The sequence below is a fragment of the Candidatus Aegiribacteria sp. genome (assembly GCA_021108435.1).
GTDB lineage: Bacteria > Fermentibacterota > Fermentibacteria > Fermentibacterales > JCC-6 > Aegiribacteria.
The window spans coordinates 1-49,889 of the sequence record JAIOQY010000134.1 but is presented as its reverse complement, the minus strand read 5'-3'; the positions used below and the strand labels follow the sequence as shown (position 1 = coordinate 49,889).

The window sequence follows — 49,889 nt, the reverse complement described above, 5'->3', positions numbered from 1 at the left end:
GCGTGAAAACATGTAAGCCGGGCGTCCCAGTTCTCGAATGATCTCATCGTGAGTATTGCCTCCACCGTTATCACGGATGTCTATAATCATTCCATCACGGTTCATACCTTCAGCGAACAGATCTATCAGGAAATCATCAACACTTCTGCTGCTCATGGATGGAATGTGCAGATAACCCACTCTCCCATCAGTCAGCCTTGCTACTTCCCTTCTGTTTTTCTCGATCCATTCGTCATACAGGAGATCTTCGATTCTCCAGATGGAAACCGGTTCAATGTCTATGTCGAGTGCTTCATTGTTTCTGAGCACATTAAACCCTGTCTCCCTGCCGCTTCTCTGAAGAAGCGCTCTGTAGAGATTGTCGTTTGCTCCCACTGGAAAACCTTGAATCGAGATAATGATATCACCCGGAAGAATAAGGGAACCATCCAGATCGGCAGGGGAATAGGGTATTACACTATCCACACGGATTCCATTACCGTTCCAGTCATAATCAGGGATTATACCCACTGAACCAGATCTTGGGGAAGAATCAAAATACCATGATCCGGATATACCAAGATGCGATGCGGAGAGTTCTCCGAGCATCCTTCTTACAACGTCATTGAAATCCTCGTTTATGATGCTTGATACGGCTCTTTCGCGATATTTGGAACGCATTGCGTTCCAGTCAACCTGATGCATATCAGGATCGTAGAAGTTATCTCTTAGAAGTCTCCATGCTTCATCGAATTTCTGCGCCTGAAGCAAAGGTATCGAACGCCAGACCGGCATTCTCCATCCAAATACTCCTCCTGCTCCGCCATTAACTGAGGTCGATCTTACAAGGCCGCCTATGGCGAGATAGTAAATCTCTTCATCGCTGGTAATCTGAATACCTTCGGGAGCTTCACCTGTCCATGTCAATCTCGTAAGTGACTCACCTTTCCAGTCAACTGTCCAGAGGTCCATTCTGTCGTTGCTGTCCCAGGCTGGAAAAGCTATTATTCTGCCGTCCGGCGAAGTTCCATAGAAATCGTAGGATCCTTTAACCGTACATAGAGTTTCCGTTCTTCTCTGAAGACCGTCCCATTCGATTTCCACTGTAACACGGTGATCGTCAAGAAGAGCTTCCCGCTCTTCATCGTCACAGTCCCAGTCCTCTCTTGTCAGCCAGACCTGCTTTATCGAGTAATTTCCATCATCCGTCCTGCTTGCGTACAGTATCCTCCGACCGTCTTCAGGCCAGAAAGGCTGAAAGTCATCGTTAGGATGACGGCTGATATTGAAGGGCTCACCGCCCCTGGAGGATACAATGAATATTTCCTCCCTGTGTGCGAGTACAGGCACACTGAAGGCAAGCCACATCCCGTCGGGTGACCAGGAGTGGTGGAAAATTTCCGAGATTCCGCAAAGTGTGATATCCTGTTCAGTTCTTATATCAATCACATGGAGCCTGCCCGGACCATCGAGATATGAGATTCTGTTTCCATCGGGTGACCAGACCGGTCTGGTGGCTACATCCGCGGAGGTTGAAAGGATATGAACATCCGGAAATGCCGAATCAAGCAGAATGGTATCCTGCAGTTCAGCATTCGCGAGTGCCAGCTCAATTAAACCATCATACTCGAGAGTGAAGGCCAGAGACATTCCATCGGGGCTCCAGGCTGGATGCCTGACTCTGGCGGAACCGGAATAAACCTCAATCATGTCTTCAAGGTTGTTGTCGGAAATTCGCCCTGCGAACAGGTCGCCAATTCCCACCACAGCCATCTGAATACCGGACGAGTCAACATCAAAGCAATCGGTCGAGTATCCAACCGTCTCTCCATACTGCATAGGAAAAGGGTAATCGGTATTTGAGTCAATATTGATTAAGGATACGGACCACCCGGGGACATTCATCGAGAACAGTCTGCCTTCATACTCGAAAACAACGATTCCGCCGGTTGAGCTTATAGCAGGATATGTGATATCTCCTTCGGAGAAAAATGTTCTTTGAAGCGGTTCTTCCCCCGGAAAAATACTCCAGATGGCGTTATGACCTGATGAATCTTCCATTACAAAGAGAATCTCACCTGTAATCGCGGAATACATGGGCCATTTTTCATCGAGTTCAGAATCGATCAGGATCTCCCATGTTTCTCCGGAGCCGATCCAGATATTCCTGGAGGCCGATCCGCTGTAGTGCTTTCGCCACCAGGGGGTAAATCCTCTTTCAATCGCTAACCCTCCGGGCAGCACACATGTATTCTGAGTCTCAACTCTGGCAACCGGTCGCGGAGTACCGCCTGAGACGGAAACCGAGTAAACCCAGTCATCTCCGCCTTCTCTTGACGAGAGGAAATAGATAGAGTCAGCTGATGAGTTCCAGCAGAGTACACGATCCTCACCGGCATGAAACGTCAGACGGGTTGATTGTCCTCCGGTGGCATTCATTACATATATATCTCCCCCGCCGGTTCTGTCACTGGTGAATGCGAGTCTTTCCCCGTCCGGAGAATAGCTGGGAGAAGTCTCAATACTCTCACCGGGAACAAGACATCTCATGGTTCCTCCGGTTAGCGGAGCTTCCCATATATCTCCTCTGAAGCAGAATGCAACGGTTTCACCGTCCGGAGATGGGCAGGGTTCTCTCAGATCGGACATCCCGCCTGAAAGCAGACTTAGAACCAGGAGACCCTTCATCAAAATCATGTATCGCTCCTCTCTGCCAGAATCAGAAGTCTTGGTGAATACCGTTTATCCCAGGGGGAGTAATCGTAATCCCCCCAGATCGATACTATATTCAATCCAGCTTCCCTGATGTCATGCAGAAATTCTCCCGCAGATATCAACGCGAGTTCAAGAACCATGGATGAAGTACCTTCAGGAACCGAACTTCCGGAGTATTCCATATCAAAGGATATAATTCCCTTTTCTCTGTCGTGACTTACAGTCTCCACAAGACGAAGTGAAAAGCCATCTTTCCGGTAATGATATCGCTCAACATTCTCTTCGTCTTCCCTGTCATCGAATCTGGGACATGTCTCGGCGAAGAACTTTCCCCGGGGATGAAGTACACGGGCAACTTCTGAGAGAAGGTTTCTCCGGTCATCTCTATCCAGAATGCAATGAATTCCATTGTATGGAAATAGAATGAAATCAAGGCTGGATTCCAGCAGTGGCAGCTGCTGTCCCAGTCCTCTTATACAACGGACTCTTTCGCGGTCATCGGGAGTCCAGAGTTCAAACATGGACGCTGACGGCTCAAGTCCTACTGTAAGTGAATCACTACCCAGAACACCGGCCAGTCTTCCGTCACCCGCTCCGATTTCCATGCAACTTCCCCGATGTCGTTTTCGCAACTCACCATAGAATTGAAGTTCACGATGATCGGGAGGAAATATCAGTTTCTCTTCAATTGAGAATAAAGGGCCGTACCGTTCCCAGAGATCTACTTCTGGTTTCAATCCGCAGGTTCCACACTGAAGCCTGCTCTGATCAATGCGGCCGCAGCAACCCCCGGCATTGATTTACCGTTTCGCAGCCCGCAGGAGGGACTTTTTTCCTTTAGATAGATAATAGATGGTTTGACTGCGTTCGCGAGTGAGACGGACAGAGAAGCGCCTTTTAGGAAGAAAGATGTTACCTTTCCGGGGACGTCGCGCAGAAGTACTTCCGCCTTGCCGTCAAGGACTGCGAAACCATCATCCCCTGTAATCTCCGCTGGTTCTCTCGGAGTAGTGAGACCGCCAAGTCTTTCAGGACAGAATGGAAGACATTTTCCGTTTCTGAGCATACGCACATATTTTTCAACAGGTTTGGATTTTCCGTCGTATCTGCACGGAATTCCGCATAGACAGGCACTGACAAGGATCGAATTACGGTCAGAATACCGCCGCATGGGGCCCTTCCCTTATTATATAATCCTCAGGGTCAACCTGTACTCCGTCTATCAGTACTTCGTAATGCAGATGCGGTGCGACAGACCTGCCTGTAGAACCAACCCTGGCAATAAGATCACCACGCATGACACGCTGACCAGCAACTGAACATAATGATGAACAATGAGCATATCTTGTTGAAACGTGCTCAGTATGCCTGACCACGATATTAAGTCCCCAGCCGCCTGTCCATCCACCGAAAATGACTACTCCATCCGCTGGAGCATATATGGGAGTGCCGCTGACACATGCCAGATCAATGCCCTTATGATATCGAACCGCACCTGTGAACGGATCAATCCTGGGACCGAAATCACTCACAAATATGCCGTCAACTGGCCAGATAGTAGGAATTTGAGCCAGTTCACTCTTTCTTTCAATGAAGAAGTTCACCAGTGAATCGTAGGCCATCAGTTCCGCGGAAGCCAGACGTTCAGCCAGAAGCACCTCCATTTCCAGATCGTCAATATATCTGAAAATATCATTTCCGGGAGGTTCTACAGGTGTGTCGTCTCTATGAAATAGTCCGGAAAAATCCAGATTCAGTCCGGCTCCAGCTACAAGAATCTGTTCCTCACGTATTAGTATTCTCTCAAAATCAAGCGTAAGATCTCTTACCCGTCTTGAGAGCTGATACACTTCTCCCCGAAGCAGGATAAGTTCCCTTTTGCTGTCAATAGAGACCTGATTCCTGCCATTTTCGCGGCCAATAATGAAAAACAGCGTCGCCAGTCCGGTAAGAAATAAAGCGGAAATGAGAATGAACAACCTGAATTTGACGCTCGTCAGATTGTAGGGTTTACTTCTTCTGCCGGATTTGTGCGGTATCCAGTGTATCGTACCTAAGGGCATCTTCTCAACCTTAATCGCTACTTCAGATAAAGAAGAAGGTTTTTATTATCTGATTTATCATTAAGCTTTGAGATAGCTCTGTTCTTGAGCTGACGAACCCTCTCCCTGCTGATACCCATGGTTCTGCCAATTTCAGCAAGTGTATGCCTTCGGTCTGTATTGATTCCAAAGAACAGCTGTATGATGGTTCTTTCGCGCTGGTCAAGGATATCAAGCATCCCGGCAACACTTCTCCTCATTGCGGAAAGCACCACTGCTTCATCGGGCGGGACATCATCATCGTTAGAGATCATTTCCTGGAAAGTCTTGTCGCTACCCTCATACACCGGACTGTCAAGTGATAAATGTGTGCTGTGAATGGACATCATACATTCTACGTCATCTCTGGATACATCCAGCTCATCCGCTATCTCATTTGTTGATGGATTTCTTCCAAGTGAATGTCCCAGTTCGCGCGCAGCCCGCCCCATCTTGTACAGCTCTCCTACTCGATTCAATGGCAGACGGACAATTCTCGATTGCTCTGCAAGTGCTTGCAGGATCGCCTGTCTGATCCACCAGACAGCATACGTAATGAAGCGGCAGCCCTTACTCTCATCAAATCCCTTGGCGGCCCTTATAAGCCCTACATTCCCCTCGTTTATCAGATCTTCCAGCGCAACACCCTGGTTCGCGTACTGTTTTGCAATGCTTACAACGAATCTGAGATTAGCCTCTGTCAGCTCGTTAAGAGCTTCCTGCTCACCTTTTCGGATCCGTTTTGCGAGCGATGCTTCCTCCGCGGATGATAGTGTTTCTTTACTTCCGATTTCTCTCAGGTATAGCTCAAGTGACCTGCCTTCTGTTCGCTTGGTCGCCAAAACATCCGCCTTTCAAATGAATAGATTCACATGTTATAATTAAGAATAAGCATTATGGTTCCCGTAACGTTTCAGAAATTTTGCGTAGGACCGTAATCTGTCAAGGGGTTGGAAATTGTCAACCCCTTCTCATGCAGGGTATTGTTATTCTTTATCATGCATGTTGTTCATCAAAATGATTTGCTGGATATTCGACGTTATTCTTATCCTGTCAAGTGTCACAGGGGTTGACGTGTCAAGTCCGCAGGAATACCGGTTCCGGTGCACCTGTTGAATTATGACAGCATATTCAGGCGTGAAAGAGGTATAATTCTGGATTGGAGCACTTTCCCGAGAGAAAAGACTGACTGCAAACTCTGTGGTTCGAATTGCTTTTCTCTTCTGAGTATCCAGATGACATGGCCTGTTGTCAGATGCAGGAACTGCGGATTTGTCTATCTGGCTGAACGTCCTTCAGAGGACGAACTTACAAAAATGTACAGCAAATCCTATTACGAAGATGGAGACGTGGGTTACAAGGGCTACGTCAATATTTTTGAGCAGTATCACGACACATTCCTCCGGATTTTCAGGCGCAGGCACCGCGATCTTATCAAACGCACAAGCGGAAGAAGACTGCTTGAGGTCGGGTGCGCATATGGATTTCTTCTTGACTTTCTCCGATCGAATGGCTGGGAAGTTACCGGTATTGAAATAAGCCCTCTTTCTTCGGCCCATTCGCGAGATCAATTAAATCTGAATGTCCATACCGGAAGTGTGGAATCCGTTACTTTGCCAGAAGGTTCTTTTGACGTAGTACTCCTTCTTGATGTACTCGAGCACCTTCACCGCCCATTCGATACTCTCCGGCGCATTCGATCACTTCTTGCTCCCGGCGGAATTCTTGTTGTTCAGTGTCCATGGGAACTCTTCCACTGGGAAGAAGTTGCCGAAGCCCGTTTGAAACGTATGAAGCCGGGTACGATAAAGCCGGACGCGGTTCCGGCACATCTATATTTCTTCCAGCCCTCATCGCTGGAAGGTTTTCTGCGAAAAGCAGGATTCAGTATCATCGGAAGACAATCAGGTAATTATGGGTCGATAAGAAGACTGGTTGACCCGCCGATCATTGGAAAAGGGAACATTATTGAGCGGTTCTTTCGCTATGTTTACTTTCGCCTGGGGCTTCAGCGCCTTCTGTACCTGATCGCCAGATTAACGGGTTTCGGAAACGGTATCATCAGATATGCTGTTCCATCACCGGATAACGCAGACCAATGAAAGCAATTGTCTTATGCGCTGGATCGGGAACCAGGCTCAGGCCTCTAACGGATGCAATTCCAAAACCTCTGATAGAAATCACAGGATTCGTTCTGCTTCATGACATTCTGCTTCATCTGACGCAGCTGGGAGTTACTGAAACAGTTGTTAACGGGTCCTGGAAGGCGGAAATGATCAGAGACTTCATTGCAGGCTCTGATCTCCCTCTTAAAACATCTTTTCAGCTTGAGGAGGAACCGCTTGGTACGGCAGGCGCGGTTCGAAGGGCTTTACCGCTTCTGGGAGACGAATTCCTTGTGGTTTATGGTGACAATCTGACAAGACAGCCTCTGGAATCTCTTTTCAAGGTTCACTCCAGATTGAATTCTGAAATCACAATCGCGCTATCTCCGACTGGTGATCCTTCAAGCAAAGGGATTGTCATTACCGGTCCTGACGGCAGAATTTCCCGTTTCCGAGAAAAACCTCCTCCTGAACTTGCTGAATCGAACATGGCTAATTCCGGGATATATATCTGCAGAAGTTCAGCTGTATCACATATCGAGGATGGCAGCTTCAGTGATTTCGGACTGGATGTATTTCCCGGATTACTCAGGGAGGGAAGAATTCTTGCCGCTGATACTCCAGGCGGGTATACAAGGGATATAGGGTCTCTGAAAAGCTACCTGATTGCCTGCCATGAAGTTCTTTCAGGTCAGGTGAAACCGTATATAAAACCTTCCTGCATAAAGAATGGGATTTTAATTGAAAACAGCCAGTCGTATGCGGAGATTGAGATCATGGGTACATTATGGGTGCAGGAAGGAGCAACTATCGAAAATGGATGCTGTCTTGAGAACTGTGTGGTGCTTTCCGGAGCGAAAGTCCGACACAACAGCTTTTTAAAAAACACTCTGGTTCTACCGGATTCTGATGTTGATGAAGGAACCAGAGCAACCGACAAATACCTGTCAATATTCTGATTGGAGACAGTATGCTGAAAGATATTGGAACCTACCTTGATCAGGTGAGCGCACTTGCTCTTAAAATACCTTCAGAGGACATCGAGAAGATTATTAAAACTCTTCTTAATACATACTATTCTGAAGGAAGAGTTTTTATTTTCGGTAATGGCGGCGGAGCATCTACATCCAGCCATTTTACATGTGATCTCGCGAAGGGAACCGTTACGCCTGATAAACCAAGATTCAAAGCAATATGCCTTTCCGACAATATACCGCTGATAACCGCATGGGCGAACGATACAGATTACACAAATACATTTGGAGAACAGCTGAAAAATCTGGTTGAAAAGGGTGATGCGGTCATCGGACTGTCTGGAAGCGGTATGAGCCCGAACGTGATAAACGCGTTCCGCATCGCGAACGACGAAGGCGCTGTTTCAATTCTGCTATCCGGTTTCGAAGGCGGAGAAGCTGTCAAGGTTGCTACAGAATCAATCATTGTACCCAGCGAAGATATGCAGCAGATCGAAGATGTTCATCTTATGCTGTGTCACATAATCTTCAGAATCATCCTAAAAAGAATAAGAGAAGGGTAATATCAGGAATACGTCTGATTTCTGAATACTTCTTCACCGTCAGCAAGGAAGTAATTCAAAGCGTTACTGAAAATCCCCGGATCAGTTTTACTCTCCTTTGGAAACCTGCTCTCCCAGAGTTCCCACGATTTGTGGATCTCCCGCTCCATAACCTCTGGAAGATTTCCCTCATCTCTCGCTTTTTCAATGATCTCGCGATTGTAGACAAGTATATCACTGGCAAGAACCCGCGCGAATCTCATAGCATGTTTGAGATTTTCATCCATTTCAACCGGTATTGGCGGAATTTCAGGTTTCTCCGGTTTGGGAGGATGAATCATAAATACTTCAGAACATTTCCTGCAGCGAAACCGTTTGGGGGAGTCACCAATTTTCTCTGATGGAATGTTATACTTGCAATTACAGCCCGGACAATTAACAATCATGTATTCAACCTCCTGTGCAGGAATTCCCTTAACCTGTGTATACCTCTTTGGATATCATCCGCAGAAGCCGCAAAGGAAATTCGAATATACCCTTCAGCTCCAAATGCCGATCCGGGTATTACAGCTACTCCTTCTTCGAACAGAAGTTCGCTGCAGAATCTGTTTGTGTCAGCCTTTTCAGGATCAGTGAGCAATCGAGGGAAAACGTAAAACGCGCCATCCGGCTTTTTGAATTCCAGACCATCAACCCCGGCTAGAAGCTCACAGACCAAATCCCTTCTCATTTGGAAAGATTTGTGCATTTCTTCTTTTTCCCTGTTTGCTTTTCCCTCGAGCGCGGCAAGGGCTGCCCACTGAGAAATGGAACAGGGATTTGAAGTTGAGTGAGCCTGAAGTATTCCGGCAAGTCTGGTCCATTCGCTGCATGCAAGAGAGTACCCTATTCTCCACCCGGTCATGGCATAGGTTTTGGATACTCCTGAGACAACAGCTGTTCGATCTTTGAGTAATGGGTGGAAATCTAGAATATGCGGCACACCGGAATCAAGATATGCCAGATCTTCATAGATATCATCTGAAATTACCCACATGTCCGTGTCAGCAACCGCATCCGCAATCTCCCTCATGAAGGAGACGGAGGGAACAAAACCGGTGGGATTGGAGGGATAATTAAGAAATACTCCCACGGCACCCTCTTCGGCTGCTTTCCTGATTTCTGAGCCGTTCATGCCCCCCTCGGGAAATACAGGTATTCCGCCTGAAGCTTTGATCATCTCGGGGTAGCTTACCCAGAATGGCCTTGGCAGGAGAACTCTGTCTCCGGGATTAATCGCTGCCCGAACAAGATTGGCAAGATTGTGCTTCGCTCCACATCCCACAAGTACATTGGATGATAACCAGTTTACGTTTCTTCTTCTGGAATACTGCGCGGCAACAGCCTCTTTCAGCTCAGGTATCCCTGTGCTTGCTGTATATCCTGTTTTCCCCTCTCTGATTGCATCAATACCTGCCTCTGCGATTGGAATCGGTGTAGGAAAATCCGGCTGTCCGGCGGAAAGGGAAATGATATCTCTTCCCTCGCGGCTGAGTTCCCTGGCCCGCGTGCTGAGCTGCAGAGTCGCAGAAGGGGTGAGTGACATTGCGGTTCTGGAATAATCCATCAGTACATCCAATCGTCGGATTTACTTTCGGCCGAAGGGGCGAATCTTTTCTCAAGAGCTTCTCTTACACCTACTGTAACAATAGTTGAAAGATCACCACCGAATCTTGCTATCTCTCTGACAATTGTCGAAGACAGGTACATGTTCTCCTCAGACGGCATAAGATATAAACCTGATATCTCCGGTGCCAGTCGTCTGTTAACCAGCTGCATCTGGAATTCATACTCAAAATCGGAATTCGCTCTCAATCCCCTGATAAATGTCCTGCAATCAGTCTTCTTCATGTAATCGACAAGAAGAGAATCAAATGATGTTACACTGACTCTGTCTATTCCCGTTTCAAGCATTGCCATCTTCATCAGATTAACCCTTTCCTCGACAGGGAAACAGAGTTCTTTCGAAGATCGCGCTACTACTGCTATTTCAATATGATCGAATATGTTCAGTGCTCTTCTGATAATGTCAATATGGCCGAATGTTACGGGATCGAATGTGCCGGGATAAATAATATTCATTCTGTTTCTTTTAGTACTTTCCACATGAGATGAGTTCCTCCGTATTTCCTCATTTTCCAGTCATGCTGTAATATTGCTTCAGTTCCGCATTCAGCAAATACCATTCCATCTTCTGATAGAATCCGTTTCCAGTCTACACTGTCAATCCATTCGTAAAGTTTGTGATGATCGTATGGCGGATCAATGAAGACTATGTCCGGTTTCGAATCCAGTTTGGGAACCAATTTCCGAACGTCGCCTTTAAGCACTAAAGTATATGCAGCAGCACCTAATTCGCGAATGGCCGAATATATGAAGGATGCGGCAAGAGGATTTATGTCTACGAATACACATTCCGATGCGCCCCAGCTTAACGCTTCAATCCCTACTGCTCCAGTGCCGGAGCATAGATCCCATACAGTTGCATGATTGACGAGTGAGAATCCCGCTATATCAAGAAACGCTCCCCGAACGAGAGACGATGTAGGCCTGCATAAATGGGAAGAAGGGCGGAGAATGTGTCCTTTCCACTTTCCCCGCCCCAGTCGAATCAATCTGACCCGTTATTAATACGGTCTGATTATGTGAGGAGTTACGAATATTACCAGCTCGGTCTGATCCATACGGTCAGAGTTGTAGGAGAAAAGCAGATTTCCAAGCAGTGGAATCTGACCCAGCAGCGGAATTGCTTTTCTAACGGTAGTATGCTTGCTTCTCATTATCCCGCCTATAACCGCTGTGGCGCCATCGTCTATCATTAATGTTGTATTCGCGCTCTGAGTCAGGATTATAGGCTGCTGCGCAGATGTTGCTTCACCTGACAGTTCACTAACGCTAGGCTGTAGCTCAAGTGTTACATTGTTGTCCGCATTGATGTGCGGAGTGACTGTCAGTTCAACACCAATCTTGTACATGGAGATATATGTATTTCCACTGGCATCCTGAAGAGTAAGCGGAATTTCCTTTCCGGACATAACGGTACCCGTCATGTTGTCAATTATGGCAATTCTGGGTTCAGACAGAATGTGCGCATGATTATTGGTTTCGAGGAATGTCAGCGCCGCGTTAATATCAAGAATATTCGTAATCGTACCAAAGGATATTGAAGCGGTTTCGCTTCCAACAGCAAGCCCTGAAGAACTCATACCTCCGTGGATGAGATCATTTGACCTGTTCAGGTTACCTACCGACCAGTCAATACCCATCTCATTCGCGTATGCGACATCGATCTCAACAAGTTTTGCTTCGATCATCACCTGGGCTGTGGGACTGTCGAGTATTGGCAGAAGTCTCCCGATTTCCTGAAGCTTGTACGGAATATCCGTGATTATGATGGAATTTGTCCTGTCATCGACAGATATCTGTCCCCTGGTGGATAAGGCTGTAGTGAGCGCGTTGTTGATACTTTCCGCGGTGGCATACCTTATCACGAAAACTTCGGTTTGAAGATCCTGCAGATTCTCTCTTTCATTGCGAGTGGTAGCCATCTGATTGATTTCATCATAGAAAGAGTCTCGAGGCATTACTCGAAGTACATTCCCCTGCATGCTCGCTACAAGTCCCTGAGAATTTAGGATCGCGGTCAAGGCATCTCTCCAGCCGACATTCTTCAGTCTGGCTGTTACAGATGCAGTATAATTCTCAGGAAGTATGATATTCAAACCGCTTACATCAGATATGGATCTGAGAACAGTTCGAAGACTTGCGTCAACCACATCGATTGTAATGTTTCTTCCCCCGGATCCGGCCCATTCCACCGGGAATCCATCATCAACCTCACGATGACTTTCACTTATCCTGACACCTCTGGCAGAACTGGAAGTAATCTGCCCTGATAAAGTTGTTGAAGCAGGTGAAGAGAGTGGAGCGACATCTCCACCCGTGATGACAGGTTCAACATACTCCGAAGTAGCTGACCAGGAGGCAAAAGGGATTCCTGAAGGATCTGTATTCATTTCAAGGATAAGTTGATTGTCGTTGAGAGAAGCACTGTAATTAAGCAACTCACCGTTGACATCGATGATAATTCTAACGATTCCTTCGGGCGGAGCTTTGTACTGACTGGTTCTGATTGATGTTACACCGCCTCTGCCGACTGAAAAGTCCATAGAAGGCAGTGCATGAACCGCATCACCTATATCCAGAACAATCCTCATGGGATCTGTCAGTAGGAATCTTTCGTATGAGATAGATTCATCAGCAGTAATTGTGACAAGAGTCACGTTGCCGCCGGGCACTACCGAAATATCGGTAATCCTGTACGCTACAACCGGCATTGCCAGAAGCAGCAGAAGACTACTTACGGTAAACAGACGCATCACAAACCACCTTCTTCATGTAGACGCAAGGAGTAAATGGTTGGAATTGAGGTCTCCCCTCCACCTCTCGCGCTATAATTAATAATAACATCCTGAATTACAATAACTTCATTACTGGTAATCTCAGCCACATGTGAATTATGTGCCAGGTCTGTACCCTCGTAGAGTATGTACGGAACTCCACTTCCGTCTTCGACGAGTGCCTGGTCTCCACCTATCGGATCCAGAGTGATACCTACCAGTCTGAATTCCTCAATCGAAATGCTGCTGAGATCGCGTCTTGCATCTCTTCCTTCATCTGAGAATTCGGTGAAGGGATCAGGTCTGACGGAAACGGATTCATATATTCTGAAAGTCCCGCTTCCCGACAGTAGCATATCCTCGACCGATTCAGCTGAACCCTGCATGCCTTCAGTGTTCTGGCCGGCTAAAGAGCAGGACACTCTTTCGGTTTCATAGTAAGGCAGATTTGTTTCAACTGATCCCAGTTCAGCGAATACTGTCATTCCATGATCATCAATTGCCCAGAACGGCTCCCTGAAATGATCAAGAGAAATAAGTTCCAAGGGAATGAATGATGGTGATTCAGCCAGGATTTCATCTGGCGCTGTCACTGAAAAAATACCTTGTTCTGTCAGTACAAGCCCGTCTGAGTAAAGATGGCCGCTTGAATGAAAACTCCATTCCCCGACGGCTGTTCTAACAAATATACCATCATTTGAACCCAGATAGAGTGTGCTCTGTGAAGCTGCAAGAACATATCCGTCAGGCGTATCCTCGAATTGCCAGAGATTAACAGATGGATCCAGCAGTGCAATTCCACTATCCTGAAGCCTGAATATCCAGTCCTGCTCGATCAGTTGCAGATCTCCTGCAGGCTCCAGTTGCTGATCAGGAGAAAATACTTCAAATCCACTTTCACTCTTTATTGCTACAGCACCTGTCTCACCAAGGATTGCCACGTTTCCATTCCGGACCTCAAGTTCTACAGGCTTGAATCCTTCCGGCAGCGCTTCATGTGTTATATCACAATCGAAAACACTGAACTCGAGCAATTCATTCTCCGTAAGAAATATCGGGTTCTCGCCCAGAATATCCAGATCAAGGATATCTGTGATACCCTCGATGAAATATGCTTTCCATTTGGAATCAGAAAGGCTGAATTCCAGAAGATTTCCTCCTTCGAACAGCAGCCAGGTTGAAGATGCTCCTGCATCTGTAAGCAAAGGTGGAGACTGTGACAGCTTCAGCTCGATCCAGCCATGAATATCCGGATGAGATACAACTGTTACAGCAGTATCTGTGTGATCCATCATGTCTGCTGAATCATCAGTACTGTTACAACTGGAAAATATGAACAATCCCGCAGTCATTAGAAGGGCTGTGAGTGTTCCTTTTGAAATACTCATAAAACTTCTGCTCCCTTCCTATGGCTGCACGAAGGCTGACACTGTGAAAGACGCCTCCATATTGTTGTAATTTCCATCAGAAGCCTTCTGCTGGATTACTGACAGGTTGGATACGGAAGTAATCATCATCTGCTGCGTAAGTTGATCCAGAAAAACTCCGAGCCTGTGAAAACGTCCGGAAATTTGTACCTGCCAGCCGTAAATCAGGTAATCTCCCTGCGTAACGGGAGGCAGCGGAGTGAGAACCTTGATATGAAGCCCGCTGTTTTCAGCCTTCTCAGTCAGCATATCGAGAACTTCATCCTGATCATAGCTGCGTGGAAGATATCTATCGAGTTCAGCAAGCTGCTGGGAAAGAAGATTGATTTCCTGTTCGGTTATCGCCATGTCAGATGATGTACCTGATTGAAGCGAGATCAGCTCAGTCTGCTTCATTTCAAGATTCTGTTCGGCGATCTCTATCCTGTCAACAAGATCGGCGGATATCGATCGAGGATAGAGGTAGATCAAAGCTACAACCAGAAGAACACCTAATATTAGAATATAAGACCTGGGGTCTCGAAGATATTTATTCATTTCTCCCCCCTTACCTGTCTCCCGTTATTAAAGCAGTCATTTTCAAGACCCATCGGGTTGCGTGAAATCTGCCAGATCAATTGCATACAGTGACAGTGTATCACCACCGAAAACAGTGAATTCAGCACCAGCGCCATATTCGTATATCATGCCTCCATTGATTGCTGTTACTGTGAATACGGCACTGCCAGGAGTAGAATCATTCGTAGATTTGCCTCCGGCGGCTCCTCCCTCTTCCGTTTCATTGTATAACTGAATTTCTATTACATATTCACCTGAAGCATCAGTTACTACGGCATAGGATTCCTGGGTTCCTTCTGTAATTACACCAATACCCTCGGCAGGCTGAATGAATGCCGAATCAACATAGATAGTACCGGTCACCCATATTTTTGTATCCTCCATACCGACAGGATTACACCCGGCGACCGCAATAGCAAGCAGTATACCCGATGCCAATATTGTCTGTTTCCTCATGATTCCTCCCCTGCATTTCCAGGATTATCCTCTGATTCTGCATCATCATCCTGGTCCGCAAATATGCTGGTTAAATCTCTTGAAGCTCCAGCAAATTCACCAACCAGTGATGATAGTGCTAAAGGATTCACGCTAATTGTCATCTCAAAATTATATCTTCTGCTTCCAGTTCTACCTGCCTCTGAAGCAAGCGTATAAGTCTGTCCATAATCTTCAAGCGAGAATAGTGGTGTGTGGCCATCCGGCATTATTTCAACAACATCACGCTGAAATTCAATAATATCTCCCCATGTTTTGGCTACACCGGAGATACCGATTTCCCGCGGGCCAACGATCAGACTTGTAATATAAATACCCTTTTCACCCTCGGCACCCGGAATGATCACTTCAGGATAGATTGCCCGGCAGAGGTATTCAACAATATAGACCGTATACTTCTGATTGAGTGAAAGATCAAGTATTTGCTGGTGTTTTCTTTCAACCAGACTTCTCAGTCTATCAGCTTCAACCTGCTGATCAAGCCTTAAACCAAGCTGTGATATCTGTTCTGTGATCTGATCAATTTCCTGATTCAGTTCCGTTTCCTGAGTCTTCAGATCCTGATAATCCATATATGCTATTACTCCACCGGCAACAAGAGCAAGATATGGAACAATACAAAGAATTGTCAGTATGGAAGACGGTTCAGCAGACGAAGGGGTTACGGAAGCAGCTTTCCTCTTGCCTTCAGGCTGTTCAAGTATGTTGATGTCAACCATACTGCTTTCATATCCCCGGAGTGCAAGTCCGATGCATACTGAAAGTACCGCACCCATGGAATCCAGATTGTCATCACTGATGACAATTTCTGGAACCGTAATGTTCCTGAACGGCTGGAAATGCTCAACGGGAAGTCCGTGCTGCTCACTGAGTATTGTCGCGAGTCCAGGCATAAGTGAGCATCCACCGCTGATGTACATTTTATCTATTCTGGTGTTCTCGCCCGAAGCCTGGTATGTAATGAAAGATCTTCTAATACTTGTAGACAGTTCCTCAATAACCCTTCCGATCGCGGTGTGTACTTCTTCTGAAGAAACCCCATCCGGTACGTTACCCTTGAGAACACCCAGGGCAACATCGTATTCAAGACCAAGCGATCTCTGTAACGCTTCAACAAATCTTGATCCGCCTATCGAAAGATCGCGGTTGAAACTGGGAAGACCCTCTCGAACTACAACCATGTTCGTAACCTCAGCACCGATGTTCAGGATTGTGACACACTCATCACCGGTTGGCCTGTAAGCGTGCTGATATGCCCTCTGCAGCGAAAACTGCTCGAGTTCTATTGTTGATGGTTTCAGTCCGGCTCCCTGTAATATGCCGCGATGAAGGTCAACTACCTCTTTCTTTGCTGCGACAAGCAGCACCTCCATCTGCCCCGGAGAGATCTCAGGATTGATTATCTTGAAATCAAGGCTGACTTCATCGATCCTGAATGGGATATGCTGTTCAGCTTCCCACTGGATAGCCTGCCGGGCTTCCTGTTCCGACATCTTTTCCATTGGTATCCTTCGGACTATTACACTTCTTCCGGATACCGCGCTATGTATATTCTTGCTACTGGTTTTAATACCTGCCTGTCGTACGACATCGTGAACAGTATCTATCAGATGTTCGCGGTTTACGACCTCACCATCGACGATAGTACCAGGAGATAGCTCCTGTATAGCATAGTTCGACAGGGTTACAGATTTACTTGATCCTGTCAGTTGTACTACTTTGATCGAATGGCTGCCGATATCAAGACCAACAGTTCCCCCGCCTGATTTTCCGAAGATGAACATTATCTTCCCTTCCTCAGGTAGCTGTCCGCCTGTTTAACATAATACTTCAACTGATCTAATTTTACCTTTGCAATATCATTATTCATAAATTTAATATCATTCATCTTTTTAATCCCTGCAAGTCCCTGCAATTTCTACGTATTGGAACTTTACAACCTTTCAGTCCCTGCGTCAATACCCTAACTTCATAACTATGGAACTATGGAAGTTCATACTTAGCTTGACTCGCAATGTCAAATGGAATATCTTCCCGTTCGGAGGTTGGTATGAAAATGAAGAAAACATCGGGTTTTATTTCAAATATCTCAGATATTCAGGAGCATTCAGCCCCTTCAGTCAGGTTAACTGTCCCCGTCAGACCCGACCAGGAAGAACTGCTGACCAGGATTGCGCGCACTATAACCCAGAACCGCGACAACGAGCACAGATCACAGAGAATAACAAAAGCGACCATAATAAGGGCATACATTGACGCTCTTTCAGCACTGCCAATAAACATCAGTAATATCAGTGATGAAAAAACTCTTCTTCAACACGTACTTGATTCTTTGTCTTAGAAGAGAAATGCTGAGTTCCTGGGGTTATCAGCGTTTTATGATTTCGCTTTTTCCGTCCGGAAGATCCTTCGCGATATAATCTATCTTGTTCAATCTCTCACGCATGAGGTCCGCGGCCTGAAAAAGCTTATTATCTCTCAGTACACCTCGTGTTTCCGCGAGAACACCGCAAAGCTCTTCAACATCAGAACCGGAAGTGATTCCTTTCAGATCAAGCCCCAGAATATCGCCCGAAAGCTCATCCAGGATTTCTCTGAGGAGAGTTCTGTCTGCAGGAGTATCCGCCGAGTCAAGCAGGGCATTTCCGGAACGGACCATATCGAAAATCACCGCCAACGCGCCTGGTGTATTCATATCATCGTCCATCGCCTTACTGAAATCAGCCACTGTTTTTTCAACAATAGAAACTACTTCAGGTGATGGTCTTCCTTCGATAACTGCATGACATGCTCCCAGTCTTGCACTGAATGATGAAAGCCGTTCAAGTCCGCTTCGTGCTGATTCAAGACCCTGATCGGAGAAATCGAGCGGACTCCGGTAGTGGCTTCTGAGAATGTAAAGCCGGATAACCATGGGATCGAACTTTTTAAAGATATCCTTCAAGAGAGTGAAGTTACCCAGACTTTTACCCATCTTCTGCCCATCTACCGTAACCATGTTATTATGGAGCCAGAACCGTGCGAACTGTTTCCCATTGGCTCCCTCACTCTGTGCTATTTCCGATTCATGATGAGGGAAGATATTATCAAGACCTCCACCATGTATGTCCAGCGTTTCTCCTATGTAGCGCATTGACATCGCGGAACACTCGATATGCCATCCGGGATATCCCCAGCCCCACGGAGAATTCCATTTAAGAATGTGATCCTTCCCGGCTTTCTTCCAGAGAGCGAAATCCCTTGGATCTCTCTTTCTTTTGTCTACTGCTACTCTGGCTCCTGCCACAAGTTTATCGATTTTCCTGCCGGATAGTTTTCCATACTCAGGGAAGCTGGTCACAGAATAGTAGACGTAACCGTCTTCCTCGTAAGCATGCCCGTTCTCAATCAGTTTATTAATAAGTTCTATCTGCTCGGGGATATGCCCTGAAGCTCTTGGGGACACATCAGGTCTGAGTACTCCAAGCGCATCCATGTCATCGAAGTACGATTTCGTGTATTTCTCGGTCATTTCCATCGGTTCAAGTTTTTCAATTCTTGCCTGCAACTCGACTTTGTCGAAACCGGCATCGGCATTGTCGGTAAGATGACCAACATCTGTGATATTCTGTACATAACGTACTTTGTAACCAAGATGGCGAAGGTAACGAATAAGAATGTCAAAAGAAACATAGCTTTTTGCATGTCCGAGATGACTGTGACTGTATACCGTTGGTCCGCAAACATAGACTCCGACATGAGGCGGATTGAGAGGAGTGAATTTCTCCTTTTTTCGCGTAAGACTGTTGTAAAGATTCATTCGATCACTCCTTCAGTCGAAGTAGTTGATGTGCATGGCTTTTCGGACGAGTTCCACGGTTTTTCCGCCCTCTCTGCAGGCAGCTTCCGTGCCGGACATGAGTATTTCTTCGACTATACCCGGTTTCTCAAACCTGATTCTTCGCTCGCGGATTGGCTCAAGAAGAGCCTCGATCACTTCAAACATCCGCTTCTTGCACCCAACGCACCCTATTGTTCCCGCTCTGCAGCGTTCTTCAATATTCTCTGACTCAATACTGTTGAATGCTTTCTGGTAAGAGAAGATCGTACATATTTCCGGGTGACCCGGATCATCTTTGTGAATTCTTGCCGGATCGGTTACGGCGGACATGAGTTTTTTTCTGATATCTTCTGATTTATCACTCAGATATATGCAGTTTCCCAGAGATTTTGACATCTTCGCCTGTCCATCCAGTCCGACAAGTCTTGAGATTTCACTCTCCAGACCTTCCGGTTCCGGAAAAACCTTATCGTAAAGTTCATTGAATCTTCTCGCGATGAATCTGGATACTTCAACAACCGGAAGCTGATCCTCACCTACAGGAACGATATCCGCTCTGCAGAAGAGTATATCCGCTGCCTGGCTGACAGGATATCCAAGAAAGCCGTAGGTCATGTTTTCTTCGAATCCATGCTGCTTTGCTTCAGTCTTTATCGTAGGATTATGCCTCAATCGATTGACTGTAATAAACATAGAAAAGAACACCGTTATCTCCGCGATCTGGGGAACCATGCTCTGCAGAAAAATGTTCACCCTGTCGGGATCAAGACCAACGGAGAGGTTATCAAGCGCAACCTGCCTGACATCTTCCGGAAGATGCTCAGGGTGATCAAAATTTGTTGACAGTGTCTGAACATCCGCAATAACTATGAATGTATCGTATTCGTGCTGAAGCCTTACTCTGTTCTCCAGTGAACCGACATAATGTCCGAGATGCAGAGGACCTGTCGGTCTGTCACCTGTAAGAATCCTTTTCATTTCACTCTTCTTTTCATTTGTATCATTTCTCCAGTATGCCCGGTATGTTCGAGTATCTGAAATCCCTGAGATCAATCTCTCCGAAATAGTTGTCGAGAGTACTATAAATACTGTCTACAAGATTCTCGAGTTGAGGACAGATTCTCGCGTAATCTCCAAGGTATCTGAAAGTTCTGGGAACATAACTCAGAAACGAACTGTCACCTGTTTTCCTGTACTGATTGCTGAAGGTTCCTGCTGCTTTTAGACTCCTCTGACATGCCGCACGTGCGACCTGAAACATATTAAGGTTCCCCTGAGCATGAACATACTTCTTGGCCCTGTCCTCCCATGATAATCCAATATCTCTGTAGCTGTCTCGAAGAAGGCTGACCAGATCATATGCAGGTGGACCGAATCGCGCATCCTGCCAGTCTACCATTATCAGTCTATTTTCGTGGATAATGAGATTAGCGGAATGAAAGTCCCTGTGAGTGAATACGGTAGCTTCATCGATCTTGCCGCACAGGATCCTCATTTCTGCCTGCAGCGCAAGAAGATCGTCCATTGGTACGGAAAGCAGTCTGAAGAACAGGCTTTCCAGAGTATTCTCCAGTTCCGCCATAAAAAACGCAGGTGTAAAACTCCTTCTGCCTGCAATCGAACCGGAACAGAATTTGCTGTTAAGCTCCCGCTGCATATGGAAAAGAAGATCAAGAGCATTATCTATGTATTCGCCATACTCATCATCATTAGCATCAAGCAGACGCAAATCACCAAGATCCTCCTGTAAAACCCATCCTTTTTTTGTATTGCAGTCCATTACTGATGGAACTGGAAAACCTTTGGTTGCAAGAAGTTCATGAATATCAAGCCAGGGCCATATAGGGATTGTGCCGCTGTCCATAAGAATCAGAGTGTCCTGACCGGAAAACACTCTCCAGAAAAGTCTGCCTGAAACATCACCATGCAGTTTATCTACTACGACATTATCGCCCATTCTGCTTCGAAGCCAGTCGGCAAGTTCAGCAGTCATTCTTTTCATAAGATGTTTCCGTCTCGACTGCTGCAGAACCATGGAAGGATGGTTTCATCAATACAACCGTTTTCCAGTGTTGAGCCTTCGAGCATAACACTGTTTCTCAAGACTGTTCCACCGGCCAGAATACATCCCGGTCCGATATTCCAGTTTCCTTCAAGCACAACATCGCTGGAAACACATGCATTTGTATGAATAAATGATCCACCAGAGAGGATATTCTCTCGTGCAATGTCGATTCTGCCCATATCCAGCCAGTTACCTTCCATATTACATGAGAAGAGCTTATATCCATTATCCTTTGCCGCAGGAGCCAGTTCGGAAAACAGGCCTGATGATTGACATCTTCGTGAAAGCAACGGAATAGCAGGCTCAACAAGACTGATTCCCCAGTAATGAACCTGATCTCCCCTGCCCGTTCCGAAACATCTGTTTTCATCCATAAGAAGTGGAGAATAACTCCCTTCAGATGGAAAACAACCTGTTAGAACAGTCCAGGATGATTCGGTCTCCTTATGAAACTCCATCATCTGTACTGCATCGAAACCTTCGATGATCATATCAGTATTTACAATCATCCATGTTCCTTCTGTCATTGCAGATGCATGTCTGGCCAGTGTTGCGCACGCACCCAATGGCCTTTCCTCGAAATATACTGAACACATCTCAATTGGCCATACCGATATCAGTTCATTCAGTAACACTTCAGGACACCTTGACGCGTTTATTCTTACTCTTCGAGGACATAGAGCGTAAATCTGTCGGGCAAGTTCAGCAAGAACAGTACTGTTTCCGAAGGGAAGGAGTGCTTTAGGTCGCACAAGAGAAAGAGGTTCAATCCTGGTACCGTATCCAGCGGCAAGGAAGAGAACCCCTTCAATTTCCATACTAGATCAATTTACCAAATCAATTTAGCCGTATATTTCTTTCCTGTTGCAGTCACAGATTCTGACTCTTCGTCTTTGTGGTCGCCAATTACCGTCTTCATTGTATCTTGCAGCGTATAAAACAACTGCCACTCGTTCTTTTCCACACGCAGGACATTCGTCCTTATGAAGCGTTCGGGCTTCGTGAGCAAGTTTAGCGGCAAAAGTTCTTTCCTTCTTGGGCATTAATTTAATCCTCTCCGGTTATAACCGGTATACTGCAGGCTGCGGACATGATATCATCCATCATTTTCCGATCACCTGTCTCGGTGAATATCGCCTGAGCTGTTTCCAGAATTGCAAGCAAACCCCGGCGGACCTGAACAGCATCAAATCTATCTGTAGAAGCCCACCAGAACGGGCAGGAGTATAACATTTTATCTGCCAGAGAGGCAACCCTGTCTGAATTACATCTGAGTGCCAGATTCCTCACATTATCAAGAAGCCCTCTCAAGGATACATGAACCATGTTATCGGTATCATCCCACAGCGGCCATGGTTTTCCAGCTTCCATATCCCCCGCAGTGGTTGACCAGCTGCCTGAAGGAACGGCAGCATCCTCTGAAGGAAACCTGCGAATAAGTTCTGAAGGTGTTACAAGTGAAACTTCATCAAATGATTCAATGCTTGACAAAAAAAGCGAGAGAAATGTTTCAATCGTACCTTTTCTATGATGGCCGAAGGTTTCACCGTCCATCGCTATAAGAAGATAGGAGTCCTCGTCACCAGACCAATCATGCATGCCTGAGATAATCTCATTTGCCATTTCGCTGCCATTATCTCCATGAAATGAGATTCTGTTGCTCCAGAAATTGCTTCTGAGCAGAACTGCCAGGCCATCAACGAAAGGGATAGCCCTGCAGGGAACCGCTCTTCCAGTCCACGCCCACGGAACATCGTCAGTTACAGTCCAGGTATATCCCATATCATGAAGGAGGGGAGCAAGTGATGGAGAATAAGCCATTTCGGGAGGAAATACTCCCTCGGGATTATAATTCGCGCCAAGCACCCGCGAATTGCCTCCTCTGTTCAGCTGAAGCTGTCTTCTTATATCATATTCATTAATCAGCGGGAATATGGGATGGTAAGCACCGGAATCAGTGAATTCTATTCCATCTGCGGAAGCAAGATTCCGAAGAGATTCAGAACTTGTTTTATCAAGCTGTTCAGTGAGAGAATAGTTGATATTCACAGCAATCTTTGCCCCTGACTCGAGAAGAAGCTTCGATAAGGGTCTATAGCATTCATTATCAATCCTGATAACAACAGACTCTTCCTGTGTGGGAGGCTGATAAAGATGAAGCAGAAGACTGATGTATTTCAACGGATACTCCTTTTCAGTAATATTCTGTCTCCGGCAGACACTCCAAGTATGGAGGATGCTCTCCCGCAACTGAGAGAAAGCTCCATGCAGCCCTGGCTGCCTGCGAGAAAAAGTAACCCCTGTCTGTTTCCATAAGTTTTTACCCTGGTGACAGGTACGATTCCACCTGCTGGCAGCCTGATTTCAGATGGGTGGAATCCATCAGCATCTGACGGAGACAGCCATAAAACAACATTCCCGAATCGATCTATATGAGCAACGGTTGCATGACAGCCTTCCTCAGTCTCTTCCGGTGGTCTGATCTCCAATGAAACCAATATTCCAGGATCAATACTTTCCAGGCTGTTCACCCATCCCGGATTTATCAGGAGTCTCGCTCCAGCAGGCGCAAACAGATCTCTGCCGTGAAAAGTAGCACAGGAATCAGAGGGTAGTCGAGGAAGCCTCCATGCCTTATCAACCGGAAGCAGGCTGAATATTCCGTTATCCGGACCCGCGAAGAATATCCCGCCAGCCCTGCAGATAATTCCGTGCCGTTCTGTTCCAACACCGGGATCAACAACAGCTACAACAACGGAACCGGGAGGAATTGCCTGCAGAGAGGCATAAAGGTGGAAAGCCCCCTCCATCACTGAACCGGCTTCGATATCGTGTGTCAGGTCTACAATGGATGTCCCGACAGGAGCAGTGCGCAGAACTGCTGCCTTCATCTGAGCGACGTATGTATCAGATGTTCCGAAATCCGAAAGGAGGAATAGAGTTCTTGCCTGCATAATGCTGATTACCTGTGTTTCACAACTACAAGAGTCTGATCATCTCCCTGCGGTATTCCATCCGAATGGGAATTCACTGCTTCAAGGATTCCTCCCGCGATCTGCTGAGCTGAAAGGTCTCTGTTGTCCAGAACTACCTGTTTCAGTCTGTCAATACCTAATTCAACATTGAATTTGTCCATGGCTTCTGTGATTCCATCTGTATAAAGGACAAGAACATCTCCAGGTTCGAGTTCATCCGTTCCATGCTCGTATTCCGCATTGTCTGAAAGTCCGAGGATGAGTCCACCCCTGTCAAGCCAGGTTGTACTTCCCTCCCTCCTGACAAGAAGAGGTGGATTATGTCCGGCATTCACATAGGTGAGCTTACCTGAATCAAGATCAAGTACGCTGTAAAAAAGACCCGTCATAATCAGATCTCCCTCACCAAGAACGGAAGATTCGTTAACCTTCTGCATAATTTCACTTATTGAATAAATGTTCTGAACATAGGCTTCAAGATTGCCTTTCAGACCTGCCATGGTAAGCGCAGCTGGAATTCCCTTCCCGGCAACATCAGCAATGGCTATCCCCAGGTTACGGTCCGGCAGATGGAAGAAATCGAAGTAATCGCCGCCAACCTCCCTCGCGGGTCTGTAATAACTTTCGATATCATATCTCTCAGGATTTGGTGGTTTGTCCGGCAGCAGATCGAGCTGAATTTTTCTGGCCATGCTCAATTCCTCTGCTATCGCGTGACCGGTGGATAACCTGTTCAGCAGAATATCAGGCATTCTGTTTCTGACTTCTTTTGAAGCAAGCAGTTCAGGAGTTTCAGTGACAAGCTCTACTACTTCCATGCGGACATTTCTGTCAGGATCAACAAGCCTTTCAGCCAGTTTTCCGGCAACATCTCCTTTTGAACACATCGCGGGATATCTTCTTAAACCTTGAACCGCTTCCAGCCTTACTTCCGAAGCAGGATCATCAAGAGCAGCAGAAACAACAGGCAGGAGCTTTTCAGCTGAAAGAAGAACATTCTCCAGGAGACCGGAAAGAGTACTCAACCTGACAAATGGATCTTCATCAGAAAGAAGGGTGATCAGAACGCTGCTCAGATTATGAGTGCCATCGCTCTCGAATTCTCCCAATGCTGCTCCGGCTGCTGCCCGGACAGCTCTTTTTTCATCAGCTGAAAGCTGAACAAGAACCCTTATTGAATCAGAAGTGAGTACTCCAAGACGACGAACTGCCCTGACAAGGGATTTTCGTACAAGAGGTGAATTATCAGTTAAAAAAGCAGAAATGATCTCTTCCTGATTTTCACCAAGATCATTACCGTTCCAGAGCACAAAAAACGGAAGCAAGGCCCTTTTCTCAAATTCACCATCAGCAAGAATCTCTTCAATCAGTTCAAAGGAAGCCTCTGCCAGATCAGTTCGTCCCCTGCATATCAGCTGACTCAGTGCTTCCCTTCCATCATAGCGTTCTGACACAAGCACCGTCTTGAGCAAATTGTTTCTGTCTGTTTCATCCATAATACTGTAATACCGCAGAACCATGTGCGCAAATGCTCTGCTGTCGCTTACGCGCTCGTGAATCATAACCCAGAGGTTCTTCTTCTCATCCTCATCAAGTGAGGAATAATTCATCAGCATGCAGCGGGTTACAGGAAGAACATCTTTTTCAGAAAGGTCGGATCGAAGAGTTTTCCTTACTTCTCTGCTGAAAAACCTCAATCTCGCTCCGATTCTCCAGGCAAGTCTTCCCCTGCCGCCATCGGGAAGCCGTTCCATTAATACCCAGAGGAGATCACTGAATTCCTGATTGAACTCTTCAAGTTCTCTGTCAAGCAACCCTATGATCAGAGGAGGCAGTAATCCGGAATCACCACTTTCAAGAACATCATTGAGTACTTCGTATTCTCTGCTGGATAGATCGGGAAATTTGCTGCCGATGTGTAACAGAATATTCTGCCGGACTTCTATTGAATCATCCTCAAGAAGCTTATTATATATCCTTGATCCACGTTCAGACATTTCCAGAAATGTCAAACCCTGAATGAACTGTCCTCTCACTCGCGGGTCGGGGTCTTCTGCAGCTGCGTTAACCAGATCAACTGTCTCAGCGGATTCCATTACCCATGATCTGAAAAGCGTCCCCGCGACTGATCCCCTGACTTCGGAACTGCCCTTTTCCATCATTATCCTGTACATACCGATAATAGACTCATCAGCACTGTTAATAGAACTCAGCAATGTATTGAGAACATCGGTAAGAACAGTCCCGGATTCTTCAGCAGCAATGTGCAGAAGAAGTTTAGCCCTCACTTCGTCAGACAGATCTCCATAGAATCCAGCCAGAAAATATCCTGCCCGTCTTACGCTGGATTCAGAGCTTCCAATTAACGTGTCCGCAAAAGCCCGGATAATGGGGGCATCCTTCTTCAGAAGTTCTTGAATTCCGTTATCGATTGCCCACATTTTCATCGAATCGCTGACCGCTATATAAACCTCACCGCTTCCCGAAATCCTTCGGAAAGGCGCTATGCCCTGAGCTGCAAGAGAATTACTGTAAAGTAATTCAAGCTCTTCAGTAGATGGAAATTTTCTGTCTTCCTGTACAATCAGCCTATCCCAGAACTTGAAGAGCGTGCTCTTGAAAACCGCCTCGGGAACAACCGGGTCAAACGCTGCAAGCAGCAGAAGTCCAGCTTTCTTCAGAGAACCCTGAGATCGAAACCACTTGAGAGCATCCTGACCCTGTTTCAATCGCCATTTTCTGCTTGTCGAAGGTTCCGGAAGTTTGATATGCGCATCGTGATATGTGTCAAAAACCACAGCTATCTCCGGTGAAGATGTCGCAAGGATCAGCCTGTGCCTTGTTTCAGTTACTCTGATCATCAGCGTGAGAATTGTTGACCAGAGACGAAGCGGATAGATATCTACTATTCTTCTGAGTGTATCAATATCCAGGAATACAGCACAGTCCTCCGGGCCGGTAAGAAGCTGAACTACTTCTGCGAAATAAAGGTCACGAGTTATGAACTCAACAGGATTCAAACCCTCCCTGGCTGCCTCTATCAGAAGCCTGCGCGCAATGGTGGTCTTCCCTGCTCCCAGAGAACCACTGAGACACACGAAGCCGCGTTTTGTCAGGACTTCCCTCGCGGATTCGTAAGAATCCTGATCTACAGGCGAAACATCGATATCTCCGTACGATTGAATCAATTCCTTACCTTCAGGAAAGGGAAAGGACTCTCGATTCAATCCACGAAGCCAATCCTGAACCTGATTTCGAAGGAGTTCCCTTCCGAAGCCGGCCGAGGAGAACGACCAGCAGAGGTTCTGATCGGAAAGCTTGAGCGCTACAGGATCATCTTCAGGTTCTGTAAGGTAGCATATGCCTGCTATCGGAATCCCGCGTCTGTAACAATTGAAGTATGTGTTCCTCATGTGAGTGGAAAGGGGACCATTGATTATCAGAAGAAGTGCATCTGGAACCAGAGCATCAGGATCGATCAGTACAGTATTATCAGCCCATCTTGGAGGAATCAGCAGCTCTGCGTCTCTTCTGAGAAGATCCTGAATCCCGCCGGGGAAACCCCTTTTTTCGAATACTGCAGCAAGTCTAAAACTGTTCACAGAATTCGAACTGCTTTCAGGTCAAAGGCCAAATAAGAGTAACCCTGGTTTTTCCCTCAGGTGTAAGACCGAATTCCACCCATTTTGCCAGATTTCTTGCAATCAGAACTCCGCGTCCTCTGCAAGAAAGAAGTTCCTCTCCTTCTCCCGGATTAAATCCCGGTGCCATATCGGGTTCCCAGATGCCCTCATCATCAATAAAGAAACGAATCCTGCTCTGGAAAGTATCAATAGTGATTGTTACAATCTGCTCAGGATCGTTGCCGTTCCCGTGTTCCATTCCGTTTTTAACAAGTTCGATAACCGCAACTGAAAGTGAAGACAGTTCATCATCATCCACTCCAGCGTACTTCCCGATACTCTCGACAAAAAGCTGAAGAGGCTCCAGAACGGATACTTCACTTGGTAGCCGAATCTCTATTGCTCGCACAGCTATTCTCCGAAGCTGTTCAGCGCTTCCTGCTCATCATTATAAGTTTCGAAGATAGTGATCAGTTTTGTAATGATAAACAGTTCATGAATTTTCTTGGTGGCATTGAGAATCCTGAGAGATCCACCTGCTCTGGAGAGAGTAGTATGACCGGAGACAATTACTCCAAGTCCTGAACTATCCATCCAGGTGACTTTTCCGAGATCAAGCAGTACTTTTGAAATATCATGATTAACAGCATTCTGAAATACTGTTTTCACGTTCATCAGTTCAGGGCCACCTATAACTTTGCCGGAAAGAGAAACGACAAGCACATCACCCTTCATCTCTTCCTTGATCTTCAATTCAGACCTCCTTTGAATCATATCCCGGTTTAGTGTACTTTCAACTTTCTTCTACTGAATATAGCCCTAACCCACATAAATCACCAATTTTCTGTGGATTTCCCCAGGATCCGCAGGTTTCCTAACATACTGGTTTCTACTACAACGCCACATATACAGGCACCTACTTCGTTATGCTCATGCATCCGTCCTCGACGTACTGTTAAAGTACGACTGTGGAGTCTGCACTCGCAAGCCTTGTAGTTACCAGCATCTGCAACGTTTCGCTACGCAAGCTGGTGATTTGTGCGGGTAAATCACCGATGTCCAAATCATGAACACTGAATCAGGATTTATGTTATGTTGAATATACTATTCCGTAGAATAATAATGCTATGTGTAAATGATTCGTTATTCTTCTGAAGCAGATCCTGTATCCTTATCATCCCTGTTTTTATTTTTTTTCATGACTTCTATAAGTATTCTTCCAAGTTCAGCAACACGATAGGGTTTTTTGATGCACCCGTAGAATCCAAATTTCTCATAGTTAGCCATCACCGGATCTTCTGAATAACCGCTTGATACAATCGCTTTTGCTCCGGGATCCATTGAAAGAAGCATGGCTATCGTGTTTCTGCCACCCATTCCTCCCGGAATGGTCAGATCCATGATAACCACATCAAACGATTCGCTGCTCCCCATCACTCCTCTGTATTTTTCAAGGGCTTCTTCACCATTCTCAGCGAAATCAACATTATAGCCCAGATGCCTGAGCATTCCGCCCGCAACGTCACACACCATTTTATCATCATCCATGACAAGGATATTTCCTTCACCGGAAAGTGCTTCCTGTATTAATTTTGTTCCGGCTGGTTCATCGCTGTCTGAAGCAGGAATGTACAGGAGAAATTCAGTCCCAACTCCGATCTCGGAATCAACAGTAATATATCCGTCATGTTTTCTCAGAATGGAATAAACAATGGTAAGACCAAGACCACTTCCTGTCTGTTTCGTTGTGAAGTATGGATCGAAGATCTTCTCCAGCTGTTTTGCGGGTATCCCGATGCCATTATCCGAGATCGAGATAGTTACATATCTGCCTTCCGGTAATGAAGGGATCTCATCCAGATTGATTACAGCATTCTCTACCTTGACTTCAATCACACCTCCTTCCGGCATTGCCTGATCCGCATTAATTATCAAATTGCTTAACACTTCGCTGATCTGTCCTCTATCGATATCCACAGCCCAGAGGTTATCCCGAATGGATATCTCTCCCCGTGATTTTGATCCTCCAAGGGCGAAGTTCACTGTCTCACTGATGAGGTCAGCAATGGATGTTGTCTCCCTGACAGGCGCTCCGCCCTTTGAGAAAGTAAGAAGCTGCTGAGTGAGATCTCTCGCCCGCATGGACGCGTTCTCCGACTTTGTCAATGTTTTATACACGCTGTCTTCGGGGTCAAGTGACATCTTCGCAAGAGAGATATTTCCAAGTATCGCTGAAAGCATATTATTGAAATCATGGGCCAGACCGCCCGCAAGAATACCAATCGATTCAAGCCGTGCGGTCTTCCGAAGCTCTTCCTCTGTCCTGCGATGCTCTGCAATGTCGCGGAAAACAACAACAGCGCCGACCAGCCGGCTTTCCCTGTCCTGAATGGGAGCACAACTGTATGCAATTGGTCTTTCTGAACCATTATTGTCCGAAAGAATCTTATGATTGGAGTAACTGATAACATCCATTGATTCCAGTACTTCATCTACAGGGTCGCGGCATGGTTCTCCCGTACTTTCATCATTAATATGGAAAATGTCTGTGAGTTTTCTTCCTGAAGCTTCATTCTGCAAATATCCTGTCAATTCTTCAGCAACCCTGTTCATCATAATGATCTCACCGGTAGTATCAGCCGCGATGACTGCGTCACCAATTGACCTTAATGTAACCCTCAGCATCTCCTTTTCCGATTCGAGCGCCTTTTCCGCAATTTCTCTCTCGGCCAGATCTTTTGCCGCCCGTTCGAAAAGCTGAGCGTTCTCAATCGCGATTGCCGCCTGATCGGCCATAATCCGGATGATGAACACATCCTGCTTATCAAACGCATTTACCTTATCGCTCTGAACATCAAGGACACCTATTACCCGGCCTTTTACGCTGACAGGAACCGTCAGTTCGGAACGACTGCCAGGCAGTTCATCTATAAGAAAGTATCGAGGATCAAGCTTAACATCACCGACAAGAAGGTATTCGCCGGTGGAGGCAACATGGCCGCAGATACCGTCTTCCCCGATTTTGAGATGTATTTCCCTTGTCGGCGCGACATCGAAACCGGCTCCCGCCCTGATAACAAGCTTGCCTGTAACGGGATTAATCAGCAGAATCGAGACATATTGATAGCCGAATGACTCGTGAATAAGAGACGCAGTAAGTGTAAGTAGCGAATCCAGTTCAAGCATTGATGCGATGTTCCGGCCTATTTCCCCGAGCACTGCAAGGTGTGAAACCCTCTGCTCAAGCGTTTTTTCCGTTCGTTTTCTCTCACTGATTTCATCTCTCAGTTTGCTGCTGGATTCATCCAGATCCTGGAGTAAATTGAGTGTCGCGATCCTCTGCTGCTCACTTTTTTCAAACTGCAGCTTCAATTCAAATGTTCTTTCAGATATCTTTTTTTCAAGATCTCCGGCATGTTCTTCCAGTCCGCTTCTTGATTCTTTAAGTTCCGCTGTCATATCACTGAATGCTCTTGAGAGTTCTCCCGTCTCATCCTTCGTTTTTGACCTGATTTTGCAATCAAGATTTCCCTTCATTATCTCTTCCACACCATCTTTCAGCTTCTCGATGGGTTTTGCCAGACTGGATGAGACAGCTACTGAAAGCAATAAACCCAGAACAAGCACTCCAGCCATAACGATGAGCATGCTTCGAGTGAGTCTGTCAACAGGAGCGAAGGCTTCTTCAACGCTGATTTCAGCTATAAGGATGCAGTCAATATCGGAAACATGTGAATGAATGCTGATAACATCTTTCCCCATGTAATTATTTGTAAAAACAGCTACAGATTCATGTTCTCCGCCCTCGAATCGACAGGTTTCCGCGATACCCCCCGCTGTCTCCAGATCGACCTCCACATGCAGAACAGCGTTATCGATGTATAAAGAAGGAGTAAGCATAAGACCGTTTCTGTCAATTACATAAACCTCTCCTGTCTCCCCCTGACCGGTCCTGTCCGTTATAGAAGAAAACAGTTCCTTATCTGCATCAAAATTAATTACAATCGCTCCCCGGAACTCACCGGATTTGTAGATCGGAGCTGAAATACTTAATACCGGATTGCCCGTAAATCGCGAAAAGTGCAGTTCACCTGTATAGACCCCTCCATCGGTAACATTCATAAACAGTGAATCCCCGCTGAGATCATTTCCGATATCCGAATGAGATGAAGCCATTACAATGCCGTTCCTGTCAAGCACCCTTATCCGCGAGATCACATCGTAAGAGAACAGTACAGCACTGATCCTTCTGTTCACGGCTTCAATTGCATCTTCCATTTCTTCTTTTCCTGAAACAAGATTGATGTAAGAACTTCCTGTTGATGCAAGCACGGTGATCTGCCTGTACTCGCTCAGAATAGAATCGACATATCTTGCCCTGATCTCCGCGATGGAGGCGAGATGGTCGATCATCTGTTCTTCAAGAATGCTTTTCGAGATACTTCTCACAACAAGAATGACAGACAATCCCGTCGCAATGATTATTAAGAAGGCTGTAAGGAGAACTTTTGAGCGTATTCTCACTTCGAAGCCTCTGTTTCATGACCGGAGGGCAGATTAAACGCGGGTTCTCTGCCAAGTTCCTCAAGCAGTGCGTTAATCTCCCGTTTCAACTCCACCATTTTCAGTTCTCTGCCGACAGCGAGTGAATTGAATCTCTCGAGCTCTTCGTTTTTTCTTCTAAGATCTTTTTCCCTTTTTACCCGATCCGTAATGTTCCTGGCAATCTTGATAACCTCGATAACATTTCCGTTCCCGTCCTTCATCGGAACACCTATATCTTCCCAGTATCTTTCACCTCTTTTTCCTTCAACGGCCTCCTGATACACGATACCTGTTTCGTTTTCTCCCGTTTCAATGGCTTTAACAATCGGGCAGCCATCGCAGGGCTCTTCAATTCCGGGGAATGCTTTGTAACAGAATTGACCGATTGAATCAGGATTCATGGAAAGAGCCGTTCTGTTGGCCCAGAGTACTTTAAGATCCGTATCCAGCAGGATTATCATATCGGGGGAACCGTCGAGAAGGGCCTGTTTCTGAGCCTCGCTCTTCCGAAGCGCGTCTTCCATCCTCTTTCGCTCGGTTATCTCGCGAATGTATACAAGACCTGCACGGCTGCCCTCGTGGGATGTAACACTGATATTGAGTTCAACACTGATCTCCCGTCCATCCGAAGATATCAATATCGTCTCGATTTTCTGCCGTTCTTCCAGACCTTTCGCGAACCTCTCATATTCTGCGATTATTCTTTGTTGATCATCGGAATGAAAATAATCGATAAACGGTTTATCGATACCGGAGCCACGGGGATAACCAAGAAGTTTACCAACCTGAGGATTTAAGAAAACCATCCTGCCATCCTGCACAATGCAGATACCGTCATTAGAATTCTCGACTGTAAGCCTGTACTTCTCCTCGCTTTCCCTCAGCTTCATCTCGGCATTCATTCTTTCCCTGCGAATCCTTGCTTCATCAAGCGCTCTTCGTACAGCAGGGGCAAGCCTGACGAGATTATCTTTCAGAACATAATCGACAGCACCGAGCTTTATACAATCAGCTGCTTTTTCCTCTCCGATGGTTCCGGAAAAGAGTATCAGCGGTATATCAGGTGTGACATTCTGATGTATGCGCAGAGCATCAAGACAGCTGAAACCCGGCAGGCTGTAATCGGCAAGAATAAGATCAGGGTCAGCGTCGATAGCTTCTCTGAATGAATCCTCAGTATCCGCAACGCTGTACTCAACATCAAATCCTTCCTTTTCAAGCTGTTTTACGGCCAGCTCAGCATCGTCTATGTTATCCTCCAGAATCAGCAATTCAAGTGTTCTCGCGTTCATGATACTGCTCCTAACTCACCGGAGATTCATTCAGCAGAAGCCAGTACAAACCGAGTTGAATTATAGCTTCAGTGAACTTCTCGAAATTAACAGGTTTCCTGATATAGCTGTTTACACAAAGACGGTAGCTCTCGGTAAGATCCTTCTCTTCTTTTGAAGACGTAAGAATCACAACTGGAATAAGTTTTGTTATTGGATCGCTTTTTATCCTGCGGAGGACTTCCATGCCGTCAATTTTAGGCAGTTTCAGATCCAGAAGAACCAGATCGGGAGTACATGGTTCAGAGACACTATCATCTTCCGGAAACAGGAGGTTGAGAGCTTCCTCTCCGTCCCTCGCGATTATTATCTCGTTGGCAAGATTGTGCTTCTCGAAAGCCTTCAGGGTCAGTTCCACATCGTCCGGATTGTCCTCTACCAGAAGTATCAGAACTTCTCTCTTATTCATATTTAACTCCCTGGTATAGTAAAAAAGACTGTTGTTCCCGAATCGGAACCTGATTCAATCCATATTCGACCGCCATGGCTGTCGATTATCCTCTTAACGCTCGAAAGACCTATTCCAGAACCCTCGTACTCCTCAGACCTGTGCAGCCTCTGAAATGGAGCGAAAATCCTGTCCGCATATTTCATGTTAAAACCAATGCCGTTATCACTCAGGAAAAATACCGTTTGATTATCCATAATCCTGTGACCTAATTCTATTATAGCAGAATCAGTGTTTCTGGAAAACTTCAGCGCGTTGGACAGGAGATTCACAAGGACGATACGCATAAGATCAGGGTCGACATTAATATTCGGACAATCATGAAAGGTGAAATCCACTTTTCGGTCTTTCCATTCATCTCTCAGCAGTTCAAGAGCTTCTTCCGCAATGGTCGTCATCCCGACTGTTTCTGTTGAAAGCGGTTCGCGTCCCAGCCGGGAAAGAGTCAGCATATCATCAATGAGAGCACCCATATTCTGGGCTCCGGCCCGCACCCTCTCCAGGTAATGAATTCCCTGTTCATTCAAATCCTGAATGTGCTCTTCTAGAAGAAGCTTTGAAAAGCCGTCAATTGATCTGAGCGGCGCTCTGAGATCATGTGAAACTGAATATGAGAACGCTTCCAGATCACTGTTGCTGGCATTTAGGTCCGCTGTTCTTTCCTCTACACGAATCTCAAGTTCATCGTGCGCTTTCCTCAGTTCTTCCTCTGCCTGTTTTCTCCCTGTGACATCCTGGAACGTTTCAATTGCTCCGGTGATATTCCCCTGCGAATCGCGAAGCACCGCCGCGCTGAAATGCAGCCATTTGCCATTCTCGCCCAGATCATGAAAAAAGCTCTCGGCGTCATACGCGCCGTCAATAAGGACTGATTTCCAGCAGCTGTCACCGTAATACTTTGAAATTTCAAGTTCAGGCGAATCTCCAATCACTATATCCGCCAGAATTGGCCTCTCTTCCGGATAAAAGGCGGACCAATGTTTTCCCGTTCCCACTATTTCATTTGCGGGAATTCCCGTCAATCTTTCGCAGGCTCTGTTCCAGTGTGTTACGATATGATCTCTGTCTATGACGATTATCGGCATGGAAGATCCCTGCACGATTTGAGCAAGCCTTGTCTGGTTCTCCCGAAGTTCACTCGTTCGCTCCCTGACTATTTCCTCCAGCTGATTGCGCTCGCGTTCTAATACCCCTTCGATCTTCCTTCTGACGAACTCACCGGCAGCGCCGTACAGGCAGAAAGCTCCCGCGACAAGCAGCAGAAGAGAGCAAATAAAGCGTGCCATGTTTCTAAACTCGGCTGACCAGCTGCTCCACAGAAATCTCTCACCAAGCAGAATGAGTGTCAGCATTACCGCCAGAATGAGAATATTCAGAAACACATAGTACACCCTCGGATCGGTTCGTGTATCCTGCAGTCCGAAGAATTCCCTTACCGTTTTTGAATAAAGAAATCCCCGTGCCAGAGAAAGAATGAGGAATCCATTCACTATTTCCTTGAAAACAATTGAGTTCACAACGGCAATAGGCATTTCCAGATTGGCGGGCGGTGAATTAAAAGTGAAAACCCACCTGAATACAGTATACAACAACAGTGTGTTAAATACTCGAAAGATAACTTCACCCAGGTATACGTTCCGCCCTCTGCTCGAAAACCACCCAAGCCATACAATCCAGAGAGTAAAGGGTGGAACTGAAACAAGCGGTCCGTAACCGCTCCCCGGAAGCCATAGTATCCACATCGTCTGACAGCCGCCGCAAAGCGCGGACAGAAGACCGTACTTCCATCCCCAGGCCAGTGTTATCAGCATTGGGAAAACGAGACCAAAAAGGAAACTCATGCGATAGGAGCCGTAGAAAATGAAATCAACCGGGAAAAAGTTAAGAGCGAATCCCAGCAGCCCGAAAGTAATTGAAATTATGATCTTATATGAAGTGCTTTTATCATGACACAGATTATCCAGTAAATATTCTTTACTGCTGTTGTTCTGCATCTTCATGACTTATCCAAACTGCCTGAGTGAACTGATTCAATACACAGATTCACATATGAATGTAATTGTCGATTACGTTGTTCATGTCAACATCATGTGAAATATATCGCTGTGATTATTCAATCAAATCCTCTCTCAGAAGGATTTACTATTAATTCAATACTGATTGAAACCGGAGTTCTGCCAAAAAACATCATTTAGCACTACCTTACGAGCAGACTACGAAATCTTTCCACTCAATCCTGCCAAGATCCTTCAGGAACTCTCGAGCCGCATCTCCTGCGCCCGGTATCCTGGTGGCGATTACAGCTGGAATGTCCGGAAATTCCGAGAGAATGGCAGTTCCGGTTACAGGCCTGTTTCTCAGCGTTTGCCCCTGCCTGTCTGTATCAGGGTCTATGAAAGCTTTTATCTCGAATCCCTCATCCTGCAGGCACTTCCCCAGCCTTCGCGCGGTCTGCCCGCTCCCGGCGATAAGAACCCGTTTTGCGGACATGCATGGCACATATGCAAGATATTTTGCTTTAAGTCTGTAAAATGATGTCATTGAATACGAGCTGCTGTTTCTGGAGAACCTGTCAGGATGATCCCTCCATCGGAGAAGCACTTCCGGTACCCGGCTGAATCTGAAACCGCGGTTCCATAACCGCAGCCATAATTCGTAATCTTCAGGAAGTTCCCTCTCCAGGTATCCGCCAGCGGCAAGAATGCCCTCTCTGTGGAAGAAGGCTGTAGGGTGCGGAACAGGGCTTTCAACAAACAGATTCTTCTTTATATCCTCCGGTTCGATCAAATGATTCAGCCAACTCTCATACATCCTGTAACCATTGGTCACAACATCATCCGGAAAACTCTCAACCTGGCAGGATATCACCGTTTCAGGTCCCGCCGATAGAGCGAGATTCAACTGCTTCTCAAGCCTCTCCGGCAGGGAAATGTCATCGGCATCCATTCTTGCTATCCAGTCTCCACGAGAGCGGGCCAGTCCTGAATTCAGCGCGTCGACCAATCCTCTTCCGCTGGAATGGATAAGACAGAATCTCGGATCCTGCCTGCAACAGTCCTTCGCGATGGCTGGAGAAGTGTCATCAGAATTGTCGTTAACAAGAATTACTTCGAATTCCTGAAACGTCTGACCGGCAATGGAAACAAGAGCTTCGCTCAGGAAACTGTCCGCATTGCGAAAAGGAAGTACAACCGATACAGCCGGATGGCTCAATTGGAGAGGTTCTCAACCGCCTGAAGCAATTCATCAGGCGTCCTGGCAGGACGGCCGCAAGCTCCCCCTATACATGGCTGCGCATAGGGATACCCTGTCTTCGGCAGGAAAAGAGCTTCGATCTCCATACTATCCGAAGAAACTGATGGGTCGAAGTAATCGACACCTTCGTGACCGGCAAGTTCTATCGCTGTCTGAAGCAATATTTCCGTAAGACTGTCAGTTGCAAATCCGACAACATTAACATGAAGTACGAGATCGGGGGGATTTTCTATCAATATTGTATCCTCAATAATCGCCCCGGATACAGCACTCCGGAAAAACTCCCTATCTCGAATACCCGCTGCTCTCCGGATTTCATTTCCGAAGGCATCATAAATCAGAGTTATCGGAAGCACATCGGCAAGATTCCATTCCTGTTTCAGGATGAAAGCATCATTCTCACTCAGCCAGACAACCGGCATGGAAAGTTTGAACACCTCACGGAACCCCAGCAGAGTTTCCAGTTCAGGATCACCAATATCAACCGCTATCGCGGCGATCTCGCCTTCCATCGAACGATATACTTCATCAATATGCGGCAGCTCTCCAACACAGGGTGTACACCATGTCGCCCAGAAATTCACAATTACAGGTTTGCCTTCAGATGATAAAAGAAGGCTGTCCAGCGCATCCCTTCCGACCAGAAGCAGGCCCTGAGTAACGGATTCACCTTCTGCCCTCTTACTCCCCGCATATTTCAGCACCGGGATCAGAAACACAAGAACCACCGGAATCCAGAGAAATGATCTTAATCTCGAGTATAGCATTATCAGTTTTTCTCCGGTTTTCGAATATCATGATGGACAGCATTGACCGGACAGACAGTGATACACTTCCCGCATCTGATACATTCAGCGGAATTCGGTTCTTTGTAGATCGCGATATCAACAGGACAGACAGTTCTGCACCTGTCACAAGATATACAGGAGGAATCAACCCTCATCCTGAAAACGGAAGCTTTCCCTGTAATTCCCCAGATGGCGCCAAGCGGACAGAGTACTCTGCAGAAAGGACGTTTCGAGGTTATTGACCAGAGAAGCACTAAAACAAGAATAACGGTTTTCCATGAGAACAAAAATCCGGTCTGTAACGTCTTTCCCCCGTCAAACAGAACAAGAGGCCATCCGGCAAAAAGCGTTCCTGAAGGACAGATTGCCTTGCAGAACCAGGGATCGCCTCCCGCGCCGGGAATCGATCGGAGAAACAGCGGGAAAAGAACTACGAAGATAAGAAGAACAGCGTATTTCGCGTCTCTCCATGAAGAAGGTATGGTCAGTTTAGGAGAGGGAATCTTGTAAAGAAGTTCCTGAAGGAATCCAAATGGACAAACCCAGCCACAGGCAATCCTGCCGGCAAGGAACCCGAATGTCAGGAGGAAACCTATTACACCGAGCAGGATAATAGAATCAGGTCTTCCGGCAGCAATTCCTCCCAGAAAACCCTCCGAAGACAGAATGTTCTGTACCGATCCGACAGGGCAAGCCAGTACACTTGATGGACATGAGTAACAGTGCAGACCCGGAACACAGAACATCTTCGATTTGCCGGTAAATATCGTTCCGCTGATCCAGCCCTGCAGATAGAGGTTGGAAAACACCAGTGAAGCAGTCTGAATAAGTCGGCGAAATCTCTCTCTCACCATCAGCCGATCCCGATGCATTCAAGGCAGATAGTTGCAGCCTTCTGCCAGATAACTGTCGGATTGCCCCATATGTAGCCGGAAACCAACATAAGTATGGCAACCATAAGCAAAGACAGTCGGATTGCTAAAGGAATTCTATTCATATCTACCTGCCGTTCAAGAATTGGAGGCGGCGATCGGATTTGAACCGATGAATGGTGGATTTGCAGTCCACTGCCTTTCCACTTGGCTACGCCGCCTTTTAACGGGGATCAATAATACAAATTCACGGCAGATAGAGCAAGATGAAGATATCTAATCAACCCAGTCCAGATTAATACAGAGCGAGCCGGTATACGTCATCGGGCCGAACGGCGTTGTTACAGTCGGTACCGCCTGGACTAGCACCCTTCCCAGATGATCTGAATCTCTCATGCCCGAATCGATTCCACCGATCGCAAGAGCCAGATCTATGAAATCAAGTGGCCCCATCTCGCCCATGACTACAAACGCGTCAATGCTGATATCCAGCGGCAGGATCACAGTCTCGCCCGACCCGGGAACTTCAAGTGCTTGATCCATGACACCGGATGCAACCCATGTAGTGTCAAATGATTCTCCGGAATCACCATCAAGGTATAGATCCCACACGAGAGATGTAAGCGTTGCCGGTATGATGTCCGGTCCGGTCGAACCATCATTGGGATTGAAAATTCCCACATTCAATGTGAAATCCACCGGGCAGCTTCCCGATGCCCATGTTGAAAGCACCGAAACAATCTGTGAAGGGGAAAGATTCTCAAGGCTGTCAAGCTGAATCCCGGTCATAACGAAATCCTCGGTGTTTTCAATCCTGAACTGACACCGAAGCAGCGTGAAAGGATCTGTAGGACTGCAAGCCATTAAAAGAGAAAATGTGAAAACACTTAAAGCAACAATCGGAAACAGAACTTTCTTCGTCATATTCTTCCTTCCGGGTAATTTCAAATACAACTGATTATAGAATATCTAATCAATTCAGTTCCAGCGGCAATTACCATTCCGGAGATCAAGAGCAAATGGAATTTTTTAATAACTTTTTAACATACCAGCATTTCAACCATTGTCAAATACATTTGACATATTGAAATTCATTCTTATATCTTGTTTCAGTAGAGCTATTTCTTTGAAAGGAGCCAGTCATGAAATATATCCTGTCATCTCTAAGTGTCTGCATGGTTCTTGTTACCGGAGTCACTGCCGGACAAGTTACAACAGTGGAAAATATCACTGTAGAAGCCTCATCCGGAAACCCGATGGAGATCTTCACCATTAATGGCAGCATCGATGTTGAGGAGTGGGATTCTAATCAGGTAGAGGTTGTCTATACAATTACATGCAGCAATGAAGAAGAATTGAGCTTCATTACCGTTGAAAGCAATATGTCCAATGGCATTATCTGCGAAGTTGATTACGATGATGACTGTGAATGTTCGAACTGCAGCGTGGATTTCGAAGTTAGAATACCCGAAAACATCGATCTTACGATTGAACTCACCTCAGTTAACGGTAACGTATCCATAGATGGTGGAAAAGGCGAAGCTATTCTTGAGGTTGTAAACGGTAATATCGATGCTGAAAACTTCAGCGGTGAGCTTGAAGTCTGCTCTGTTAACGGAAATATAGAGGTCAGTGATTCTCCGGGAGTCAGAATAGCTGAGCTTGTGAACGGTAATATCGAGTGTGTCATCAATTCGCTTGAAGACGATCTTGAACTTGAAACCGTTAACGGAAACATTACTCTATACCTGGGTATTGACGCTTTAGTTGAAATTGAGACGATCTCAGGTGAAATAAGTATTGATGAATCATTCAACGCTCTCATTACTGAGAATATCGTCGGCTGCTCAGCGGAATTCGGCGATGGAGATTTATCGATTGAGATCAGCACCATTTCAGGAGATATCACCATACTCGACTGACGCGGTCTTTGTGTTATGCGCCCAACAGGATAACAGCTGCTCGCATTATTAGTTTACTCGAATCAGCTCCGGTAAGCTCAACTTGCATTTCGACTCAGGTCGCTGAACTGTTCTCCTAATCCCCACTCACGGGTACGGGATAAAAAACAAGTCCTTCCAGCTCGTAACTGTAAAAAACTATTCCGCTGCCGTCTGTCATGGGTAGTGTTTTATCCCATATCGAAAGCCTGAAACGAAGCTCCGACATGATAAGGGCTTCACTGAATGAAAAGCTATCCCAGTCGATGTTGCCGTACAACACTGTTCTTCCACCATCCGTCGAGAATACATACTCCCCCCCTGGCATCCAGCAGTATACGCTAATGTCGTTCTCTCCAGGATTCTCAACAACAGTTCCATCAGCGTAAAGCAGGCACTGTTCTCCATCCTTCCGCACCAGAATGGCATCTTCCAGAACCCACTTCTCTACTTCGAAGCCATAATAGTAATCCACCGGGTCACCGAATACAATCTCTTCCGTGGACATGTCCGCTATTACACCGATGCACATGTCATCTGCCGCTACAAGGTCCGAATAGGGGCAGGCGACGTATCCATCGTTGAAACAGAGACCGCTTCCGGTCCTTTCACCACTCTGGAGGTTAATGATAGAGAAAGCCTCAACGCGCTCCCGGTCAGGATCTCTACGGAAATAGGCCAGAAAATCCTCCAGACAGGTCTCCGATGACACGAAGGGCTGTCCGTAAAGGTTCATCGAATCCATGGTGAAGTCGAATCCCGGACCTCCTCCAACCTCCCAGGCAAGTGCGGCAAGCCAGGCGGTTGTTCCATATACAGGGGCAACTACAACAGCCAGTGGCCATGGAACAGATTCATCAGCCTGCAGCAGCATATCATCCGGGATCGCGACGAACCGGGCAAAGCAAACCCACTGTCCATCCGGACTGGCGCACAGATGCACCAGTGTTGTTGCTTCTTCCCACCCTCTCAATGTGGGATCCCAGCCGGGATCCCAGGGTCTTGCTTCGTCCGGAGACTGAGTATTTACGATGAAGAAATTGGCATCGCTATCGCAGTAGAGTACTTCTGTGTTATTGAGTACAGTAAATTCAGATACGTTCTCGGCGAGGAGAACGGACTGAGCTTCAGAACTCGCGAGAGGAGCCAGCAGTATGGAAAGCACAAGGAAACAGAAACTGGATAACGAAGCAATCGCACGTTTCATATGACCAGCCTCTCATGCTGATTCACCCTGCATCTGTCTTCTGCGGCGTGATCTATTTTGAAGTACTTATCTCGTCGAGGACTTCTTTGCAGGATGGAACGAATTCGAAGAATTTCTCGATTCTATCACATGGATATTCGGAGCAGAGCCCGCAATTTGATAGCTGATGGGTCTGCTGGCTGCATGCCCGGATATCACACTCCGCGCAGTGGCTGATCTGCACACCTTCAGTGGCCAGGCAGCCAACGCAGTTGATATCGGCTGCTTTAATAGGGGCTCCGTACATTTCCGACCACTCTATCGATGTCTTTTCCCTCAATGCCTGGTCATCGGTTCTGCAGGCGATGAATGCAGGGCATTCAGTACAGACAATACCGCAGGATCCGACTATTCTGCTCATGATTTCCCCTTTCAAAAGATTTCAGTATTCCCTACAAGCCTGATCGATAATAAATAACGAATCCAGATACAGGTAGTCCGCACCACCTGAAGCTGTTGTGTAGACACCATGATTCGGATACTGATATATTATCTGACAATACATTTAACCGATACAGGACGGTGGAGCATGAACACTTCTTTCTGAAACAGCAACGCAAAGCAGTTTTTCAGAAAGGATTTTCATGTATCATACATATCTGCGTTTCAGTGATGTTTCCTATACATATCCCGGTTCCACTCAACAGGCGGTTACCGCTGTCTCCATGAACCTCGACTCGGGCTGGACCGCTTTCGCGGGAGCCAACGGCTGCGGTAAAACTACAGTGCTGAAACTCGCAACGGGTCTCCTTACGCCGGACGAAGGCACAGTTGTTTCTTCCGGGACTGCCGTCTACTGTCCGCAGAGAACGGATCATCCTCCTCCCTACCTCGATGAATTCCTCCTCGACTGGTCTTCGGAGTCCATCAGACTGAGGGACATTAATAAGATCGGAGATGACTGGGGAGACAGGTGGAATACATTATCACATGGCGAGCGAAAGCGCCTTCAGATCACAGCGGCAATATGGACCCGGCCTGCTGTTCTGGCCCTGGACGAGCCTTTCAACCATCTTGATACAGACGGCAGGTCCCTTCTGATAAATTCAATGAGGGAATACCGTGGCTGCGGCCTTCTGGTAAGTCATGACAGACATGCCATGGATGAACTTTGTTCATCCTGCGCCCTGTTCTTTCCCGATGGCATAGAGCTTTACCGAACAGGCTACACCTCAGCCGTCATAGCAGACCGCTTGAAACAGAACCACCTTTCGAAAAGAAGAGTAGAGGCGAAAGCCAAACACCATCAGCTGAAGCGGGACGCCAGGAGAAAGATGATACAGGCCAGGACGGTACAGGCCCACCTCTCAGGGAAGCGGATATCCTTCAAGGATATCTGCAAGTACAATTACGATGGTCCATCCCAATATACCAGCAGAGTCCAGAATGCCGGTCAGAGAAGCAGAGAGGCGACAGCAAGGGCGGAAAGAGCAAAAGAAAAAGTGGAATCAATCACGTGCAGAAAGATATACGGCACCGGTGTTGAAATGTCTGGCGAGGGCTCTACCAGAAACTGCCTTCTTGATCTTCCCGGGGGAAATATCCAGCTGGGCGAGGCAATCCTCTCGTATCCGCAGATTGTAATTCAATCCGAAGACAGAATAGCGCTGACAGGCGGGAATGGAACGGGAAAAACCACACTTCTGAACCATCTCAGATCAGAACTGAACTGCCCGGAGGAGAAAATCATCTGGATCCCGCAGGAGATCACGGCGGATGAGTGCAGCCACTGCCTTACAGAGGCAAAAGAACTCTCCCGCAGTGAACTCGGGCATGTAATGACCATTGTAAGAAGGCTTGGAAGCGATCCTGAAAGGCTGCTCAGTTCCGCGGTGCCAAGCCCTGGGGAATCCAGAAAACTCCTGCTGGCGCTTGGGCTTTCGAAGACACCCTGGCTCGTGATAATGGACGAACCTACGAACCACATGGATCTTCCTTCGATAGAATGTCTGGAGAAAGCGCTTAACGATTACGTAGGCGCGCTGGTGCTGGTAAGCCATGACAGAGTATTCTTAAATAGTACAACTGATATTCAGTGGAATATCAGAGACAGAAAACTGTCTGTCAGTGTACAATAACGAACACATTTATTATATATAAGTGTTACAATTATATACTTGTACTGCCGATAATCCATAATTAAATCGATGAATGATCTTCAGGAGGTTCTGCTTTGAAGAAGACATATTTTCTAATGATACTGATTCCATGCCTTGCTTATGCGTCCAGTGACCTATGCTCTGAAATACCTGCAAGGGCATACACTTCACATCCGGAATTCGACAACACCATCACGCTCACAGTGGTCAACGAATGGGAAATCTCCTGGACAGGATATGCTTTCGGAATAGATATCTATGAGGACGGCGGTAATGCGACCGTCATGTTTGTCGATTACCTTGCTGATAAGATTCACAGTCTTGACCCGATAATCGGAGGATCAGCCGGCCCCGGCATTGATCTTGACTCCGGCAATCAATTCTGCACCGGAATAGCCTGGAACAACTCAACCTCCTCTCCTGCCTGGTATACCAGCGACATTTACGATTCAGTCCTCTACTGCACTGAAGATGATTTCGGAACATGGAGTACTGTTGCTGATCCCTCAGGTGATATGGGCAGAGGGATGGATTTTGACGGCACCAATTACTGGATAGCAATGCGATCAGGCGGCATCATACGATTCCAGCCCGGCGGCAGTTCGGAAACACTCTCCACTCCCGAAGTTCCATCATCATCACTCATGAGCGGTATAACAACATTCCCATATGCAAGTGACACAGGAATAGCTGTAACTTCCTGGGATGCGGGAAATATCTATTTCTACAGCTGGGATGGTTCAGTCCTTTCGTTCCTCGGCTCTGCACTCTGTCCCGCTGATGACCTGTACAAATCCTCCGGCCTCGGTTACAGTTCCTCCCGCAACAGCATCTTCTGGAGCTACAAAGCAATCGGCAGCGGTTACAATATCGTTGAATTCACGTTCATTATCGGGACAGCGCTTGACCGCTGCACCTGGGGTTCGATCAAGGCAGGCTTATTGTAAACCGGGATTTCTTCAATTGCCAGGCAGTCTTTCATCGAGATATAGCTTCTCCAGGCTCCTCCACTGAAATGTAAGTGTTGTCAAGATAGCACAGCAATTTGGTGTTGCTATATTAGCACATACTATTTTCTTTATTGATTCCATATGACTTAATCAGGCATGTGCTACTATGAAGGCTATAAACCTTTCAACCTCAACTGCCCCGAAGGCTCAGGCATCTCGTCCCATATCCTGCCGTCCAGCGTTCTTCCCCCGGAGTACTGGTTTTCCCCGCCCCACTGCTTGAAGTAAAAGGCTATCCCCCCGGCAATGCACATGTCCCGCAGAACTCGAACCCACTCGATCTTCATCGGTCTCGCATCAGGCCCGGACTCACCGCCAACCGCAGCCCAGTGAATACCTTTAAGATCAACATCACGAACATCCGAGAGCAGAGGTTCGAATGATACGAAACGCATCACAGCATCTACTCTGCAAAGGCTCTCCAGGCGATGGTACACGCCCCTGTTCTCCACTGTCGCCCCTGCCCATACGTTCCCGGGCCAGGATATCCTCCCCGATAGCTCAGCCATTCGCTCGGGACGCTTCGTTAAAAGTTGAAAAACATGCCTGTCGCAGCACCGCATAACATCAAAAACCCGCAGTACAAAATCATCCGGCACATCAGGGTGCATCAGATCACCCATGGAGGTAACGAAAACAAGCCGCGGTTTCTTCCACCCTGACGGTATCCCAAGAGCATCCTCATGGACCGCCACTGAGAAACCCTCTCTGTACTTCAAAACACCCATATCCTGAAGCTTCAGGGCAATACCTCTTGCATAGCAGTGCTCGCACCCCTCGCTCACCGGGCTGCACCCGGTTACGGGGTTCCAGATCTCATGCTTCCATTCACTTCGCAGAACCGTCACTAAAAGAATCCTCCGTGCCGTTCAATCCTGATTGGATAATACTCGAAAAAGCGATTGGTTTTTTCCTTCCCGCACGAAGATACAATAACTTACCCCGGGTGCAGAAGAGTATCCCGTCTTGTGCAGGTACTATTCCGCATATCTCACCAGATAATCATGGAATTGACAGGACATGTCTGTCCCCTGTATTGTCACTTATAGTAAAGATTTGCGGTTAGTTAGAAGGTTGAGATGTGTTCCCGGGGTTGTGTTGTCAATATGATGAAATCCGGTTTCCTGATAGCACCGGGCACTTCTATGAACAGGATATTGCATGAGAATAACTACGAATTCACAGCAGCCTGGTAAGGAATCTGATAAGTCCTTGAAGAAGCTAAAAGGAAAAACTCTTTCAGAAAAGAATCCTCATTCCTTCGGAATCCTGTCCATCGTTACCCTGGCTATCATTGTAATTATTGCATTTCTGTGGCTGAATGAAATACTGGATATTCCTTATTACATTCTTGGCGCACCTCAAACCCCTGTCAACTTGAGCGAAGCGGCAATCGAGACGATTTTTATTCTCGGGTTTGGTATTTTTATCCTTCTGCTTCTTAAAAGCAGTATAGATAAAAAGAAGAGAGCAGAACAGGAACGACTTGCGACAGTGGCGAATACAGTCAAATCTATGGACGCCGGGCTTCTCATGCTCGATCGGAACGGCAGAGTGTTCTTCATCAACCAGACTTTTATTAATATGGTCGGCTATGAAATGAGCGAGCTTCTCGGGAAAGAAATGATAGAGATGGGCAAGAAGCTGTCTATTCCGGATGACAGATCACTTGCCTTCGAAGTTATCAAAACAGCTATCAGCTGTGAAGTTCCCAAACCTGTTCCGATTACGATCAAATCCAGAGATGGAAAAGTAATAACTGTACTTTTTGGCGTGTCGTTCATAAATGACTCGGAAGGAAATACCGAAAAAACGATACTGACCTTAATCGATATAAGCGATCTCAAGCATACACAGGAAGAACTCGTTAATACAAGCTCTTACCTGGAAAACCTCATCTATTACGCCAACGCTCCGATAATAGTCTGGGACCCGAATTTCATCATAACAAGATTCAATCACGCCTTTGAACTTCTTGCAGGTCGCAAATCAGACAAGGTTATCGGACAAAAACTTTCCATACTATTCCCCGAGGAGAGCCGGAATGATTCAATGAAAAAGATCGGATCTACTCTGAGGGGGCGATTCTGGGAAGCGGTTGATATACCAATTCTCCATAGCGATGGAAGTGTGAAATTCGTGATCTGGAACTCGGCGAACATCTACGAGGATGACGGCGTGAACATCAAAGCAACAATAGCTCAGGGTCATGATACAACCAGTCGAAAAAAGACTGAGAAAGCACTTCGGGACAGTGAAAAGTGGTCACATCTGCTGCTTCGAACGATGCCATGCGGTCTATTTACTGTGGATTTGAACAGGCGGATAACTTCCTGGAACGAAGTGGCTGAAGACATAACAGGATTGAATAAGCGGGAGGTAATAGGAAAGTACTGCCTTGAAGCATTGAACTGTGATACATGCAAAGAAGAATGCGTGCTTTTCTCGAAAACAGTGGACAAACCGGTCTACCGCAAGGAATGTACAGTGCATCTCAATGGCAGGGATATCATACTATCGAAGAATATTGATGTTCTTAGAGACTCAAACGGAAAAATAATCGGAGGCCTGGAAAGTTTTAATGATATCACTGAGTATAAGCACCTTGAGGACAAATTTAAACAAAACGGGGCCGGGTCTGACATTTAAACATTTATCAATATAGTACTGCTTCTTCAGGCTCGACTCCATTTGAATCGTAAGGCACAATCAGATTCCAGTCCTATACAAGCTTGCATTCCTCCACATTGAGCCACTCCCGATCGATTTAAAAAGATACTCCCACTACTCCAGCTGAATACTCACTCATTATAATAGCATTAAGTTATATTGCTGTTTATCATGCATATAATGAATAATATTATTTATAGGTGGTGAATATGAAAACGCTCATAACAATTCTCATGGTCTGTATGGCAGCAAGGAGTTCTGAAACAAACGCAACTTCAGAGGGGCCCCTGGAGGAAATGCTCTTCGTCTCAATACCCGCAGGAGATTTCCTGATCGGTTCAGATACTTCATGCAGTGAACGCTTTAATGAAGTTCCGCAGAGAGTTATTCAAATCGATTCCTTCGAGATAATGTCAACAGAGGTAACTCAGGGCATGTGGAAAGAACTGATGGGTTCTGAGGAAAGCAGTATACCATTCCTCTGGACAGGTCTGTACGGTAAAGGCTCGGATCATCCTGTCTACGCGGTATCCTGGTTTGATTGCAGAAGATTCATCAATAGATTGAATGCGCTGGACTCCAGTTACATTTACAGGCTGCCGGGTGAAGCGGAATGGGAGTACGCCTGCAGATCGGGAAGCGATACCGATTTCTTCTGGGGAGATTCCGATCAAGACAGCCTTGCAAGCAGTTACTGCTGCTACAGAGTTAATGAACCCGGTCAGATCCGGGTAGAAACTCCTGCCTCTGGATCCGGTACAAGTGAGGTAGCTTCGCTTGAAGCCAATTCCTGGGGGCTTTTCGACATGGCGGGCAATGTTTCCGAATGGTGCTTCGACCGTTACTCCTCTGATTACGATTATCTTCCACCGGATGGAAGCCCGTTCCTCTATCCATGCGATGATCAGTGGCCCCATGCGATGAACTTTCGGCGGGTACATCGAGGGGGAAGCTGGCTGACCAGCCTGAACGGCTGCAGGTCGGGAATCCGCAGCAGTTTGTCTCCTGACCTCTGGTCAACCTGTGTCGGATTCCGTGTGGTCAGAGTTCCAAGAACCAGCGAGAACTATTCCGTTCTGCTTTTCCATGCGGGAGTAGACAGTATTGATGCCGAATCAGAGCTGGAGGGCATCGAGCTTCTTGGAAGGGCGCTGAAGCTTGATCCCACCATGATAGACGCACTTCTCTACAGAGGATTATTCCGTCACGGGAACGGGCAGACTGAGCAGGCTTTCTCCAATTTTTACAGAGCCCTTGAACTCGATCCGGATAACGCAGGCTCATACCAGATGATGGGTGTTGTTTTTGCGGACGCAGGCAAAGACCAGCAATCTCTAAAGGTTTTCAACACTGTCGTAGAACTCGACCCCGATTACCCGGGGATTTATTTCCAGAGAGGTTTAGCACACGTTTTCCTGGACAATCTCGATGAGGCGATATCCGATCTCAACAGGGCAATCGTACACAATCCCGGCTCTCCCACAGCCTACTACGCAAGGGGATCAGCGTATGCCATAAACGAGCAATACGACAGAGCCATCGAGGATATGTCCTCTGCCATTGAACGGAATCCCGAATATGGCGAAGCATATATGGTGAGAAGCCAGATATACCGTGAGCTGGGGAACCTTGAACAGGCAGAATCAGACAGCATCCGGGCTGCCCAACTGTGAAAAACGGGGCCGGGCCTGACATTTAAACATTTATCAATTGAACCGGACCGGACGGAACAGATTATCCCATATTTCTCTGTGAATTCATAAAGACCGTTTAGTCAGTGCAGCCACATCACCACAATGGATTATCAGCCATACTCTTATTGATTCAATACATCTGTTTATTTGCGAATGCTGTTTCATTTTAGCATAGTCTCATGGATTATCATTA

The 49,889-nt window shown here is 46.6% G+C and carries 45 protein-coding genes and 1 tRNA gene; 9 read left to right on the top strand and 37 right to left on the bottom strand.

Features of this window, described 5'->3' with window-relative positions:
- The 5 genes from K8R76_07855 to K8R76_07835 form a co-directional block, all read right to left on the bottom strand.
- A partial coding sequence (locus tag K8R76_07855) for a hypothetical protein (GenBank protein MCD4848088.1) occupies positions 1-2,676 on the bottom strand: 2,676 nt, incomplete at its 3' end.
- Positions 2,673-3,431 carry a class I SAM-dependent methyltransferase gene (locus tag K8R76_07850; GenBank protein ID MCD4848087.1) on the bottom strand — a complete coding sequence of 253 codons (759 nt, stop codon included), beginning with the start codon at positions 3,429-3,431 and terminating at the stop codon, positions 2,673-2,675. The genes K8R76_07850 and K8R76_07855, both read right to left, overlap by 4 nt.
- Positions 3,428-3,865, bottom strand: a complete 438-nt coding sequence (locus K8R76_07845; protein ID MCD4848086.1) for a DUF523 domain-containing protein — start codon at positions 3,863-3,865, stop codon at positions 3,428-3,430. Before K8R76_07845 ends, K8R76_07850 begins: the two co-directional genes overlap by 4 nt.
- Positions 3,849-4,757 carry a M23 family metallopeptidase gene (locus tag K8R76_07840; GenBank protein ID MCD4848085.1) on the bottom strand — a complete coding sequence of 303 codons (909 nt, stop codon included), beginning with the start codon at positions 4,755-4,757 and terminating at the stop codon, positions 3,849-3,851. Before K8R76_07840 ends, K8R76_07845 begins: the two co-directional genes overlap by 17 nt.
- Before the next feature lie 17 nt (positions 4,758-4,774).
- Positions 4,775-5,617, bottom strand: coding sequence for an RNA polymerase sigma factor RpoD/SigA (locus K8R76_07835; protein MCD4848084.1), 843 nt, complete (start codon positions 5,615-5,617; stop codon positions 4,775-4,777).
- A gap of 261 nt (positions 5,618-5,878) precedes the next feature.
- On the opposite strand from K8R76_07835, the gene K8R76_07830 reads away from it, so the two are divergent.
- Genes K8R76_07830 through K8R76_07820 form a run of 3 tightly spaced genes read left to right on the top strand, consistent with a single transcriptional unit; the run spans position 5,879 to position 8,417 of the window.
- Complete coding sequence (locus K8R76_07830; GenBank protein MCD4848083.1) at positions 5,879-6,877, top strand: class I SAM-dependent methyltransferase; 999 nt, start codon at positions 5,879-5,881, stop codon at positions 6,875-6,877.
- Positions 6,874-7,839 carry an NDP-sugar synthase gene (locus tag K8R76_07825; protein MCD4848082.1) on the top strand — a complete coding sequence of 322 codons (966 nt, stop codon included), beginning with the start codon at positions 6,874-6,876 and terminating at the stop codon, positions 7,837-7,839. The genes K8R76_07830 and K8R76_07825 overlap by 4 nt, the downstream gene beginning before the upstream one ends.
- A gap of 11 nt (positions 7,840-7,850) precedes the next feature.
- A complete protein-coding gene (locus tag K8R76_07820) occupies positions 7,851-8,417 on the top strand; it encodes an SIS domain-containing protein (protein ID MCD4848081.1) in 567 nt (188 codons plus the stop codon).
- A 2-nt stretch (positions 8,418-8,419) separates the two neighbouring features.
- Here the strand turns inward: K8R76_07820 and K8R76_07815 are convergent, their stop codons facing one another.
- From K8R76_07815 to K8R76_07775, 9 genes are read right to left on the bottom strand one after another with little or no spacing between them, the layout of a single operon-like run.
- Positions 8,420-8,842, bottom strand: coding sequence for a zinc-ribbon domain-containing protein (locus tag K8R76_07815; protein ID MCD4848080.1), 423 nt, complete (start codon positions 8,840-8,842; stop codon positions 8,420-8,422).
- Positions 8,839-10,002 carry a pyridoxal phosphate-dependent aminotransferase gene (locus K8R76_07810; protein MCD4848079.1) on the bottom strand — a complete coding sequence of 388 codons (1,164 nt, stop codon included), beginning with the start codon at positions 10,000-10,002 and terminating at the stop codon, positions 8,839-8,841. The genes K8R76_07815 and K8R76_07810 overlap by 4 nt, the downstream gene beginning before the upstream one ends.
- Positions 10,002-10,517 (bottom strand): pantetheine-phosphate adenylyltransferase, encoded by a 516-nt coding sequence (gene coaD / locus K8R76_07805; GenBank protein ID MCD4848078.1) that lies wholly within the window; start codon positions 10,515-10,517, stop codon positions 10,002-10,004. The genes K8R76_07810 and coaD overlap by 1 nt, the downstream gene beginning before the upstream one ends.
- A complete protein-coding gene (locus K8R76_07800) occupies positions 10,514-11,050 on the bottom strand; it encodes an RsmD family RNA methyltransferase (GenBank protein ID MCD4848077.1) in 537 nt (178 codons plus the stop codon). The genes coaD and K8R76_07800 overlap by 4 nt, the downstream gene beginning before the upstream one ends.
- Before the next feature lie 12 nt (positions 11,051-11,062).
- Positions 11,063-12,817 carry a type IV pilus secretin PilQ gene (pilQ, locus tag K8R76_07795; GenBank protein MCD4848076.1) on the bottom strand — a complete coding sequence of 585 codons (1,755 nt, stop codon included), beginning with the start codon at positions 12,815-12,817 and terminating at the stop codon, positions 11,063-11,065.
- Entirely contained in the window at positions 12,814-14,223 is a 1,410-nt protein-coding gene (locus K8R76_07790) for a hypothetical protein (protein ID MCD4848075.1), read from the bottom strand. Before K8R76_07790 ends, pilQ begins: the two co-directional genes overlap by 4 nt.
- Before the next feature lie 18 nt (positions 14,224-14,241).
- Positions 14,242-14,799, bottom strand: coding sequence for a type 4a pilus biogenesis protein PilO (locus K8R76_07785; GenBank protein ID MCD4848074.1), 558 nt, complete (start codon positions 14,797-14,799; stop codon positions 14,242-14,244).
- A 42-nt stretch (positions 14,800-14,841) separates the two neighbouring features.
- Complete coding sequence (locus tag K8R76_07780; GenBank protein ID MCD4848073.1) at positions 14,842-15,276, bottom strand: hypothetical protein; 435 nt, start codon at positions 15,274-15,276, stop codon at positions 14,842-14,844.
- Complete coding sequence (locus K8R76_07775; GenBank protein ID MCD4848072.1) at positions 15,273-17,099, bottom strand: pilus assembly protein PilM; 1,827 nt, start codon at positions 17,097-17,099, stop codon at positions 15,273-15,275. Before K8R76_07775 ends, K8R76_07780 begins: the two co-directional genes overlap by 4 nt.
- A gap of 266 nt (positions 17,100-17,365) precedes the next feature.
- Between K8R76_07775 and K8R76_07770 the strand changes: the two genes are divergently transcribed.
- Positions 17,366-17,656, top strand: a complete 291-nt coding sequence (locus K8R76_07770) for a hypothetical protein (protein ID MCD4848071.1) — start codon at positions 17,366-17,368, stop codon at positions 17,654-17,656.
- A gap of 27 nt (positions 17,657-17,683) precedes the next feature.
- Here the strand turns inward: K8R76_07770 and cysS are convergent, their stop codons facing one another.
- The 20 genes from cysS to K8R76_07670 form a co-directional block, all read right to left on the bottom strand.
- Positions 17,684-19,114 carry a cysteine--tRNA ligase gene (cysS, locus tag K8R76_07765; GenBank protein MCD4848070.1) on the bottom strand — a complete coding sequence of 477 codons (1,431 nt, stop codon included), beginning with the start codon at positions 19,112-19,114 and terminating at the stop codon, positions 17,684-17,686.
- 12 nt (positions 19,115-19,126) lie between these two features.
- On the bottom strand, positions 19,127-20,113 hold the full coding sequence (gene trpS / locus K8R76_07760; protein ID MCD4848069.1) for a tryptophan--tRNA ligase: 987 nt from the start codon (positions 20,111-20,113) through the stop codon (positions 19,127-19,129).
- A 22-nt stretch (positions 20,114-20,135) separates the two neighbouring features.
- Entirely contained in the window at positions 20,136-21,137 is a 1,002-nt protein-coding gene (locus tag K8R76_07755; protein ID MCD4848068.1) for a phosphotransferase, read from the bottom strand.
- On the bottom strand, positions 21,134-22,018 hold the full coding sequence (locus K8R76_07750) for an NDP-sugar synthase (GenBank protein MCD4848067.1): 885 nt from the start codon (positions 22,016-22,018) through the stop codon (positions 21,134-21,136). The genes K8R76_07755 and K8R76_07750 overlap by 4 nt, the downstream gene beginning before the upstream one ends.
- A gap of 24 nt (positions 22,019-22,042) precedes the next feature.
- Positions 22,043-22,243 (bottom strand): hypothetical protein, encoded by a 201-nt coding sequence (locus K8R76_07745; GenBank protein MCD4848066.1) that lies wholly within the window; start codon positions 22,241-22,243, stop codon positions 22,043-22,045.
- Positions 22,244-22,247: 4 nt separating this feature from the next.
- Positions 22,248-23,381 (bottom strand): hypothetical protein, encoded by a 1,134-nt coding sequence (locus tag K8R76_07740; GenBank protein MCD4848065.1) that lies wholly within the window; start codon positions 23,379-23,381, stop codon positions 22,248-22,250.
- The gene (locus tag K8R76_07735; GenBank protein MCD4848064.1) at positions 23,378-24,154 is read right to left on the bottom strand and encodes an SAM-dependent chlorinase/fluorinase; all 777 of its coding nucleotides are present in this window, start codon (positions 24,152-24,154) and stop codon (positions 23,378-23,380) included. Before K8R76_07735 ends, K8R76_07740 begins: the two co-directional genes overlap by 4 nt.
- An 8-nt stretch (positions 24,155-24,162) precedes the next feature.
- Positions 24,163-27,777 carry a SpoIIE family protein phosphatase gene (locus K8R76_07730; protein ID MCD4848063.1) on the bottom strand — a complete coding sequence of 1,205 codons (3,615 nt, stop codon included), beginning with the start codon at positions 27,775-27,777 and terminating at the stop codon, positions 24,163-24,165.
- 16 nt (positions 27,778-27,793) lie between these two features.
- Positions 27,794-28,207, bottom strand: coding sequence for an ATP-binding protein (locus K8R76_07725; protein MCD4848062.1), 414 nt, complete (start codon positions 28,205-28,207; stop codon positions 27,794-27,796).
- A 2-nt stretch (positions 28,208-28,209) separates the two neighbouring features.
- Positions 28,210-28,551, bottom strand: a complete 342-nt coding sequence (locus K8R76_07720; GenBank protein ID MCD4848061.1) for an STAS domain-containing protein — start codon at positions 28,549-28,551, stop codon at positions 28,210-28,212.
- A gap of 390 nt (positions 28,552-28,941) precedes the next feature.
- Positions 28,942-32,322 (bottom strand): GAF domain-containing protein, encoded by a 3,381-nt coding sequence (locus tag K8R76_07715; GenBank protein ID MCD4848060.1) that lies wholly within the window; start codon positions 32,320-32,322, stop codon positions 28,942-28,944.
- A complete protein-coding gene (locus K8R76_07710) occupies positions 32,319-33,635 on the bottom strand; it encodes a PAS domain S-box protein (GenBank protein MCD4848059.1) in 1,317 nt (438 codons plus the stop codon). The genes K8R76_07715 and K8R76_07710 overlap by 4 nt, the downstream gene beginning before the upstream one ends.
- A 10-nt stretch (positions 33,636-33,645) precedes the next feature.
- Positions 33,646-34,083, bottom strand: a complete 438-nt coding sequence (locus K8R76_07705) for a response regulator (GenBank protein MCD4848058.1) — start codon at positions 34,081-34,083, stop codon at positions 33,646-33,648.
- 2 nt (positions 34,084-34,085) lie between these two features.
- Entirely contained in the window at positions 34,086-36,122 is a 2,037-nt protein-coding gene (locus K8R76_07700) for a PAS domain S-box protein (protein MCD4848057.1), read from the bottom strand.
- A gap of 202 nt (positions 36,123-36,324) precedes the next feature.
- The gene (locus K8R76_07695) at positions 36,325-37,335 is read right to left on the bottom strand and encodes a glycosyltransferase (protein MCD4848056.1); all 1,011 of its coding nucleotides are present in this window, start codon (positions 37,333-37,335) and stop codon (positions 36,325-36,327) included.
- Positions 37,332-38,144 (bottom strand): TlpA family protein disulfide reductase, encoded by an 813-nt coding sequence (locus tag K8R76_07690; protein MCD4848055.1) that lies wholly within the window; start codon positions 38,142-38,144, stop codon positions 37,332-37,334. Before K8R76_07690 ends, K8R76_07695 begins: the two co-directional genes overlap by 4 nt.
- Before the next feature lie 2 nt (positions 38,145-38,146).
- On the bottom strand, positions 38,147-39,019 hold the full coding sequence (locus tag K8R76_07685; protein MCD4848054.1) for a 4Fe-4S binding protein: 873 nt from the start codon (positions 39,017-39,019) through the stop codon (positions 38,147-38,149).
- Entirely contained in the window at positions 39,019-39,162 is a 144-nt protein-coding gene (locus K8R76_07680) for a hypothetical protein (GenBank protein ID MCD4848053.1), read from the bottom strand. Before K8R76_07680 ends, K8R76_07685 begins: the two co-directional genes overlap by 1 nt.
- 21 nt (positions 39,163-39,183) lie before the next feature.
- Positions 39,184-39,258, bottom strand: a tRNA-Cys gene (locus tag K8R76_07675).
- A 55-nt stretch (positions 39,259-39,313) separates the two neighbouring features.
- Positions 39,314-39,961 carry an LEA type 2 family protein gene (locus K8R76_07670; GenBank protein ID MCD4848052.1) on the bottom strand — a complete coding sequence of 216 codons (648 nt, stop codon included), beginning with the start codon at positions 39,959-39,961 and terminating at the stop codon, positions 39,314-39,316.
- A gap of 218 nt (positions 39,962-40,179) precedes the next feature.
- Between K8R76_07670 and K8R76_07665 the strand changes: the two genes are divergently transcribed.
- Positions 40,180-40,959, top strand: coding sequence for a hypothetical protein (locus K8R76_07665; GenBank protein ID MCD4848051.1), 780 nt, complete (start codon positions 40,180-40,182; stop codon positions 40,957-40,959).
- A 115-nt stretch (positions 40,960-41,074) separates the two neighbouring features.
- Here K8R76_07665 and K8R76_07660 read toward each other — a convergent pair whose 3' ends face one another.
- Both K8R76_07660 and K8R76_07655 read right to left on the bottom strand, forming a co-directional pair.
- Positions 41,075-42,184 carry a hypothetical protein gene (locus K8R76_07660; protein ID MCD4848050.1) on the bottom strand — a complete coding sequence of 370 codons (1,110 nt, stop codon included), beginning with the start codon at positions 42,182-42,184 and terminating at the stop codon, positions 41,075-41,077.
- Positions 42,185-42,236: 52 nt separating this feature from the next.
- Positions 42,237-42,584 (bottom strand): DUF3795 domain-containing protein, encoded by a 348-nt coding sequence (locus K8R76_07655; GenBank protein MCD4848049.1) that lies wholly within the window; start codon positions 42,582-42,584, stop codon positions 42,237-42,239.
- A 223-nt stretch (positions 42,585-42,807) separates the two neighbouring features.
- On the opposite strand from K8R76_07655, the gene K8R76_07650 reads away from it, so the two are divergent.
- On the top strand, positions 42,808-44,301 hold the full coding sequence (locus K8R76_07650) for an ATP-binding cassette domain-containing protein (GenBank protein MCD4848048.1): 1,494 nt from the start codon (positions 42,808-42,810) through the stop codon (positions 44,299-44,301).
- Positions 44,302-44,396: 95 nt separating this feature from the next.
- Positions 44,397-45,269, top strand: a complete 873-nt coding sequence (locus K8R76_07645) for a hypothetical protein (GenBank protein ID MCD4848047.1) — start codon at positions 44,397-44,399, stop codon at positions 45,267-45,269.
- 176 nt (positions 45,270-45,445) lie between these two features.
- Here the strand turns inward: K8R76_07645 and K8R76_07640 are convergent, their stop codons facing one another.
- Positions 45,446-46,180 carry a phage Gp37/Gp68 family protein gene (locus K8R76_07640; protein ID MCD4848046.1) on the bottom strand — a complete coding sequence of 245 codons (735 nt, stop codon included), beginning with the start codon at positions 46,178-46,180 and terminating at the stop codon, positions 45,446-45,448.
- Positions 46,181-46,493: 313 nt separating this feature from the next.
- Between K8R76_07640 and K8R76_07635 the strand changes: the two genes are divergently transcribed.
- Both K8R76_07635 and K8R76_07630 read left to right on the top strand, forming a co-directional pair.
- Positions 46,494-47,981 (top strand): PAS domain-containing protein, encoded by a 1,488-nt coding sequence (locus tag K8R76_07635; protein ID MCD4848045.1) that lies wholly within the window; start codon positions 46,494-46,496, stop codon positions 47,979-47,981.
- Between the two features lie 230 nt (positions 47,982-48,211).
- Positions 48,212-49,675, top strand: coding sequence for an SUMF1/EgtB/PvdO family nonheme iron enzyme (locus K8R76_07630; protein ID MCD4848044.1), 1,464 nt, complete (start codon positions 48,212-48,214; stop codon positions 49,673-49,675).
- The last annotated feature ends 214 nt before the right edge of the window (positions 49,676-49,889 follow it).

What these genes read in the sequence shown, in the direction of transcription:
- K8R76_07845 (MCD4848086.1), bottom strand. Translation starts at nt 3,865, where the DNA reads ATGCGGCGGTATTCTGACCGTAATTCGATCCTTGTCAGTGCCTGTCTA.
- K8R76_07840 (MCD4848085.1), bottom strand. Translation starts at nt 4,757, where the DNA reads ATGCCCTTAGGTACGATACACTGGATACCGCACAAATCCGGCAGAAGA.
- K8R76_07825 (MCD4848082.1), top strand. Translation starts at nt 6,874, where the DNA reads ATGAAAGCAATTGTCTTATGCGCTGGATCGGGAACCAGGCTCAGGCCT.
- K8R76_07820 (MCD4848081.1), top strand. Translation starts at nt 7,851, where the DNA reads ATGCTGAAAGATATTGGAACCTACCTTGATCAGGTGAGCGCACTTGCT.
- K8R76_07815 (MCD4848080.1), bottom strand. Translation starts at nt 8,842, where the DNA reads ATGATTGTTAATTGTCCGGGCTGTAATTGCAAGTATAACATTCCATCA.
- K8R76_07810 (MCD4848079.1), bottom strand. Translation starts at nt 10,002, where the DNA reads ATGGATTATTCCAGAACCGCAATGTCACTCACCCCTTCTGCGACTCTG.
- coaD (MCD4848078.1), bottom strand. Translation starts at nt 10,517, where the DNA reads ATGAATATTATTTATCCCGGCACATTCGATCCCGTAACATTCGGCCAT.
- K8R76_07790 (MCD4848075.1), bottom strand. Translation starts at nt 14,223, where the DNA reads ATGAGTATTTCAAAAGGAACACTCACAGCCCTTCTAATGACTGCGGGA.
- K8R76_07785 (MCD4848074.1), bottom strand. Translation starts at nt 14,799, where the DNA reads ATGAATAAATATCTTCGAGACCCCAGGTCTTATATTCTAATATTAGGT.
- K8R76_07780 (MCD4848073.1), bottom strand. Translation starts at nt 15,276, where the DNA reads ATGAGGAAACAGACAATATTGGCATCGGGTATACTGCTTGCTATTGCG.
- K8R76_07775 (MCD4848072.1), bottom strand. Translation starts at nt 17,099, where the DNA reads ATGTTCATCTTCGGAAAATCAGGCGGGGGAACTGTTGGTCTTGATATC.
- K8R76_07770 (MCD4848071.1), top strand. Translation starts at nt 17,366, where the DNA reads ATGAAAATGAAGAAAACATCGGGTTTTATTTCAAATATCTCAGATATT.
- cysS (MCD4848070.1), bottom strand. Translation starts at nt 19,114, where the DNA reads ATGAATCTTTACAACAGTCTTACGCGAAAAAAGGAGAAATTCACTCCT.
- trpS (MCD4848069.1), bottom strand. Translation starts at nt 20,113, where the DNA reads ATGAAAAGGATTCTTACAGGTGACAGACCGACAGGTCCTCTGCATCTC.
- K8R76_07755 (MCD4848068.1), bottom strand. Translation starts at nt 21,137, where the DNA reads ATGAAAAGAATGACTGCTGAACTTGCCGACTGGCTTCGAAGCAGAATG.
- K8R76_07750 (MCD4848067.1), bottom strand. Translation starts at nt 22,018, where the DNA reads ATGGAAATTGAAGGGGTTCTCTTCCTTGCCGCTGGATACGGTACCAGG.
- K8R76_07745 (MCD4848066.1), bottom strand. Translation starts at nt 22,243, where the DNA reads ATGCCCAAGAAGGAAAGAACTTTTGCCGCTAAACTTGCTCACGAAGCC.
- K8R76_07735 (MCD4848064.1), bottom strand. Translation starts at nt 24,154, where the DNA reads ATGCAGGCAAGAACTCTATTCCTCCTTTCGGATTTCGGAACATCTGAT.
- K8R76_07710 (MCD4848059.1), bottom strand. Translation starts at nt 33,635, where the DNA reads ATGAACGCGAGAACACTTGAATTGCTGATTCTGGAGGATAACATAGAC.
- K8R76_07705 (MCD4848058.1), bottom strand. Translation starts at nt 34,083, where the DNA reads ATGAATAAGAGAGAAGTTCTGATACTTCTGGTAGAGGACAATCCGGAC.
- K8R76_07700 (MCD4848057.1), bottom strand. Translation starts at nt 36,122, where the DNA reads ATGAAGATGCAGAACAACAGCAGTAAAGAATATTTACTGGATAATCTG.
- K8R76_07690 (MCD4848055.1), bottom strand. Translation starts at nt 38,144, where the DNA reads ATGCTATACTCGAGATTAAGATCATTTCTCTGGATTCCGGTGGTTCTT.
- K8R76_07685 (MCD4848054.1), bottom strand. Translation starts at nt 39,019, where the DNA reads ATGGTGAGAGAGAGATTTCGCCGACTTATTCAGACTGCTTCACTGGTG.
- K8R76_07680 (MCD4848053.1), bottom strand. Translation starts at nt 39,162, where the DNA reads ATGAATAGAATTCCTTTAGCAATCCGACTGTCTTTGCTTATGGTTGCC.
- K8R76_07670 (MCD4848052.1), bottom strand. Translation starts at nt 39,961, where the DNA reads ATGACGAAGAAAGTTCTGTTTCCGATTGTTGCTTTAAGTGTTTTCACA.
- K8R76_07665 (MCD4848051.1), top strand. Translation starts at nt 40,180, where the DNA reads ATGAAATATATCCTGTCATCTCTAAGTGTCTGCATGGTTCTTGTTACC.
- K8R76_07660 (MCD4848050.1), bottom strand. Translation starts at nt 42,184, where the DNA reads ATGAAACGTGCGATTGCTTCGTTATCCAGTTTCTGTTTCCTTGTGCTT.
- K8R76_07655 (MCD4848049.1), bottom strand. Translation starts at nt 42,584, where the DNA reads ATGAGCAGAATAGTCGGATCCTGCGGTATTGTCTGTACTGAATGCCCT.
- K8R76_07650 (MCD4848048.1), top strand. Translation starts at nt 42,808, where the DNA reads ATGTATCATACATATCTGCGTTTCAGTGATGTTTCCTATACATATCCC.
- K8R76_07635 (MCD4848045.1), top strand. Translation starts at nt 46,494, where the DNA reads ATGAGAATAACTACGAATTCACAGCAGCCTGGTAAGGAATCTGATAAG.
- K8R76_07630 (MCD4848044.1), top strand. Translation starts at nt 48,212, where the DNA reads ATGAAAACGCTCATAACAATTCTCATGGTCTGTATGGCAGCAAGGAGT.